Source organism: Niveispirillum sp. KHB5.9, from assembly GCF_048066115.1.
Lineage (GTDB): Bacteria > Pseudomonadota > Alphaproteobacteria > Azospirillales > Azospirillaceae > Niveispirillum.
Window position 1 is genome coordinate 113,587 of the sequence record NZ_JBLTYX010000014.1, and the last position, 54,376, is coordinate 167,962.

Genomic DNA, 54,376 nt, shown 5'->3' on the forward strand with positions numbered 1-54,376 from the left:
CGACACCGACCATCTGACGCTGGCCTGGGGCCGCGACTATGACGATGTCTGCCCCCTGCGCGGCGTCATTCTGGGCGGCGGCAGCCATGGCGTGCTGGTGGCGGTGGATGTGGAGCCGATGGATGACGGAAATGGGCTTGCCAACCCGCAGTTGCTGTAATCTCCTGTAAGGGTCCCGGTCCCGGGGAGGAGACGGTCATGAAAGCGGTGCGGTTTCCCATCCGCCTGACGGCATTGGCCCTTTCCGCCATCATCCTGGCCGCCCCGTCCGGCGCGCAGGCACCGGCCGCCGCCCTGGACATGGCCGGCAAGCTGCTGATGATCTCCAACGACGACGGCACCAGCGAGCAGCGGTTCCAGGCCGATGGTTCCTATGTCATGCGCCCCGTCGGCCGGCTGGCGGTGATGCGGCCGGGCGATGTCCGCAAGGGCAGCTGGCGCATGGTGTCCGGCCATCTGCTGTGCACGCGGCAGACCGAGCCGGCCGCGGCGGAGGAGGGGTGCCTCAACCTAGCCGGGCGACGCCTTGGCGAAAGCTGGAGCTTCCTGGCCGTGCGGGGCGGCATGACCCAGATGCTCATCCTGCCGATGGGGGAGGAGAGCAAGCCGGCGGGTGCCGGCTCCTGATGCCGGGTTCCCTCCCCGCCCCACCTGCGCTATAGAGCCGTTCCACTTCGTTCAGCAGGATCGGTTCGGGATGCAGGTCGGCATCGACATGGGTTTGACGGCGGAAGGTCGCGCCGCCACGATGGACCTGGAGGAACTGCTGGCCACCCGCCTGCTGGTGCAGGGCAATTCCGGGTCGGGCAAGTCGCACCTGCTGCGCCGCCTGCTGGAACAGTCCGCCCCCTGGGTGCAGCAATGCGTCATCGATCCGGAGGGGGATTTCGTCACCCTGGCCGACAAGTTCGGCCATGTCGTCGTCGATGCCGCCCAGCATACTGAACAGAGCCTGCAGAAAGTGGCCGCCCGCGTGCGCCAGCACCGCGTCTCCGTCGTGCTGAGCCTGGAAGGGGCGGATATCGAGGGGCAGATGCGTTTGGCCGCCGCCTTCCTGGGGGGGCTGTTCGATGCCGAGCGCGACCATTGGTATCCGATGCTGGTGGTGGTGGATGAGGCGCAGCTGTTCGCGCCAGCCGCCGCCGGTGAAGTGTCGGACGAGGCGCGCAAGGCCAGCCTGGGTGCCATGACCAACCTGATGTGCCGTGGGCGCAAGCGCGGGCTGGCCGGCATCATCGCCACCCAGCGCCTGGCCAAGCTGGCCAAGAATGTTGCCGCCGAGGCCAGCAATTTCCTGATGGGCCGCACCTTTCTCGACATCGACATGGCCCGCGCGTCCGACCTTCTGGGCATGGAGCGGCGGCAGGCGGAGATGTTCCGTGATTTGCAGCGCGGGCATTTCGTGGCCCTGGGCCCGGCCGTATCGCGCCGGCCGCTGCCCATCAAGGTGGGGGCGGTGGAGACGGTGGGACGTGGCGGCAGCCCGAAGCTGATGCCCCTGCCCGATCAGGCGCCGGTCGATGCCCGTGACTTGATCCTGACGCCATCGGCCGATGAGTTGTCCGCACCGGTGCCCCTGCGCCGTGCCCCGCCCCCGCCGCCGGCCGACATCAATGCCGCCTTGCGGCTGGCCGGGCAGCGGCAGGCGGAAATGGCGGCCACCGCCGCGCTGAACCCCGAACCGTCGCTGTTCGAGGCGGCGGAGAATGACGAGAAGCTGGACGAGGTGCTGCGTCAGGTCCTGTCCGATCCGGACGCGGCCTTCCGCACCGATGCAGTGCTGTATCAGGATTTCCTGGTCCGCTGCCGCATCCACCGGCTGCGCGGGGAAACGCTGGACATGCCGGCCTTCCGCCGCCGCCTGTCGGTGATCCGCGCCGGGGTGGATGCGGAAGGGGCCGACGATCCCGCCTGGACGGAGGCCGAAAAGGCCGCCAAGACCCTGCCGGAGGATATGCAGGGCGTGTTCCTGCTGCTGGCCCGTGCCGCCCTGTCCAAATCCCCCTGCCCGTCGGATGCCGAAGTGGCGCGGGCCTGCGGCAGCCGATCGCCCGGCCGGGCGCGCCGTCTTCTGTCCTATATGGAACAGCGGGGCGTGATCGTGCAGCGGACGCTGATCGGCGGCCTGCGGTCCATCGGCCTGCCGCATCTGGGCCAGGAAACGGCGGCGGGTGATCCCAATGCGCCCGACCCGCTGGAGAATGCCGAGGGTGACCTGCTGGCGGGGGCGGGTTAAGACCAATGCCCAATGAGTTCTACTCATTGAGCATTGGTACGGCGGCGACTGCCGCCGCGCCGCACATGCGGCGTAGCCAAGGCGCCGGATGGCGCCGCAAGCGACTCAGGCCCAGTGATCGATTTCGATCACTGGGAACAGGTGTAAGGTCCCTTGCATTCACAAACGCGAACGACCATGTTCGCGGCCAGCATCACGACCTTATGGGGGAGAAGACCCATGCCCACCGGCACCGTCAAATGGTTCAACAGCGCCAAGGGCTTTGGCTTCATCACGCCCGAGGATGGCGGTGAGGACGTGTTCGTCCATATCTCCGCGGTCCAGCATATCGGTATGGCCACCCTGAAAGAGGGGCAGTGGCTGCAATATGACGTCGAGATCAACCGCAAGACCCGCAAGCCGCAGGCCATGAACCTGCGCAATTGAGCGGTTGTGCCGGCCGATCGGGCCGGGCAAGCTGGTCTGTAGTGACAAGCAATAGGTTGCGCCGCCGCCATTCGATGGTATGAAGCGGCCAGTTGCGGGGTATTGCACCCCGAAATCCCAAGTCATTTTAAGGAACGGACCCATGTCCACACTTCACAAGCAGGCGATGGAAGCCGTCCTGAAGGCAGCCGAGATGGATATTCTCGGCACGCTGGAAGAGCAGAACATCAAGGACCGGTACAGCGAGGAAGGCGACCAGATGGCGCTGGACGTCGCCATCCTGCACGGCTACCGCGTCTTCATGCGCATCTGTGAGGCCAACGGCCTGCAGGCCGATGCCGAGCTGTTCGCGGAAATGGCCGGCGAACTGGCCGACGACATCGCCCAGGATGGCGGCGAGACGGAGTGAGGAACGGTAGACGCTTCCCCTGCATCCACCGTCATTCCCACGCAAGTGGGAATCCAGCGTCAGGCGCGGTCAGCGCCGATATGACTCATATCGCGGCAGACGCCGCTCTTGCTGGATCCCCGCTTTCGCGAAGATGACGGTTGAGCAAGTTGTTGAGATAGCTATCGTTCTCGCGCGAGAAGAGTTGGTTGGCAGCACCGGTGGGCGTCACCCCGCCCGGCGCTTGCCTTCGTTGCTGTTACTCTCCGACGCCCCGCTGCCCTGGCGCAGCGCCACGGAAAGGCTGTCCCAGGCGGCGTCCATGGCCTGCTGCGGGGTGCCGTCCTCCGCCGCCATTTCGCGGATCATCTTCACCAGATCTTCGGGCAGGCAGGCGGTTTTCACCGCGCGGCCGCCGAAATCCGCCTGACGCGGAAACACGCACAGCACGCGCACGCGGATCAGCGGGAACCGGCTGCGCACCGCACTGATCAGCGGATGGAGCTGGAGAACCGGGTTGATGAAGGTGCCGACCGTATGGTCGGACTTCACATATTTCCACTGCCCGGCATTCTGGTTGCAACGCACCTGGCCCGCCACGTCGGGCGGGGCGGAATTGATCAGCAGGATACTGGCCGGCAGGCGCATCACATGGTCGATGCGGATGGTCCCGGCCTTGCCGCCACCCATCTTGATGTCGTTCAGCATCGGGTAGGACAGCTCTTCAAGCTCGATCCGGCGTTTGAAGAGCTCGGCGTTATATTGTTTCAGGGTGGGGGCCTTCAGGCGCTTGGGCTTCACCGAAAGCGCGAAGGTGATCACCAGCGTGATCACCACAAGGGTGATCGCCGCAAAGGTGATCAGGTCGACGACCGCGACCCCCAGCCATGTGGCAAGTTCCGTCAGCATGGATGGGGAATAACCCAATATGGCCGGGATGTCACCCGTGCGCAGGCTGTGATTGCACCCGCAAGGCTGCCGCCACCCCTGCCCAAAACGCGGTTGTCCTATAACAATCCCGAACTTGGCGACAATGATCGACCGCTTTAAGGTCCCTCCCCGGTCATAATGTGTCCCATTTCGGGCCGTCCCAACCATGGGTGAATAAATGTCGTTCCTTGCCGACCGCCTGTCCCGCATCAAGCCCTCGCCCACCATCGCGGTGACGAGCAAGGCCCGCGCGCTGAAAGCCGCCGGCCGCGATGTGATCGGTCTGGGCGCTGGTGAACCCGATTTCGACACGCCGGAGAATATCCGCGCCGCCGGCATCCGCGCCATCGAAACCGGCCAGACCCGCTATACCGACGTGGACGGCACGCCCGAACTGAAGAAGGCGATCTGCGCCAAGTTCGCGCGCGAGAACGACCTGACCTATGCCCCGGACCAGGTGAGCGTGGGCGTGGGCGGCAAGCAGGTGCTGTACAATGCCCTGATGGCCACCCTGAACGCGGGTGACGAGGTGATCATCCCCGCCCCATACTGGGTGTCCTATCCCGACATGGTGCAACTGGCCGAGGGTACGCCGGTTTCCGTTCCCTGCCCGGCGGAAAACGGCTTCAAGCTGCTGCCCGCCGACCTGGAAGCCGCCATCACGCCGAAGACCAAGTGGCTGATCCTGAACAGCCCGTCCAACCCGACGGGTGCCGCCTATACGGGTGAGGAACTGCGGGCCCTGGGCGCGGTGCTGCTGCGCCATCCCCAGGTCTACATCATGACCGACGACATGTATGAACATCTCGTCTTCGATGATTTCAAGTTCACCACCATCGCCCAGGTCGTGCCGGAGCTGTATGACCGCACCCTGACGGTCAATGGCGTGTCCAAGTCCTATTCGATGACCGGCTGGCGCATCGGTTACGCGGCAGGCCCCAAGGCACTGATCAAGGCCATGGGCATCATCCAGAGCCAGTCGACCAGCAACCCGACCAGCGTCAGCCAGGCCGCCGCCGTGGAGGCGCTGAACGGTCCGCAGGGTTTCATCAAGGAACGTGCCGCCGTGTTCCAGGGTCGCCGCGACCTGGTGGTCTCCATGCTGAACCAGGCCGCCGGCCTGCATTGCCCGAACCCGGAAGGCGCCTTCTACGTTTATCCGTCCTGCGCGGGCACGATCGGCAAGACGGCACCGACCGGCAAGGTCATCGAGACGGACGAGGATTTCGCGTCGGAGCTGCTGGAAGCCGAGGGCGTAGCGGTGGTGCATGGCGCGGCCTTCGGCCTGTCACCGTTCTTCCGCATCTCCTACGCCACCAGCAATGACGTGCTGGAGGAAGCCTGCACGCGCATCCAGCGGTTCTGCGGTAGTTTGAAGTAGGAACCCTACCCCCGTCATCCCGGCGCAAGCCGGGACCCAGGGGCCACAGGTCGAACGCCTCCACCTGCCTTGCTGTAGGCAGCGGAACGGTTGGGCACTTGGCCCCTGGGTCCCGGCTTGCGCCGGGATGACGGAATGGATGGTTGGACGGTTAAGCCAGGATATCCAGCAGCCGCTGGAAATTCTGCTGGTCGGCTTTCATCACCGACGCGCTGATGGTGGCCGCCACTTCCGCCTGTTTCACGTCCAGGATCACGGCGGGGTCGGCATTGCCGCTGGCCACGACGGCGGCGGCGACCTCAAGTGCTGCCTGTGCATCCGTGAAGCCTTCAAGGCCGGCGCGGGTCAGGTCGGGCGGGGTGCTGGGGATGGCGCTGATCGACATAGACACCGCTATAGCATGGCCGGCATCGTTCCGTCAGGGATGAAACCCCTGACCCAACGATGTAGGCTTCATCCGCCTTCTTAAACGGAACCTCCGCCATGGACAGCATCGACCGCCAGAGCATCGCCGACATCATGGACGCGCTGGGCCGCCGTGCCCGCGCCGCGTCCGCGATCGTGGCGATGGCGCCAGCCGAGGCGCGCGACAAGGCGCTGCGCGTGGCGGCAGCCACATTGCGGGCGCGGATGGCCGACCTGCTGGCCGCCAATGCCGTGGACATGGATGCGGCCACGCAGAAGGGCCTGTCGCCGTCGATGCTGGACCGGCTGACGCTGAACCCGGGGCGGGTGGAGGCGATGGCCAAGGGGCTGGAGGAAATCGCGGACCGGGCCGACCCGCTGGGCGCCGTGCTGGAACGCTGGGAACGGCCCAACGGGTTGCAGTTCACCAAGGTGCGGGTGCCGCTGGGCGTCATCGCCATCATCTTCGAAAGCCGGCCCAATGTGACGGCCGATGCCGGGGGCCTGTGCCTGAAATCCGGCAATGCCGCCATCCTGCGCGGCGGGTCGGAGAGTTTCCATTCTGCCCGTTGTATCCTGGCGGCCCTGCATGAAGGGCTGGACGCGGCGGGGCTGCCGCGCGACGCCATCTTGATGCCGCCCACCACCGACCGCGCCGCCGTGGGTGAATTGCTGACCATGACGCGCTGGGTGGATGTGGTCATCCCGCGCGGCGGCAAGTCGCTGACCGGCCGGGTGGCGGCGGAGAGCCGGGTGCCGGTGATCTATCATCTGGACGGCATCTGCCATGTCTATCTGGACAAGGCGGCCGACGCCGCCAAGGGCCGCAAGGTGGTGCTGAACGCCAAGATGCGGCGCACGGGCATCTGCGGGGCGGCGGAGACGCTGCTGGTTCACAAGGATATCGTGGCCAGCCAGTTGCCGGCCATCCTGGACGATCTGATCCAGGGCGGGTGCGAGATCAGGGGTGATGCCACCGTGCAGGCACTGGATGCGCGGGTGAAGCCGGCCACCGATGAGGATTGGGATACCGAATATCTGGACGCCATCCTGTCGGTGAAGGTGGTGGGCGATGTCGATGAGGCCATCGACCATATCGGCCGCCATGGCAGCCACCATACCGACAGCATCGTCACCGAGGATGCGATTGCGGCCGAGCGGTTCCTGGCGCGGGTGGATAGCGGTATCGTCCTGCACAATGCCTCAACCCAGTTCGCCGATGGCGGGGAATTCGGATTCGGGGCGGAGATCGGGATTTCCACTGGCAAGCTGCATGCGCGCGGTCCGGTGGGGGCCGAACAGCTGACAAGCTATAAATATGTGGTGCGGGGCGATGGGCATACGCGGCCCTGACCGCCCCCCTGCCCTGCCCGCCGCGCATGACGGCCGCTGTCCCACCCCGCCGAAACCCGGGGCCGGGACCCTGTGGCGGGGCCTGCGCGTGGGCCTTCTGGGCGGGTCGTTCAACCCGGCGCATGCGGGCCACCGGCACATGTCGGAGATGGCGCTGCGGGCGTTGAACCTTGATCAGGTCTGGTGGCTGGTCAGCCCGCAGAACCCGCTCAAGCCCTTGGACGGGATGGGAAAACTGGCGGACAGGCTGGCCGGTGCCAGGGCCGTGGCCAACCATCCGCGCATCGTGGTCAGCGATATCGAAACCAGGCTGCGCACCCGCTATACGGTGGACACGCTGACCGCATTGAAGGGGCGTTTTCCGGCTACGAAATTCGTCTGGCTGATGGGGGCGGACAACCTGGTCCAGGTGCCGCGCTGGCGCGACTGGACCCGGATTTTCGACAGCGTGCCGGTTGCGATCTTCCCCAGACATCCCTATTCTACGTTTGCGCTGGGCGGCAAGGCTTCCCGGCGTTTTGCCATTGCGCGTGTAGATACGCGGCAAGCGGGCGGCTTGGCCGACCTGAAGCCGCCGGCCTGGATCTTCCTGGACGTCCCCCTGCACCCCGCTTCGGCGACGGCGATCCGGCAGGGGCTGGGTGCCACAGGTCCTTGAGGAATGAAGTCGGTGAACCAGATCGTGAGCGCAGAGCAGTCCAACCAACCGGCCCCCGGCACCGTCGCCGTGGAGGATATGCCGGAGCGCACCCTTGAACTGATCCTGTCCGTGCTGGAAGAGGATCTGGCCGAGGACACGGTCAAGATCGACCTGCGCGGCAAGACCAGCATGGCCGATTATCTGGTCATCACCACGGGCAAGTCGGCCCGCCAGGTGGGCGCCATGGCCGACCACCTGACCCGCCGCCTGCGCGATTTGGGTATCCATGCCGGCAATCCCGAAGGCTATCCGCAGTGCGATTGGGTGCTGGTGGATTCGGGCGACGTCATCGTCCACCTGTTCCGCCCGGAAGTGCGCGCGTTCTACTGCATAGAGAAGATGTGGGGCGTGGAACCGCCGGCGTCGCTGAAGTCGCTGACGGCCGATTTCGACGGCGGGCCGGCGCAGTAATGCGCATCTGGCTGGCCGCCGTCGGCAAGGCCAAGCCGGGCCCGGCCCGCGACCTGTTCGAGGAATACAGGGACCGCCTCAGCTGGCCGTTCCAGCTGCGCGAGGTGGAAACCAAGAAGCGGCTGGAAGGCGATGAGCTGAAGCGGGCGGAGGCCGAGCTGCTGCTGGCCGCCATCCCCAGCGGCGCCACCATCGTGGCGCTGGATGAGCGTGGCCGTATGATGGGGTCGGAGGAATTCGCCGCCCGCATGGGCCAGTGGCGCGACGCCGCCGTGGGCGACATCGCTTTTGTCATCGGCGGTGCCGACGGGCTGGACGCGTCGGTGCGGCAGAAGGCGGCTTTGGTGCTGGCCTTCAGCCCCATGACCTGGCCGCACATGATGGTGCGCGGCATGCTGGCCGAGCAGGTGTATCGCGCCCAGCAGATATTGGCGGGGCATCCGTATCATCGGGTTTGAGGGGGCTTGGCCCCCTCCTCATCTCACCCGAAATACCCCGTATCCACATCGGCGATCAGGCCGATCAACCCATGATCCAGCACCTGGTCGTGGAAATTCTGCAAGCTGTAGGTCGCCACATCGCCCTGGAAGTCGGTGATGGTCACCACGCGCGTATCCACGTCGATCACCACCACGCTGTCCACGGCCACGCCGTCGGCCGTCGTGCCCTCTACCGTCAGGGTCTGGGTATCGCCGTCGCGGATCAGCGAATAATCCAGGGTGCCGGTGTCGCCATCGGCCTGGATCAGGGTGAACTGACCGGTCAACCCATCCTCACCCCGCGTCTGCACGAAGGTGGAATGGTCGCCATCGGCTTCCACCTTGTCCACGGTGCGCGTACCGGTGTCGAGGTCGATAATCGTCGTCGTGGTACCCTTGGCGCTGCTCACCACGGTCTGGACGCTGGTGTCCGACAGGTGCGTCACTTCGGTGGTCACCACGGAGACCGTGCCGTCGGCGGCGGTGCGGGTGGTGGTCGTGGTCTGGCTGTCCTCCCCCCGCACCCGCTCCACCACCAGGCTGGAACCGTCATCGAAGCCGATGGTCGTGGTGCTGCCGGTATCGGTGCGTACCGTTTCGCTGTCGGTGATGGCGGGGCGGTCGGCGGGGCTGTCCCCGTCCGTCGCGTCGCCCGATGCCTGATCGGCCAGCAGATCAAGCAGGTTGAGGCGGTCGATACCCTCCGCCAGGGGCTGGTGCAGGCCGATATGGCTGAGCGCAACGGTCTGGACCGTGCCGGGGCCATGCTGCTGCTGACGGGCGGTGGTGGAAGGAGCGGTGCTGCCGACTGGGGCGGGTCGGAACGCCATGGGAACCTCCGTGGAAGAGATGGAGACGATGCCGAATGGGCCGCGTCACCCTCTTCCACGGGATGTTAAGCGACTTGCTGTCGCGTGGTTCTTAAATACCCTCACCCGCCTCCACGACGCCGGACAACCGGTCGCGGATGGCATTGGCGGTGGTCCGGGCCGAGACGTCGTCACGCAAACGCGGACGGGGTGCCTCGATACAGTCGGTGGAGCGCACGCCGGCCGGGCTGCCGGCCAGCAGGATGACGCGGTCGGCCAGATAGACGGCCTCGTCGATGTCGTGGGTGACGAACAGGATGGTCTTGCCCGTGCGCTGCCAGAGGTCCACCAACTCATCCTGCAAACCCTGGCGGGTGATGGCATCCAGGGCGCCGAACGGTTCATCCATCATCAGCAGGTCGGGATCGACGGCCAGGGCGCGGGCGATGGCCACGCGCTGACGCTGCCCGCCCGACAGCTGGTGCGGCCAGCGGTCGGCCTTGTCGGCCAGACCCACAAGGTCCAGCGCCTCCAGTGCGCGGCGGCGCTTGTCGGATTTGGACAGGCCCAGCCCCTCCAGCCCGAATTCGACATTCTTCACCACCCGGCGCCAGGGCAGCAGGCGCGCATCCTGGAACACCAGGGCATAGGGGCGGCGGCCCGGCGTTTCGGGATTGTCGCGGGTCACGGTGCCGGAGGTGGGCTTGACCAGCCCGGCGATGACGCGCAGCAGGGTGGACTTGCCCACGCCGGACGCGCCGACGACGGCCACGAATTCCCCGTCGGCGATGTCGAGATGGAAATCCTTCAGGACGATGGTGCGGCCACGGTCGCTGTCGAAGGAGAGCGTCAGGTCCTTGATCGAGATCATGCTTTCCACGCCAGCAAACGGTCACGCAGGGCCACGAAGGCCGCGTCCACCACGCCATAGAGCACGGCCATGGTGATCATGTAGACGACGACGATATCGGTGGCCAGCAGCGACGATGCCTGCATCATGCGCTGGCCCAGCCCGGCCACGCCGAACAGTTCGGCGGCCACCACCGCCATCCAGGCCTGCCCCAGGCCGGTGCGCAGGCCGGCCATGATCGGTTGCACCGAAGCCGGCAGGATCACTTTGACCAGCTTGGCAAACGGCGAGCGGTGGCCGAAGGCCTCGGCCAGTTCGATCATGTCGCGGTCCACGGCCTGCACCGCGCTCAACGCCGTGAAGTAATTGATCCAGAACACGCCGACGATGATGATGAAATTCGCCGCCGTCGGCGACACGCCGAACCAGATGATGGCGAACGGTACCCAGGCCAGCCCCGGAATGGGGCGCAGCAGGCGCACGATCCAGTTGGTCAGATCCTCCAGCGTCCGCGACATGCCCGTCGCCACGCCCAAGGCCACGCCGAGCGCAGAACCCAGCACCAGACCCGACACGTAATGCCGCAGGCTTTGCAGCACCGCCTCGCCCCAGGCGCCGGATTTCAGCTCCTGCCAGAAGCTGACGGGGATGTCGCTGGGGGCCGGCAGCAGCATGGGCTTGACGATGCCCAGACGCGGCAGCGCCTCCCAGATCGCAAAGAACAGGATGACGCCGGCCAATGACAGGGACAGGCGGAATGTACGGGAACGCGCCATGGGATTGACCGGTGATTTGCACGGATGCGCCGGACGGCGCGGAAATGGATTCCACACAAAATGCGAACGGACGGCAAGGTTGATTTCCGCAACCGTGCCGTCCGTTACGGGGACTTGAAGCCGCAGGTCAGGTCGAGGGGCGAAGCCCCGAGCCCTGACCTACTTCTTGATCTTCTGGTAGTAGGACAGGTCGAAGATCTGCTCCACCGGCACCGCTTCCTTCACCGTGCCCAGCTTCACCTGATAATCCTGGACCAGAGCGGTTTCCTTCAGGATGGTGGCCGGATCGGTGTTGAACTTCACGGCGGGGGAGGACAGGGCCTGCTCGATGATGGCGGCGGGCACCAGGCCCTTGCCGATGGCCGATTCGATGGCGGCCACAGCCACCTTCTTGTCCTTCTTCAGCACCTCGGTCGCCTTGGCGGTCAGCTCGACCAGCTTCTGGGCGATATCGGGATGCTTGGACGTGAAGTCGTCGGTGAGCGCGATGACGTTGCCCGGCTGGTTCTTCAGGATGTCCTGGCCATAGGCCAGCACCTTCACATCCTTGTTGCGGCCGGTGATGATGGTCAGGGCCGGCTCGCGAATGATGGCACCGTCGACGGCACCGGCCAGCAGAGCCTGCTGCGTGGCATCAATGCCCTGCGGCACCAGTTCCACATACTGCTTGTCCACCTTGGCCACTTCCCACAGCCAGTATTGCAGGAAGGTGTTGGGGACGGAGCCGGCCGGCTGCGTGGCCAGCTTCAGCGGGCGGCCCAGCTTCTTGGACAGGGCCTCGATGGCTTCGGCCGGCTTGCCTGGGGTCTTGGCCAGATCGGTGCCGGCGGCGACCACCAGTTCCTCAATCGCGGTGGAGGCCACGACCTTGATGCCCACACCCTTGCCGCGCGCCACCACGACGGGGGCCACGCCGGCGATATAGGCGTCGATCGTGCCGGACGCGACGGCCTGGATGGCGTTGGGGCCGCTGTCGAACTGCTTCAGCTGCAGGTCGAAGCCGTTCTGGAGGTCCCAGCCCTGATTGTCGATGACGAAGGCCTGCGCCGCACCCAGCACGGGGATATAGGCGGCACGCACCACCACCGGATCGGCGGCCTGGGCGGAACCTGCGAAGGCCAGGCCCGTTAGTACGGTCGCGGCGGCAAGGCGGGTGGCGAAACGCTTAAGCGACATGGTGGGCGGCCTCCTTCGGGGCGTTGGTTCGGCATGTCTGCCGTCGGATGCAGGGTTTTACATCCCGAGATTTTCGTCAATCGGAATTGTGGATTTCATGAAACAACACAAAACATGCGTGATATGCGGAATTGATCGGAATTCAATTCACGCAGATTGTCACTTGACAGTGGCGTCCGGATCACCAAATCTGATCACAGGCCACATGGTCCGGACTGACCCACCGCCGGGTCCGCGGGAATTTGACGAACAGCAGCTTGCGCCGCGTCATCAAACGCTAAAGCGCCACGAAGTCCCTTCGTGGTTTGGTTCAAACCATTGTGAAGGAAGGGCGAAATGGGCATCCATACCCTCTCGGCAAAACAACGGACCACTCCCCATAGCGGCTTGACGCGGCGCTGTTGACGCGGGCTTTTCCGCTTCGACCACGTTTCAGACGATCATTGTACAGCGCGGCGACGTCATTCGCCGCGACGGGAGCGATTTAACATGACCACCCAGGCATTCAGCATTGAAACCAGCCGGCATGCCGCCGGCATCGCCGTGGCCGATGGCCAGGGCTTCCGCTTCTTCTCCGCCCATCCGCTGTTCACGGCACTGGACGGACGGCATTATAACAGCGTCGCCGCCGTGGAAAAGGCCGCGCGCCGCCGCGAGAACGAAGTGCGCCATGTCGGCCGCCGCCAGGACAGCCGGGGACAGGTGTTCCGGTCCTGGGGAGTGAAGGCCGAGGCTGTAGCGTGAGGGGGTCCTTCCCCCCTCACCCTTCCTCTTTATTGCGCTGCTTCTTCCGTCCCGTCAGCGCCGCGATGACGCCATGGAAGGTGCGGACCTCCTGTTCCGTCATGCCGCAGCGCTGAAGCGTGTTGCGGACGTTGCGGATCATGGAGGGGCGCTTGTCCGGATGGGTGTAGAAGCCGGACTGTTCCAGTTCGCCTTCCAGATGATCGAACAGGTTCTGCAATTCCGACTTGGTCGCCGGCTCCGATGCGCCGGTATGCAGATAGCGGTCTTCCGCCTCCACTCCCGTCATCCACCATTCATACGCGATCAGCAGCACGGCCTGGCCCAGGTTCAGCGACGAGAAACCGGGGTTCAGCGGCACGGAGATCAGCGTGTCGGACAGGGTGATATCGTCATTGACCAAGCCCGTGCGCTCCGGCCCGAACATCAGCCCGACCTTGCGCCCGGCCGACCAATGGCCCCGCATCTCGTTCGCGGCCTCACGCGGGGTGACAACGGGCTTCACCAGATCACGCACGCGGGCGGCGGTGGAGAACACCTTGTGCAGGTCGGCGATGGCGGCTTCGGTACTGTCGAAGACGCGCACGCGGTCCAGCACCAAGGTGGCGCCTGCCGAGGCCGATACCGCCTTCTCATTGGGCCAGCCATCGCGGGGAGAAACGATGCGCAGGTCGGTCAGGCCGCAATTCAGCATGGCCCGCGCGCAGGCGCCGATATTCTCCCCCATCTGGGGTTGGATCAGGATGACGGCGGGGCCATCCCCGTCCGCCTGCATCTTGGCCAGTTCGCGCTTGTTCGTCCCGCTCGACATCGTTGCCTGAATCTTCTTGGAACCCGAAACGGCCTGGATATCAGGCCGCCCGGGTGCTGTCGATAGCGGCGCCCGACCGGTAGAGGCAATAGGTGATGCTGTCGGACAGGGCATTGAAGCTGGCATCGATGACATTGGCCGACACGCCGACGGTGGCCCAGCGGTTGCCATGGCGGTCGGCGGTTTCGATCATGACGCGGGTCACGGCCTTGGTCCCATCCTGGGCATTCAGGATGCGGACCTTGTAATCGACCAGCCGCATGCCTTCCAGCGCCGGATAGACGGGGATAAGGGCCTTGCGCAGGGCCTGGTCCAGGGCGTTGACCGGGCCGTTGCCTTCGGCCACCGTCATCACCGTTTCGGCGTTGCCGGGGCCCGGCACCTCCACCTTGGTGGTGGCCTCCGACAGGGTGACCAACTCGCCCTTGGCGTTCCAGCGGCGTTCGTCCAGGACGCGGAACGCGGCCAGACGGAAATAATCCGGCACCTCGCCCAGCGCGCGCCGCGCCAGCAGCTCGAAGCTGGCTTCCGCCCCGTCGAAGGCGAAACCTTCGAATTCCTTCTGCTTGACGATATCGACCAGCAGGCCGATGCGGTCATCCTTGGCATCCACTGTCACCCCGACCTCGCGCAGGCGGGCCAGGATGTTGGACCGGCCGGCCTGATCGGAGACCAGCACATGGCGGCGGTTGCCGACCAGCGACGGGTCGACATGCTCATAAGACGTCGGGTCCTTCTCCACGGCGGAGACATGCAGCCCGCCCTTATGGGCAAAGGCGCTTTCACCGACATAGGCCGCGTGGCGGTTGGAGGTGCGGTTCAACCGCTCATCCAGCATGCGGCTGATATGGACCAGCCGCCCCATGCCCTCCCGGCTGATGCCGACATCGAAGCCCATCTTCACCGACAGGGTCGGGATCAGCGACAGCAGGTTGGCATTGCCGCAGCGCTCCCCCAGCCCATTCAACGTGCCCTGCACCAGCCGCACGCCGGCACGCACGGCGGCAATGGAGTTGGAGACGGCGTTTTCCGTATCGTTATGGGTGTGAATGCCCAGATGGTCGCCGGGGATGCGCTTGGCCACCACACCGACAATGGCCTCGACCTCATGCGGCAGGGTGCCGCCATTGGTGTCGCACAGAACCACCCACCGGGCCCCGGCCTCATACGCCGCCTGCACGCAGGAGAGCGCGTATTCGGGATTGGCCTTGTACCCATCGAAGAAATGTTCTGCATCGAACAGCGGCTCACGCCCGCGCGCCTTGATCTCCCGGATGCTGTCGGCGATCAGCGACAGGTTTTCCTCACGCGGGATCGAAAGCGCCACATCGACATGGAAATCCCAGGTCTTGCCCACGATGCAGACGGCCTTGGCCGGGCTGTCCAGCAGGGCCGACAGGCCCGGATCGTTCGACGCGCTGCGACCCGGCCGGCGGGTCATGCCGAAGGCGGTGAAGATGGCCTTGGGCAGCTTCGGCGGATCGGCGAAAAACGCGTCGTCGGTGGGGTTGGCACCGGGCCAGCCACCCTCGACATAATCAATGCCCAGCGCGTCCAGCTCCTGCGCGATGGCGATCTTGTCGGCCACGGTGAAATCAACGCCGGAGGTCTGCGCGCCATCGCGCAGCGTGGTGTCGTAAAGATAGACGCGGTTCGTTTCGTTCATAATCCAGGGCCGGATAGCAATGTCGTTGCCGAATGTGGCGCATCGGGGCCGGCGGATCAATGGTCATGCGCGCATGGGGCAACTGCCCCTTGGTCGCATACCATTGGTCACAGGCCATTTTTACCCTAAATAGGCATGCGAGAGCCCCCTACCCCCGAAGCTTTCAGGTTTGATGATGATCGAGTGGCGGATCAGCGACCGGAATGTCGAGTACCCCGACGCGCTTGCCTTCATGGAGGCTCGCGTGGCCGACATCCGGGCCGGCACGGCACCGGAGACGGTATGGCTGCTGGAGCATCCCCCGCTCTACACGGCAGGAACCTCGGCCCGAGAGACGGACCTGCTGGTGCCGATGCGGTTCCCGGTGTTCCAGGCGGGGCGCGGCGGGCAATATACTTATCATGGGCCGGGGCAGCGCATCGGCTATACGATGCTGGACGTGCAGGCGCGCGGCGGCGATCTACATGATTTCGTCTGGCGGCTGGAGGAATGGCTGATCCGCACCCTGGCGCAGTTCGCGGTGAAGGGCGAACGCAGGTGCGGCCGCGTCGGTGTCTGGGTGGACATGTCGCCCTACGGGCAGCCGGGCGTGGAGAACAAGATCGCCGCCATCGGCGTGCGGGTGCGGCGTGGGGTGAGCTTCCATGGCGTGTCGCTGAACGTGGAACCTGATCTGACGCATTTCGGTGGTATCGTGCCCTGCGGCATCCGCGAGCATGGGGTGACGTCGCTGGCCGACCTGGGCCATATCGTCTCTATGCCGGAGGTGGACATGGCCATGCAGGCGGCGTTCGATGACGTGTTCGGCGATGACGCCGTGCCGCGCACGCCGGGCGTCTGCGCCGTGGCGGAGGGCTGAGTCATGGACAAGCGGCGCAGCATCACCGCCCTGGTGCTCTATTTCTTCGGCGGTGCCGCCATGCTCGTGTCGGCCTTCATGCTGGTGGCGCCGACACCGGAAAGCTATGGCCCGGCGCTGATCGGGCTGCTGCTGGGTGTGCTGCTGCTGGGCGTGGGCCGGGCCTGCCAGCATTTGTCGCGGATCAGGGACCTGATGGAAGGCCGGGGATAATCAGGGCACCAGAGCCTCCTCCAGCCCCAGCACCCGCATCATCCCCGCCGGCCGCACCAGCAGGTCCGCCAGGGTCACCTCGTCCAGCACCGCCAGAAAGGCCAACAGCGCCTTGCCCAGCACCTTCTGCAGGCGGCAATCGCTGGTGATGGGACAGGTATTGCCCGTCTCGAAACATTCCACCAGGGACATGTCGGCCTCCAGCTGCCGGACCAGCGCGCCCAGGTTGATCTCCGCCGGCTCCCGCCCCAGCGCCAGGCCGCCATTGCGGCCGCGCAGGGTGCGGATATGGCCTAGCCGGCCCAGCTCGTTGACGATCTTGGTCAGGTGGTTTTCCGAGATGCCGTACCGCGCCGCGATCTCCGGCACCGTGGCCAGCCCCTCGCGCTTCATGCCCAGATAGAGCAGCACGCGCAGGCCGTAGTCGGTATAGCGGGTCAACCGCATCGTCTCTTCCTTCGCAAGATCAATCCCTTCCCATGCCATCCCGGCCCCTGGCGAGCAAGCGATGCAGGGTGCGGGCAGGCATGAAGGCGCCTGAAACAAAAGATACATTCAAGATATTGCTTTTCATTCGGTTGCGCAATAAGGTGTATTTTAAATGCTTCTTTAAGTTCCCCATCCATCGAGAGAGCGAGCAAGGTCCGATGCTGTCCCCCCAAACCATCGCCACCGTGAAGGCCACCGCCCCCGTCATGCAGGAGCATGGCGAGACCATCACAAAACACATGTATGCCAAGCTGCTGCGCGACCCGGCCATCCGGTCGATCTTCGACCCGACCCACCAGCGCAACGGCACGCAGGCCAAGGCCCTGGCGGGGGCGGTTGCCGCCTATGCCGCCAATATCGACAATCTGGCGGTGCTGGGCCCGGCAGTGGAACGTATCGCCGAGCGGCACGTGTCGTTGCAGGTGCAGCCCTATCATTACGATATCGTCGGAACCAACCTGCTGGGCTCCGTCGCCGATGTACTGGGCAATGCCGCCACCCCGGCCATCATCCATGCCTGGACGGAGGCCTGGATGGAGCTGCGCGATATTTTCGTGGGCGTGGAACAGGCCAAGTACAAGGACAATCAGGGCGCGCCCGGCGGCTGGTACGGCTGGCGCCGGTTCAAGGTGGCCCGCGCCGAGAATGAGAGCAGCGTCATCCGCAGCCTGTATCTGGAGCCCGAGGATGGCGGCGCCATCCTGTCCTTCCGGGCGGGCCAGTATCTGACCCTGCGCCTGCCCGTCCCCGGCCACGGGCCGCTGCTGCGCCATTACAGCCTGTCGGGTGCGCCCAACGGCACCTCCTACCGCATCTCCGTGAAGCGGGAGGCGGCACCGCTGGCCGGTTTGCCGGACGGGCTGGGGTCCACCTTCCTGCACCGGCACCTGTCGGTGGGCGATGTGGTGGATGTCGCACCACCGGCCGGCAGTTTCACCGCACCCGACGGCAACGCCCCGCTGTTCCTGCTGGCCGGTGGTGTGGGCATCACCCCGATGATCTCCGTCGCGGAGACGGAACTGGCCGCCGGGTCCACCCGCCCGCTGCATCTGTTCCATGCCGTCCGCGACCGGTCGCACCACGCCTTTGGCCCCGCCCTGCGTACCCTGGCCGCCCGCCATGCCAACCTGTCCGTCAGCATCTTTTATGAGCAGGCGGATGCAAGCGATCAGGTGGGTGTGCACCATGACCAAGTCGGCCGCATCGATCCGGCTTCCCTGGTCACCCTGCCCCACGCTGCCGGCGCGCATTACATGGTCTGTGGTCCCACGGGCTTCATGGCCAGCATGATCAAGGGCTTGCGTACCGCCGGGGTACCCGCCGACCGGATTCGCTATGAATTCTTCGGTTCCCATGAAGAGGAACTGCTTGACTGAGGCGATTTCGTCGCAAATTCACGCGTGCTTAAATTTAGAAACCCGCAGTTTTCCTTTGCCCACGGTATCGGCAGATGCCGTGGGTCTTTTTTATTCACGCGCCTGCATTTGAGGCATATTGCCGACGTTAACGGGTTATGACAGCGTCAGGATAGGGTCAAAGCGCAACGACAAAGCTGCGCCCCGATAAGAAGAACGCGTGGGAGGAGTTACCTGATGTTCAGCAATACCAACGGGCGCAATTTGCCCGGCCGCCACCCCTTTGTCTTGTCCCTGCTGATGTGCGGGGCCGCCGCGGTGGCCCTGCCCGCCCTGGCGCAGCAGCCTGCATCCCCCGGCATGCTGGAGGAGATCATCGTCACCGCCCGCAAGCGTGACGAAACGCTGAAGGACGTCCCCTTCTCCATCAACGCCATGAGTGCCGACAGCATGCGCGCGGCCGGGGCGGAGAATATCGAGGACGTGTCGCGCAACATCGTCGGCCTGTCGATCCAGAATCTGGGTCCCGGCCAGAGCCAGGTGGCCATCCGCGGCATCTCCGCCGGCCAGATCGTCCGCGATCAGCCGGGCGTGAAGGAACAGGTCGGCGTCTATCTGGACGAGTCGGTGATCTCCCTGTCGCTGTTCACCCCCGACCTGGACCTGTACGACCTGAACCGCGTGGAAGTGCTGCGCGGGCCGCAGGGTACGCTGTACGGTTCCGGCTCGCTGTCGGGCACCATCCGCTACATCACCAACAAACCGGACCAGAATACCCAGGAGGGCACCACCGAACTGTCGATCGAGCAGATCGATGGCGGCAGCACAGGCTATAGCGCCAAGGCCATGGTCAATGTACCCCTGACCGATACGCTGGCCCTGCGCGCCGTCGGCTATGGCACCCGCTATGCCGGCTTCATCGACGCGGTGCAGCCCAATGGCAGCATCAAGAAGGACGTCAATGACGGGTTCCGCACCGGCCTGCGCCTGTCGCTGGGCTGGCAGCCGACGGAGAATGTCACCATCACCCCGCGCCTGATCTATCAGGAGATCGAGGCCGACGGCTTCAACCGCGAGGATGATTTCAACATCATCGCCAACGAGCTGGTGACCACGGGCAACCGCCTGTTCCAGTTCGACAAGCGCCAGCAATTCACCCAGCTGGAGGAGCAGTTCAAGGACAAGTTCATGCTGGCCGACCTCACGATCGAGGCCGACCTGGGCGCTGTCACTGCCACCTCCGTCACGTCGGTCACCGACCGCGACCTGCTGGTCTATCGCGACGCCACGCAGCTGACGGGCTCCATCACCGGTCAGCCGGGCGTGCTGTCGCCCACCGGCCTGTCGCGGCAGGTCTATACGCTGGACGCGCCGCTGTCGGACACCACCGCCGTGAAGGTGTTCACGCAGGAAGCCCGTCTGGCATCGAACGATGACGGGCCGTTCCAGTGGGTGGCCGGCGCCTTCTACTCGAAGATCGACCGCAAATATGCCCAGACCCTGAATGTCGACGGGTTTGAGAGCATCACCGGCATCGACAGCAACGGCCCGACCGCCCAGAATGGGTTGGATGAGCTGTACTGGTCGCGCATTCCCTATGATTTCAAGCAGGTAGCCCTGTTCGGCGAAGGTTCCTACGACCTGACCGAACAGCTGTCGGCCACGCTGGGCCTGCGCTATTTCGACTTCAAGGAAAAGCGCACGCTGAATTTCGACGGCATCTTCGCCGACCGCGCCCAGGGCGTGAAGGGCGAGACCAGCAGCAATGGCTTCTCCCCCCGCGCCATCCTGTCCTATGACGCCACGGAAGACGTGACGATCAATGCGCAGGTATCGAAGGGCTTCCGTCTGGGCGGCATCAATGATCCGTTGAACCTGCCGCTCTGCTCCGCCGCCGACCGCACCACCTTCGGCGGGCGCAACGATTTCGGCAATGAACAGGTCTGGAACTATGAGATGGGGGCGAAGATCAGCTTCGCCGATGGTCGTGGCGCCTTCAACATCGCCGGCTATTACACCGACATCTCCAACCTCCAGGTCACGCTGGATGCCGGCACCTGTTCCTCGCGCATCGTGTTCAACGCCGATGCTCGCACGCGGGGTACGGAGGCGGAGTTCAGCTATCAGCTGAGCGACGCGGTGAATCTGTCTCTGTCCGGCTCGTTCAATGACAGCGAGTTCACCGAGACCGTGACCTCGCAGGGCGCCACGGGTGGTGCCGTGGTGGTGGGCGGCATCAAGAAGGGCAATCGCCTGCCCACCGTGCCGCGCTTCCAGTTCAGCGCCCAGACCAAGTGGGAAGATGATATCAGCGCCGATCTGCGTGGCTTTGCCGTCGCCACCTATCAGTTCGTGGGATCGCGCTATACCCAGGCGGTGGACCAGGACCCGGCGTCGGTGGGCACCTTCACCCGCATCCCGATCGGGTCGCAGCCGGGGACCACGTACAGCTTCGACCCCAGGCTGCCCTCCTACAGCACCGTCAACCTGCGGGCCGGTGTGAAGAAGGACGAATGGGAGATCGCCACCTACGTCAACAACCTGTTCGACGAGAATGCCAAGCTGTCGCTGGACCGCGAACGCGGCTTCCGCGCCCGCGTGGCCTATCAGGTGGCCAAGCCCCGCACCTTCGGTGCCCAGGTCAGCACGCGGTTTTAAGGACTGAAGCCGGCTTCGTAGCTCAGATTAGGCGTAGCCGTAACCCGCGGGAACACAGGGAAACCATGGCCCGCGGATTACGCTACGCTAATCTGTGCTACACATGAAGAAAACCCCCGGCGGAAGTGATTCCGCCGGGGGTTGGTCATTGGACCCAGGTTGAACGCGGGGCACTCAGAACAGGGAGATGAAGTCAGTCAGAATGGGAGACGCACGGGTCAGTGCTGCGTTTCCCCTTCCTTCCGCCGGGCCTCGGACTTCTGCTTGTCCGTGGGGGCGGTCAGGATGCCGGGATCCTTGCGTGTCGGCGACTTCGCCGCCACACGCTGTTCGGATGCGACCGGGTCGCTGGCGGGGAAGCTGTCTTCCAGGTCCCGGTCCAGCTCATGTTCGGTCGGCTGGGGCGGACTGGCCTTGGATGCGGGTGGTTGCTTGCTCTGCTGTGGCATCGTTTCCTCCTGGTGGCCGAAGCCACCTTGCCTATCGTTTCGGATACGGGCGGAGATGAACGTCACATCCAGTAAGGCGGGACGTTGTAGTAGGTCGATACCGGCTCGCGCCACCGGCGGTCATCCGCACCCAGTTCCTGTTCGGAATATGAGGGCGCATTTTCCAGACGGGACTTGTCCAGCGGCACGACATAGCCTTCCTTGGCCGTGTCATATTTCAGCACCGACCAGGGCAGCGGGTGATAACGCTCGCCGATCCCCAGGAAGCCGCCAAAGGCCATGATGGCATAGGCGACGTTGCCGGTACGCTTGTTCAGCATCACGTCCTCGACGTGACCGATCTTCTCGCCAGCGGTGCTGTAGACATCGGTGCCGTTCACCTTGTCGGCGCTGATGCAGGTCGTGGTCTCGTTGAGGGCAACATTGCTGGTGGCCATGATGGGCTTCCTTCCTGTCGTGGAGGTTACGTGTAGATAACCCCCGGGACAGGAAACAGTTCCATCAAGGTCACAGAAAAGGCGCGGTTCAGACGTGAAAAAGCGGGGAATTTTTTGCTCCCTCAGGCGCCGGGCGCCACCATCCGGCGGCTGGGCTTACGCGGCATGTACCGCGCGGGGCGGCCGCCGCCAGAGTGTTTCCGGCTAACCGGAAACACTCTATTTACCCCTGCTGCGCCATCTGTTCGTCCCGCTGCCGCGCCTTTTCCTGGCGGGCATTGTAGATGCCGGCGCAGATGATGCCGATGGCAACGATGGTCACCACGATGGTGGCCAACGCATTGACCTTCGGGCTGAGCCCCAGGCGCACCGACGAGAACACGATCTGCGGTAGGGTGGTGGAACCGGGGCCCGACACGAAGCTGGTGATCACCAGATCATCCAGCGACAGCGTGAAGGCCAACAGCCAGCCCGACACGATGGCGGGTGCGATCAGCGGCAGGGTGATCACGAAGAACACCTTGGCCGGCCGCGCCCCCAGATCCATCGCCGCCTCCTCCAGGCTGGCATCCATGGAGACCAGCCGCGACTGCACCACCACCGTCACGAAGGACATGGTGAAGGTGATATGGGCCAGGATGATGGTCAGCATGCCGCGCCCTTCCGGCCAGCCGAACATCTGCTCCAGGCTGACGAACAGCAGCAGCAGCGACAGGCCCAGGATCACCTCCGGCATGACCAGCGGCGCCGACACCATGCCGGAGAACAGGGCGCGTCCCTTGAACGCACCGAACCGCGCCAGCATCAGCCCGGCCAGCGTGCCCAGCACCACGGCGAAGCTGGCGGAGATGAAGGCGACGCGCACCGACAGCCAGGCCGCCGACAGCAGCTGGTCATCGCGCATCAGTTCGCCATACCAGCGGAATGAGAATTCGCTCCACACCGAAACCGACCGGTTGTCGTTGAAGGACAGCACGATCAGCAGGACGATGGGGATGTAGAGGAAGAACAGGCCGGTGACGAGGCCCAGGCGCAGGAACCAGGATTTCGGCATTACGGGTGCCCCCCCTGTTTGCCCTGCACGTTCTGGAACAGCATGATCGGCACGACCAGGAACAGCAGCAGCGCCACCGCCACGGCGGATGCCAGCGGCCAGTCGCGGTTATTGAAGAATTCCGTCCACAGCGTGCGCCCGATCATCAGCGTGTCGGGGCCACCCAGCAGTTCCGGGATCACGAACTCGCCCATGGCCGGGATGAACACCAGCAAGGCGCCTGCGACCATGCCAGGGATCGACAGCGGCAGGGTGATGGCCAGGAACGCCTTCCAGGGCGGGCAACCCAGATCGGCCGCCGCTTCCAGCAACGTGTTGTCCAGCTTCTCCAGGGTCGAATAGAGCGGCAGGATCATGAAGGGCAGGTAGGAATAGGTGATGCCGATATAGGTGGCCACCGGCGTATAAAGTATCTGCAAAGGCTCATTGATGATGCCCAGCCACATCAGCACATTGTTCAGCACGCCATTGTTGGACAGGATGCCGATCCAGGCATAGACGCGGATCAGGAAGCTGGTCCAGAAGGGCAGGATGATCAGCATCAGCAGCGGTGCCCGCCACTTCGGATCGGCCTTGGCGATGGCATAGGCCACCGGATAGCCCAGCAGCAGACAGCAGATGGTGGAGATGAAGGCGATCTTCACGCTGTTCAGATAGGCGACGATGTAGAGATCGTCGGTCACCATGTAATGGAAATTATAGAAGGTGACGGTGATCTGATATTTCAGATCCTCCACATTCTCGATCAGCGCGGTGAAGGGCGGGATCGCCATCTGGCTTTCGGCCAGCGCGATCTTCAGCACGATCAGGAACGGGATCAGGAAGAACAGCAGCAGCCAGGCATAGGGCACCGCGATGACCAGCGCCCTGCCCGACAATCCGATGCGCTGCAACAGACCCAGAAAGCCCGTATGGCGCATCTCGCTATTTACCGTCTCGGCCATGGGTCAGCCCCCTTCCCGTCAGTTGGTCAGGACGCTGCCGGCGAACGGCCGCCAGGAGAGATGGACGCGGTCTTCCCAGGTGATGGGCATTTCCGTGCGCCGCGTCACCATCGGCGCCGTTACCCGCACCCGCTTGCCGGTATCCAGCAGGATTTCATAGATCGAGACATCGCCCAGATAGGCGATCTCCTTGACGATGCCCGAGGCCCGGTTGCGACCATCGCCATTGGCCGGCGCATCCTTGGAGATGCTGACCTTCTCCGGGCGCACCGCCACCCAGCATTCGGTGCCCGGCGCCAGATGGCCGGGATGGGAGACATAGAGGTCGCAATCCGCCTCGTCCGACCGGATCAGGGAATGGTCGGGCTCGCTCTCCACGATGCGGCCATGGAACATGTTGACCGACCCGATGAATTCCGCCGTCATCCGGCTGTTGGGATATTCATAGATCTCGGTCGGCGTGCCGACCTGGGCGATATAGCCGCGGTTCATGACGGCGATGCGCGACGACATGGTCATCGCCTCCTCCTGGTCATGGGTCACGACCACGAAAGTGATGCCCACCTTCTCCTGGATATTCACCAGCTCGAACTGCGTCTGTTCGCGCAGCTTCTTGTCGAGCGCGCCCAGCGGCTCATCCAACAGCAGCAGCTTGGGCTTCTTCACCAGGGCGCGGGCCAGGGCCACACGCTGGCGCTGGCCGCCCGACAACTGGTGCGGCTTGCGCTTGCCGAACTGGCCCAGTTGCACGAGGTTCAGGGCTTCGGCGACGCGCTCCTGGATCTCCGCCTTGCCCACCTTGTCCTGGTGCAGTCCGAAGGCGATATTGGCCTCCACGCTCATATGCGGAAACAGGGCGTAGGACTGGAACATCATGTTCACGGGCCGCTCATAGGGCGGGACATTGGACATGTCGACACCGTCGATGAAGATCTTGCCCTCGGTCGGCCGCTCGAACCCCGCCAGCATGCGCAGCAGCGTCGTCTTGCCCGACCCCGACCCGCCCAGCAGCGAGAAGAATTCTCCGCGATAGATGGACAGGGAAACATCGTCGACGGCGGTGAAATCACCGAATTTCTTGGTCACCTTCTCGATACGGACATAGGGCTTCTCATTCGGGTCCCGCCAAGGTTCCAGCTTGGTCTGGGTCCGCGAGGGCTGCGCATTGGCCATGTCCGTATCTGTCCCTGTCCGGTTGGCAATATCGGTAGGTGGCGTGGCGTTTCACGCACCGCACAATTCTACACGTGTCGATAGCCGGACGGATAGGGGGAGCATTGATGGGACGGACAATTTTCAGCGATGTTGGTTAAACGCTCTCCCGTTGCGGATCAGTTTGCCCCATCGAAACTATAGCCTTCATCCGCCCAGCCGGTCATGCCGCCGATCATCAGCTTCACCGGCCGGCCCAACTGGGCCAGACGCAGGGCGCCCTTGTCGGCGCCATTGCAATGCGGGCCGGCGCAATAGGTGACGAACAAAGTGTCGGCCGGATATTCCACCAGACGTTTCTCCGTCAGGTCCAGAACCGGGATGTTGATGGCGCCCGGTACATGGGCGGTGGCGAAGGCCTTGCGACCGCGCACATCCAGCAGCACGAATCCGGGCGTACCGGACGTGAAGGCGGCGAAGACGTCTGCACAGTCGGTTTCCAGCGACAGGCGCCGTTCGACATGCGCGACCATTTCAGCGGACGGGGCAGCGGCAACGCGGGTGACTTCGTTGGACATGGCATCATCTCCTGTTTGGCTGATGCCCCCAGGATGGCGACGAAGCCCCCTTCGCAAAACACAAGCCCTGCCATAAAATGTCGAAATCATGCCAAAGCGATCCTCCCTTCCCTCCACCGCCAACCGCACCGTCGCCATCCTGGCCTATGACGGGTTGTGCACCTTCGAATTCGGCATCGCGGTGGAGGTGTTCGGCCTGCCCCGGCCGGAAATGGGGCCGGACTGGTACCGGGCCAAGGTGGTGGCGGTGGAACCGGGGCCATTATCGGCCACAGGCGGCATCACGGTGGCGGCCGATGGCGACCTGTCGCTGCTGGCGGATGCCGGCACCATCATCGTGCCGGGCTGGCGCGCGGCGGGTGCGGCGGTACCCGAAGAATTGTGCCTGGCCCTGCGCACGGCACACGAACGCAGCGCGCGCCTGGTGTCGATCTGCTCCGGTGCCTTCGTGCTGGCGGCGGCGGGTCTGCTGTCGGGCCGTGATGCCACCACCCATTGGCGGTACGAAGCCATCCTGGCCGAACGCCATCCCGACATCCGCTATCGTCCCGGCCTGCTCTATGTCGACCATGGCGACGTGTTGACCTCCGCCGGGTCTGCCGCCGGCCTGGACCTGTGCCTGCATATCGTGCGCAAGGATTTCGGGGCCGCCATCGCCAACCAAGTGGCGCAAAGGCTGGTCCTGTCATCCCATCGCGACGGGGCACAGAAACAGGTACTGGAACGGCCCGTACCCACGGAGCATGAGGGGCGGCGCCTGTCGCCCCTGCTGGACCGGCTGCGCCAGGAACTGGATCGCGAACATGCGCTGCGTGACCTGGCCGACAGTGTGGGCATGAGCCTGCGCACCTTCATCCGCCGGTTCCAGGAACTGACCGGCCTGTCGCCCGGCGAATGGCTGCTGCGGGAGCGCGTGGCGCGGGCGGAACAGTTGCTGGCGGAGACCGGCGCCAGCGTGGAGGATGTGGCGACATCCTGCGGTTTTCCCACGGCGGCGGCCTTACGCTACCATTTCCGCAACAGGGTCGGGATGGCGCCCAACCGTTATCGGCAAAGTCGCAGCGCGTAAAGAAAAGGCCGGGAACGTGGGGTTCCCGGCCTTCAGCACTGGCTAGGTAATCAGAAGCCGATCAACGGCCCGTCTTGATCTTGGTCCAGCTGCGGGTGCGCTCGCGCTCCGCCTTCTGGCTGATTTGCTTGACGGTGAACATCTTGGCCATCGTCTCCTTGGTCGGGAAGATGGCCGGATTCTTGGCGATTTCCTGATCCATCAGCGGCCAGGAGGCGGGAACGGCGTTGGCATAGGCGACGAAATCGCTGATGCCGGCCATCACCTTGGGCTCCAGCAGATAGTTGATGAAGGCGCTGGCGGTGGCGACGTTAGCACCGGCCGGGATGGTGGCCATGTCGAACCAGACCTGCGCCCCTTCCTTGGGGATGGAATAGGCGATGGAATACTTGGCCTTGGCCTCTTCCGCGCGGGCGGCGGCCTGGAACACGTCGCCCGAATATCCCACGGCGACGCAGGCGTCACCCGTGGCCAGCGGGTCGATCACCGACGGCACGAAGGTCTTGATGTGCGGGCGGATGGCCAGCATCGCGGCTTCGGCCTTCTTGGTGTCATCCGGGCTTTCGGAATTGGGGTCCAGGCCCTGCGACTTGAACACCGACGGCAGGATGTCGGTCTGGCTGTCCAGGAAGACGATGCCGCAGGCGGCCAGCTTCTTGGCGTTCTCCGGGTTGAAGACCAGTTCCCAGCTGTCGGTGGGGGCGTTGGGGAGGATGGCCTTCACCTTCTCGACATTATAGCCGATGCCGATCGTGCCCCACTGGTAGATGACGCCATATTCGTTGCCGGGATCGGTCGATTCGACCAGCTTGGTCAGCGACGGGTCCAGGTTCTTCAGGTTGGGGATCTTGGACTTGTCCAGCTTCTGGATGGCCTTGGCCTGGATCAGCTTGCGCATCGTCGGCTCGGCCGAGGGCACGGCCACGTCATAGCCGGAATTGCCCACCAGCAGCTTCGATTCCAGGGTTTCCAGATCGGTGAAGACGTCATACTGCGTCTTGATGCCGGTGGCCTTGGTGAAGTCGTCCAGCGTGGTCTCGCCGATATAGTCGGCCCAGTTATAGACGTTGACCTTCTTTTCCTGGGCCATGGCCGTATGGCCAAGGGCGATGGCGGCGACCATGCCGACGGCGCCGATCACGTGCTTCATCTTCATCAAGGACCCCCAATCAGATCGGACGCCCGTTCCCACGGGATCGCCCCTGGATGATGGATGCCGCTGCCCGCGCGCACCCTGGACGGCAGGCATTCCACATAGGCGCCCGGCCCTTGTCAATGACGATGGATTTGCGTTGCGGCATAAGGGGATGCGGCATCCCATCCCATATGGCATAAGCATGCCTTTCCCACCCGAACGATGCCACCGGAGTACAGGTTTTGCGCAACGCACAAGAGCCCGCTTTCGGCACGCATGCGCCGGGTACCCTGCCCCGCCTGCTGACCGATCTGTGCCAGGGGCTGCCGGTCACGCCGGTGGGGCGGCGGCTGGCGCTGTGGTTGCGCAAGGTGGCGATGGTCATCCAGGGACCGGTGTTCGACGTGGCCGTGCGCGGCATCCATCTGCGTCTCCATCCCGGCGACAATGTCGGCGAACGCAAGTTCCTGTTCATGCCGCAATTCTTCGATCCCGAAGAGATGGGCCTGCTGGCCGAACGGCTGCCGCGCGACGGCACCTTCGTCGATATCGGCGCCAATGTCGGGCTCTACACCCTGAACGCCGCCCGCCTGATGGGGCCGGGCGGGCGCATCCTGGCGGTGGAACCAGGGCCGGAGGCGGCACGGCGCCTGCGCTTCAACCTGGCACTCAACCGCACGGACGCCGCCATCACCCACGCCGATTGCGCCATCGGGGCCGAGGAAGGGGTGATGGGGCTGTATCTCGATGCCAGCAACCTGGGCGGCTCCTCCCTGGTGCGCGACCATGGCGGCACCAGCACGCCGGTACGCGTCCGTCCGCTGATCGACGTGCTGGAAGAGGCGGGGATCACCCGCATCGATGTGCTGAAGATCGATATCGAGGGGGCGGAGGACAAGGCCCTGCTGCCCTTCTTCGACCAAGCACCCGAGAGCCTGTGGCCGCGGGTGATCATCATCGAACGGTCGGAGCAGAGCTGGGCTGGCGATCTGCTGGGCCGGTTCCGCGAGGCTGGATACAAAGCGTTCGGGAACAGCAGGATGAACTGGCTGTTCGAACGGTGAAAACGGCCCCGGCGGCGGGAAGCGCCGCCGGGGCCGCCGAGATCACCAGGTCACCTTGACCTTGGCATAGTAGAAGCCCCCGTTGAAACCGAACGGCGAGAAGTTGGAATACTGGGCAAAGCCGTTCGGGTTGGCGCCCGGAATGACCAGGTCGGTGTAATTGTCGAACAGGTTGTTCACCCCGGCGGAGATCGACAGGTTCTCCGTCAGGTCGTACCCGACATCGATATCGGCCACCCATTCAGCCCCGAAGGTCTGATCCAGCGCGGCACTGGCATTGCGCGAGGTGAACTTGCCATAACGCGTGCCACGGACGGTCAGGTTGAAGTCCTCGTACTGCCAGCTGGCGGACAGGTTGACCTTGTTCTCCGGCTGGGCTTCCTCGAACCGCCCTTCCTCCACGCGGGAGAAGCGGGTCAGCTGCAGGCCGACCGTGCTGAGCGTGGACGGATTGGGCTTCACGTTCAACGTCTTGGTATCGTTGAAATTGATGCCGGCGGTCAGGTTCAGGGTGCCGGCCGTATCCAGATCGGCGCGGTAGGTACCGACGATATCGACGCCGCGCGTGCGGGTATCGATGGCGTTGGTGAAGAAGCGCCCGCCGGTGACGCCGGCAAAGCCGCGCGCCGTCAGGAAATTCTGCACCGCCGTGCCCGTCAGGTTCTCCGACAGGACGATACGGTCATCGATGCGGATCTGATAGGCATCGACCGTCAGGCTGGCGCCCTCAAAGGGCGTCGAGGTGAAGCCCAGGCTGTAATTGATCGACTTTTCCGGCTTCAGGTCTTCGGCACCCAACGCCTGGGCGGCGGGGTCGTTGACGCGGAAGGTGCGGATTTCGAACGGTACGCCACCGATGAAGTTGGTGGCGGTGGAGGAGAAATAGCTCTGCTGCAGCGACGGCGCGCGGAAGCCGTTGGAGACCGCACCGCGCAGGCCGAACGCATCGGTCACATCATACTTGAAGGCGAACTTGCCTGATCCGGTCCAGCCGAAATCGGAATAATGTTCGACGCGGCCGGCGACACTGACCAGCAGCGCGTCGGACAGCTTGGTTTCCAGGTCGAGATAGGCGGCATAGCTGTGGCGATCAACATCGACCTCGTCGCTGGGACGGAAACCGGGGAAGCCTTGGGCACCCGGCGCCGGCTGGCTGCCGACGGCGCTGGTCGAGCCGCCATCCAGCACCTTGACGCCGCCATCCTTCCAGCTGTCCTCGTCGCCGGCCCCCAGCTCATAGCCTTCGGTACGGTATTCCAGGCCGGCGGAGACGCTGACGCTGGACGGTAGGCCGAGTTCCACATCGCGCGAGGCGTCGGCATTGATCACGCCCTGGGTATAGAGCAGATCGCCGGCATAGAAGCTGCGGCGGCTGTTGGCGCCATAGGTGGCGTTCAGGGTGTTTTCCACGCTAAAGGGGAAGTCGTTGCGGCCATAGGTGCCGGAAATGTCATACCGCGTCTCCCCCGCATCGCCCTTCACGCCGACCGCCACCGACATGTCGTCAATGTCGGACGTGATGAACGGCAGGAAACCATCGGGATAGATGGAGCGGACATTATTGGGATCGCGCGGCCGGCGCCAGGTAGCGCCCGCCTTGCCCTCGCGCTTGTTGTAATTGCCGAAGGAGTAGAGCTCGGCCCCACCCAGCGGCAGGCCCAGATTATAGACGACATTATAGTCGGTGACGTCGCTGTCGCCGTACCAGAAATTGTCGGTGCGGTTGATCGTCGCCTCACGCGGGTCGGCGGCACCACCGGCAAGGTTGTTATATTGCTGGCGGATATCGGCGGCCTGACGGTTGGTGTGGGCGCGGTCACGATATTCGGCCGTCAGGTTCAGATAGCCGCCATTGCCGATGGTCACCCCGGCATTGGAGGCAAAGTGATAGACGTCGCCATCGCCTTCATAGGTCTGGCCATAGGAACCGAAGGCCGACCCACCGGAATTATTATCCTTCAGGATGATGTTGATCACGCCCGCGATGGCATCGGAACCATACTGTGCCGCGGCCCCATCGCGCAGCACCTCGACCCGGCGGATGGCCGAGGCAGGAATGGAATTCAGGTCGGCGCCCGTGGAACCGCGCCCCACGGAACCGTTCAGGTTCAGCAGCGCCGTGTTATGACGCCGCTTGCCATTGATCAGCACCAGCGTGTGGTCGGGCGACAGGCCGCGCAGGGTGGCCGGGCGGATATGGTCGGTACCGTCGGTGATGGTCGGCTGCGGGAAGTTGAAGGAGGGCACAAGGGCGTTCAGGACCTTGTTGACCTCACCCAGGCCCGACCGCTCCAACTCACCGGCCGAAATTACGTCCACCGGCACCGGCGATTCCGCCAGGGTCCGGTCGGCGCGGCGCGTGCCGGTAACAACGATTTCCTCGACGTCGGCGGTCTGCGCCTGCGCCCCACCGGTCAACACCAGGAAACCGGTCAGTGCCGTACCAACCTTAAGCCACTGCTTACCCATGTACTTCCCTCCGACTTCACTCGGTCATCGTTCCGCCCCGGAACGATCAAGCCGTCCGGGAACGATATCCCATCCGGGGGGCTTGGGAAGGCAAGGTCGCTAAATTATAGTTAAAATTGCAGTTGTGTGACGGAATAGGCGCAGGGGCCATCCGATGCAAGCGGACGCGCCCTTCGTGTCACCCCCGCGCCCGCATCAGCCGCGCCTTGTCGCGCTGCCAGTCGCGTTCCTTCTCCGTATCGCGCTTGTCGCCCTTGTTCTTGCCCTTGGCGATGCCGACCTCGACCTTGGCCATGCCGCGATCGTTGAAATAGACCGACATGGGCACCAGGGTCATGCCCTGGCGCGCGATGGCATTCAGCATCTTCACCAGTTCGCGCTTGCGGACCAGCAATTTGCGCGGGCGCTTGGGATCGTGCTGCAGCCAGGCGCCGGCCTGGCCATATTCGGGAATATAGGAATTGATCAGGAACAGTTCCCCGCCGACCTCGCCGGCATAGCTTTCCAGGATGGAGGCCTTGCCGCCGCGCAGCGACTTTACCTCCGTGCCGGTCAGCATGATGCCGGCCTCCACCGTGTCCTCGATGAAGTAATCGAAGCGGGCCCGGCGGTTCTGTGCCGCAAATTTGCGCTCGGGCGCGTTGTTAGCCATCGCTCAGGCAATCCGATCCAGAAATGAAAAACGTCCCCCCTGTTATGGGGGGACGTTTCGCAGACTTCAATGAAGTCATAGCAGACGCCCTCAAGCGCCGGGCGGGCGCATCCGCGCCCTTGGCTTACGCGCCCATGGGGGCGCGGGCGCTCAACGCGCCAGCCAAAGAGTAACGAGACAAGCTCGTCACCCCTTGGCGTCAGCCGATCAAGCCGGCCTTGCGCATCGCGTCCTCGACGATGGCGCGGCCTTCGGCGCTGCAGGGCACCAGCGGCAGGCGCACCTCAGGGCTGGACTTGCCCAGCAGGCTGGCGGCGTATTTCACCGGCGCCGGGCTGGTCTCCACGAACATCGCGTGATGCAGCGGCATCAGGATGTCGCGGATGCGGGCCATCTCCACCAGATCGCCGGCGGCCCAGGCATTCTGCATCCGGGCGCACAAAGCCGGGGCCACATTGGCCGTGACGGAGATGCAACCCACCCCGCCCTGGGCCAGGAATGCCGTGGCGGTGGCATCCTCACCGGAAAGCTGGCAGAAGTCGGGACCGATCTCCACGCGGGTGCGCAGGGGGCGGACCAGATCGGCCGTGGCGTCCTTCACGCCGACGATGTTGGGCAGCTTGGCCAGACGGGCCATTGTTGCGACAGACATGTCAATGACGCTGCGGCCGGGGATGTTGTAGATGATGATGGGTAGATCGACGGCGTCATGGATGGCCTTGTAATGCTGATAAAGACCTTCCTGCGACGGCTTGTTGTAATAAGGTGTCACCACAAGCGCAGCGTCGGCGCCGATCTGCTTGGCGTGACGGGTCAGCTGGATGGCCTCTTCCGTCGAGTTGGAACCGGTGCCGGCGATCACGGGAACGCGGCCCTTCGCCACCTCAACAGCCTGGGAGATGACCAGACGATGCTCCTCATGGCTCAGCGTCGGCGATTCGCCGGTCGTACCGACGGGAACCACGCCGTGCGTCCCCTGTTTGATCTGCCAGTCCACGAAGTCCTGGAACGCGACCTCATCCACCTTCCCGTCACGGAACGGCGTGATCAGTGCGACGATGGAACCCTTGAACATGGCAAGTTACTCCGGTCAGAACGAATGAAGGCGCGAACCTTAAACAGCCCCATGATCCGAAACAAGGCGGCAGGCCGTGCCCTGGCGGCGATGCTGGTCTGCCTGGGAATGGGGCTCGGCCTGCCCGGACTGGCACGGGCCGCCGGGGGTGCCGCAGGCACCAGTGACATCGCCACCTACAAACAGGCGCTGCGCGCCGCCGACCAGGGCAAGATGGAGGAGGCCCAGCGCCTGGTCCGCCGCGCCCCGGACGAACTGGCCTCGCAGCTGCTGCTGTGGGTGCAGTTGACCCAGACGGGTGCGGATGCCAGCTGGGAGGCCATTTCCGGCTTCATGAAGCGCCATCCCGACTGGCCCAACCAGACAGCACTGCGCCGCAATGCCGAGGCGAAGATGCCGTCGGACATGCCATACGCACAGGTGCGGGAATGGTTCGAGAAGAACCCGCCGCTGACGCTGGTGGGCCTGGGCCGGTACACAGATGCGCTGATGGAAACGGGTTCCTCGGACAAGGCCATCACCCTGATCCGCGACCGCTATATCAATGGCGGCTTCGGGGTGCAGGAGGAGCGGGATTTTCGCCAGCGCTATGTCGGGCTGCTGCGTCCCGCCGACCATGCCGCCCGCCTGGACCAGTTGCTGTGGGCGGAGAGGGTGGACGAGGCGCGCCGCGTGATGCCACTGGTCGATACCGGCCGCCAGGCCGTGGCCGAGGCGCGCATCGCGCTGGCGGCCCAGTCGCCCGGCGTGGACGGCGCGCTCCGCCGCGTGCCGGCCGACCTGCAGAACGATCCCGGCCTGCTGTACGACCGCACGCGCTGGCGCCGCCGCAAGGACATGGATGCGGGCGCCATGGAGGCATTCGCCACCAAGCCGGCCCAGGAGGAGGCGCATGGCGCCGACTGGTGGGTGGAACGCCATATCCTGGCCCGCCGGCTGATGGAAAAGGAACAATATGCCCGCGCCTATGCGCTGGTGTCGGACCATGGCGCCAAGGATGGCCTGGCCTTCGCCCAGGCGGAATTCCTGGCCGGCTGGCTGGCGCTGCGCAAGCTGAACAAGCCGGATGAGGCGCTGAAGCATTTCGAGACGCTGTTCCGCGGCACCACCTCTCCCGTCAGCCGGTCGCGCGGTGCCTATTGGGCCGGCCGCGCCCTGGACGCGATGGGTGACAAGGAACGGGCCGCTACATGGTTCGACACGGCCACCACCTATGGCGGTACCTTCTATGGCCTGCTGGCCGCCGACCATCTGGGCCGCCCGCCCGGCAGCGCCATGCCGGTGGAACCCGAACCGACCGAGGAACAGCAAAAGACATTCAAGAAGCGCGAGATGGTGCGGGCCGTCCAGCTGCTGGCCCGGATCGAGGGGGCCGACGGCGACCGCACCACCCTGTTCCTGCGTAAACTGGCCACCGATGCCAAGACAGGCGAGGAATACCAGTTGGTGGGTGAACTGGCCCTGTCGCTGAAGCGCAAGGACTTGGCCGTCACCACCTCGCGCGCCGCCTGGCAGGATGGATTCGTGCTGCGTCAGGCGGGCTTCCCGCTGCTGGACATGAAGGCCCCCGGCCGGCCGGAAGCCGCCCTGATCCATGGCATCATTCGCCAGGAAAGCAATTTCGTCGCCGATGCCGTCAGTTCCGCCGGAGCCCGCGGCCTGATGCAGGTGATGCCGACCACCGCCGCCGGCGTGAACAAGGTACCGGCAAAGCCCGCCGCCAAACCCGCCGCGACATCCAAGAACAAGAAGCAGGACACCAAGCAGAAGAAGCCTCCGGCCAAGCAGCCGGCCAAGTCAAATACCAATGCCACGGCCAACCGTCTGACCACCGATCCCCGTTATAATGTGGAAACGGGGTCGACATATCTGGCCGACCTGGTGGACCGGTTCGGCGGGTCCTATGTACTGGCCATCGCATCCTACAATGCCGGGCCGGGCCGCGTGGCGGGCTGGGTGCGCGACTATGGCGACCCCAGGGGCAATGGAGTTGACATCATCGACTGGATCGAGACCATGCCGATCTATGAAACCCGCAACTATGTCCAGCGTGTGCTGGAGAATGTCCATCTCTACCGCGCCCGCCTGGGCCAGCCGTCGCTGCGGATGACGCTTGATCTGGGCCGCGGCGCCGCCACCAACGGCTGATTACGAAGGAGCTACCTCCTATTTCCGCGCGCAAAATGGGCGTTCTCGGGCGATTATGGTCACAACATTGCCACTACTCCCCGCCCGGAGCGCCCCTGAATGTCGGCCCAACCCATCGCACAGCATATCCGCGAGGCCGCGATCGTCCATGCCCGCCTGCTCGACCGGCTGATCGCCGAAACAGAGGTCGAAATCGAGAGTGCCAAGGACCCGTTCGTGCAGGAGAGCCTGCGCGAGTGGTTGGGCGTTCTTCGCGCGGAAAGACAGGTTTATGGCCTGGCCGCGACCCTGCTTGTGACAAAAATTGAAAATGCCGCTTGACGTGATGATAGGATTCCGGAATTTCATCGTGAAAATTCGGAACGGAAACCGGGTCATGGTCGTCTGAGGGGTATAGTGTCGGCCCCCGAATCCGTGGTTTGTCGACAAGACCAACGGATGTGGTAGTATAATTGTCATGCAATACCCGCATGGGCAGAAGCACCCACGATCAGAAAGATCGAATTTTACCTTATTGCGGCGGATAGTTGCTGACTTGGCAGTCGAAAACAACCGAAGGAGGCTGCACCAGCAGAATTGACCGTTCTTTCTCGATTTCTTGGTGTGGAGCCTTCACCGCGATGGGTAATCCGGCCCAAAGAGATACAAGTTATGGACAGTTGGGTCGGAATAGCAGATATTACCATACCATAGCATGACGGAACGTTGAGCTGCATACTTGTCAGTATCGGCTCTATGGTTAATATGCCGGCGAAAGCCTGAGTGCTATCCTGACGCAACGCTGCGCCGGGATCATGAGAACAGCGGCATTCCCGGACCACGGAACATTGTGTAGTGGCCGGCGTTGCCATAGGAACGCGGAATAGGGGGCAATAGAGTTCGATGCCGAGACGGAGCAAAAATGCAGCTGTCGCTGCCCTTGAGACCGTAATTGAAAACCACGTGGCTGGCCGTATCAGACTTCGTCGTGGCCTTCTGGGCATGAGCCAGTCAGATTTGGCCAAGGCGCTGGGAATTACTTTCCAGCAGGTTCAGAAGTACGAGCGCGGATCCAATCGCGTTTCTGTCGGAAAACTCTATCGCCTCGCAGATATTCTGGATGTTCCGCTGACATTCTTCTTCGATGGCTTGGATGTGCCGGACATGCGCCGTCCGCCGGAAAGCTTCGCCGCCACGGCCGAAGGTTCCTCCCCCATCCTGTCCCGTCGTGAACTGGACCTGCTGCGGGCCTGGAAGTCCGCACCGGATGAGATCGCGGATGCCGTCGGCTCGCTGCTGCGCGCCATTTCCCCCAATGCCGGCTATGACGAGGAGGCCGCCGCCGCTGCGGCTGCCAACCGCCAGTACAGCACGCCCGTCGCCGGTACCGAGCCTGCCGAAGTGATCGAGGCACCGCGCCGTCGCGGTCCCGTCCCGGGCAGCAAGCGCCAGCCCAAGGCAGCCACCCCTGCCGCAGCCGCGGCAGGCGGTCGCCGCCGCCGCGGCGCCGTCTGGGATCCGGCCGATATCCGCGATTACACCGGCGAACCTGAGAGCGAATAATTTCGCATTCAGTCAAAGGCCCCGGCAAAGGCCCCGGCGACGATGTTCGCCGGGGCCCTTTTGTTTGAACTCACTGCCGGAAGCTGAGCCAGACATTGAAGCCGTCATGATGGGCGTCGAAGGCCAACGACTGCCCGCGCTTCACCTCAAGCGGATGATCAGGCAGATAGAAGCCCGGCTGCCAGCCGCTGGCCGGGCTGTCGATGAAGGGGCTGTTCTCGAACATCACGCCCCCGCCGAAATCCAGCCAGACCCATTGCGCCAGGGCGACGCAGCGGCCGTCGGCACTGGCCGGCAGGGAGAAACGCACATGCTCGCTGTCCGCAATCGCCCCTCCGGTGAAATCGAAGCTGAACGGATCGACCGACGCCGACAAGGCATGGGGCTGTACCAGCCGCGCGTCATAGCGCACGGAACGCGGATAGAGCTTGTTGAAGGCCGACAGGTCGAAGCCATTGGTCGGGCCGGTGAACAGGTGCTTCTCAAGCAACTCCCCGGCCGCCAGGGCACAGCGCACGCCGCCGCGCGCCGGCAGGATGCGGGCATCGGGCGTCAGCAGGCGGGTGCGCGCATCGGCCACGGCCGGGATGATACGCTCGGACAGGAAGTCGCTGGCCACGATCTCCGACAGCAGCACATCGGCCCGGCGCGGCAGCACGCCGCCCACCTCCAGTGCCGTGGACAGGGTATTGACCACGGTGATGCGGTCTGACAGGCCGTTGGCCGCGATGACCTTGCGCGCCGTCTCCGCGATCCAGGGCACGGCTTCGCATGTCACCACCTGCGCCCCGGCCTTCGCCGCCATCATGGCCAGCAATCCGGAACCCGTGCCAATCTCCAGAACAAGATCCCCCGGCTTCACTTGCGTCCGGATGGCCGCCGCATAGGCATCATTGCGGGGCGCGTCATTGACCATGGGCACGTGCCACAGCGGCAGCATGTTCGTGCGCAGCTTGGACTGGAGCAGCTGCGCCTCCACGAATTCGGGCTGCAGGGCCAGGGCGGCGTCCACCTGCGCCAGGGCGGCTTCCAGTTTCTCCTGGTCGCGATAGGCGGCGGCGAGGTTGAAGCGGCCCACGGGGTCCTGTGGCTCCACCGCCACCGATTTCTCGAAGGCGGCCACCGCCTCCTCCTTGCGGTCCAGCTTCTGCAGGCAGAGGCCGATATTGAAATTCAGGCCGCGGAAGCCGGGATCGGCCTTGCCCGCGCGCTCGAACGCGGCCAGCGCCTGTTCCCACTTCTCCTGCGCTTTCAGCACCACACCCAGGTTCCAGCTGACAGGTGCCGTGCCGGGCCGTGCCTTGTCAACCTTGCGGTAGAGCGTCTCCGCCTCGGCCCAACGGCCCTCGTTCTGGTGGGTGACGGCCTGGGCGAAGGTGCGGTTGAGGTCCATGGCGGCTGCTTTTGGATCAAGGGGATATGGGACATTGTGAACCGGCGGGGCGGGTGCGATCAACAGGTTCGGTGCTGGCGTTGCGCGGGCATCGCGCTATGCTGCCCGCCTGTCATCGTCCCCGGAGCACCCGCCCCATGTCCCTGTCCGACAACCACCCGGCCGTGAAGCGTCGGCGCAGCCAGCTGCTGAACCACCTGCTGGCATTCTTCATTTTCGCCGTGGTCATCGTGCCGGTGAATTTCATCACCACGCCGGACAATGTCTGGTTCTTCTATCCGCTTGTTGCCTGGATGGCTCCGCTGGCCCTGCACACGGCCTATGCCATGGGCATGCTCGACCGGCGGCCATAGGATTTCGAAAGGTTCTCATTGGAAACAACCCCAACGGAGCGCCGGGAAACCCCATCCCTTTGATAAGGGATGGGGTTTCCGATTCGCCCCTGAACGACCGTTCGTTTCCCCAAGTGTTCACAGCCCCCGCGCCATGGCGCGCCAGGCGATGTCGCGGCGGCAGAAGCCTTCCTTCCAGTCGATGCGGTCCACCGCCTCGTACGCCTGGGCACGGGCATCGGCCACGCGGGGTGCGATGGCGGTGACGCCCAGGACGCGGCCGCCATTGGCCAGGATGGCACCGTCCGCCCCCTCTCTGGTGCCGGCATGGAAGATCTCCACCCCGTCCACCTGGGCCGCCTGCTCCAGATTGTCGATGCGCGTGCCCTTCACATAGTCGCCGGGATAGCCTTCGGCGGCCATGACGACGCAGAGTGCCGCCTCGTCATGCCATTGCGGCACCTGGCCGCTGACATCGCCCTTGGCCGCGGACAGCAGCAGCGGCACCAGATCGGATTTCAGCCGGCGCATCAGCACCTGGCATTCCGGGTCACCAAAGCGGACATTATATTCCAGCAGCTTGGGCACGGGCTGCCCGTCGGGACCGTCCACCACCATGATGCCGGCGAACAGTACGCCGATGAAGGGCTTGCCCTCCGCCGCCATGCCGCGCACGGTGGGCCCGATCATCTCTTCCATGATCCTGGCTTCCATGGCCGGGGTCAGGACGGGTGCCGGGCTGTAGGTGCCCATGCCGCCGGTATTGGGGCCCTGGTCGCCATCATAGGCGCGCTTATGATCCTGGGCACCGGCCAGGGCCACGGCGTTGGTGCCGTCGCAGATGGCGAAGAAGCTGGCCTCCTCCCCATCCAGGAATTCCTCGATCACCAGTTCGGCCCCGGCATCGCCGAACCTGCGACCGACCATGGCTTCCTCGATGGCGGCATAGGCTTCATCCACGCTCTGGCAGATGGTCACGCCCTTGCCGGCGGCCAGCCCATCGGTTTTCACCACGATGGGCGCGCCCTGGCGGGCCACGAAGGTCTTGGCGGCATCGATATCGGTGAATCGACCATAGGCCGCGGTGGGCACGCCGAAGCGGGCCACCGCATCCTTCATGAAGCCCTTGGACCCTTCCAGGGCAGCGGCTTCCTGCGATGGGCCGAAGGTCGGGATGCCGATAGCGCGCAATGCATCGGCCAAGCCCAGCACCAGCGGTTCCTCCGGCCCGACAACCGCGAAATCGATGCCCTTGTCACGGGCGAACGCGGTGATGCCGGCCACGTCATTACCGGACAGCGGCACGATCTCGGCCACGTCCTTGATACCGGCATTGCCGGGCACGCAATAGAGCTTGCTGCACAGGGGCGAGCGCTTGATGGCCCAGCACAGCGCATGTTCGCGACCGCCGGAACCCACGACCAGAATCTTCATGGCACCCTTCCCCTGCTGCTGCCGTTCGGCGGCGGGTTCTTAGCATGGGCGGGGCGGCGGGTCACCCGGCGGTGCGGGATGGCGCCAATGCGCTGTTCAGCCCCGTGCGGCCGCCAGCCATGCGGCGAACCGATCGGCCAGCGCGTCGGCATCGTGGGTCATCGTCGCCTCACCCACCACCATCTCGGTGAAGCAATGGTCACGCACCGGTAGCGGCACCACCCGGCCGAAACACCATACCCCCTCCTCCCGTGCCATGCGCTCCAGCACGAAGGCCAGCGCCGGCGCGGCAACGGGCCAGACCAGCCGGAAGGAATTGCACATCACCCGATCAGCGGCATACGGCCCGTTGCGGTGGCTAAGCGCCTCCGCCAGGAGCACGGCGCGGGCATGATAGTCCCCCATGCGCGGGAGGAAATGGCGCAAGCCATAGAGACCACCCAGCACGAACGGAAAGGCCGTATAGAGGTTGCCGCCCATGCGCGACCGCCAGGGTTTCAGCGCCTTCAGAAACGCCGGATCACCCGCGATCAACGCCCCGCCGGGTGCTCCCAACCCCTTGTAGAGGCTGACATAGACACTGTCGGCCAGGGCGGATATCTCCGCCAGCGACCGTCCATAGAATGGCTGGGTCTCCCACAGCCGGGCGCCATCCAGGTGGAAGGCGATACCCTGTTCCCGGCACCAGGTGGAGATCGCCACCAGTTCTTCCCAGGAAGGTGCGCGGAACCCGGCATTGCGCAGCGGCAGTTCCAGAACCACGGCCGCCAAAGGTTCCTGCACCGCCTTCAGATCGTCAAGCGTGAAGGGTGCATCATCCAGCCCGATACGGACCAACCTGATATCGCTGAGCCGTTCCACGGCGTCGGATTCGTCAATGGCGATATGGCTTTTCGGATGCACGGCCACCAGCCGCCGGCCCGTACGTTCCCGATGCGCGAACAAAACCGCCTGCTGCCCCACCACCGCCTTGTGGAAGAACGAAGCCGATGGCTTGCCCAACAGACCCGCCACCTGTTCCTGCAAGGCGTCGATGGTTGGGCCAGCATTGTACTCGTCGCCCGGCAGATCGATTTCCGGCATCGACAGCAGCCGGATCATCCAGTCGCGTGGGCTGATCGGACCATGCCCGTGCAGGAAGGTGCGGCACAGGGCGCGCAGCGCACGGTCGAGGATGATGGTCTTCATGCTCGGAACCTCAATGCACCGAACCCGCCGGCTTGTCGCCTTTGCCCGACACGCCGGCCTCCGCGAAGGTGGCCATGTTCAGGTGGCAGGCCAGGGCCGATTTCAGCACCGGGATGGTCAGGGCCGCCCCTGACCCTTCGCCCAGGCGCATGTCGAATTCAAACAGCGGGCGCTTGTTGATAGCGGCCAGCAGGCGGGCATGGCCAGGCTCGGCACTGCGATGGGCGACGATGCAATGGTCCAGCGCCTTGGGATCGGCCTTGTACAGCACGGCGGCGGCGGCGGTGCAGGCGAAACCGTCCAGCACCACGGGCACCCGCGCCAGACGGCAGGCGATGATCGCCCCCATGATGGCCGCCAGTTCCTGCCCGCCCAGGCAGCGCAGCGCCTCGAACGGATCGGTCAGCGCGAACGGGTTGGCGGCAAGGCCTGCCTCCACCACCGCGATCTTGCGCTTGATGCCCTCGGCATCCACGCCCGTGCCGGGACCGACCCAATCCGATGCCGGGCCACCGAACAGGGCGGCACAGAGGGCGGCGGCCGACGTGGTGTTGCCGATGCCCATTTCGCCCAGGCACAGCAGGTGCAGGCCCGGCTCCACCGCCATCATGCCATAGGCGGCGGCGCGCGCGCAGACCTCCTCGCTCATCGCCGCTCCTTGGGTGAAGTCGGCGGTAGGATGGTCCAGGTCCATTTCATGCACGCGCAGATCGGCGTCATGCAGTTCGGCCAGCTGGTTGATGGCGGCCTGGCCATTGATGAAGGCCTGCACCATCTGCCCCGTCACGCTGGGCGGATATGCGGACACGCCGCGCCCGGCGATGCCATGGGCGCCGGCGAACAGGACGATGCGCGGATGGGTCAGTTCCGGCGGGGCCTTGCCCTGCCAGGTGGCCAGCCATTGCACCAGTTCCTCCAGCCGGCCCAGGGCGCCGGAGGGCTTCAGCAGGGTCTGTTCACGCTGCAAGGCCGCCGTCGCCGCCTCCAGGTCCGGGCCCGGCAGATCGGGCAGCACACGGCGGATTTCCTCCAGCGAGGGCAGGCCCTCTTCATCATGGTGATGATGGGGATGGTCGTGATGGCCGGACATGGGGATTTTCCTGAAGCAGCGGGAATATGGTTAGCGTCTGGCCCCCTGTGACAGGGCCGGAACGGCGCTGGCGGCAGAGGCCACACTGGCCTATACCGATGTCATGAGCGATGCAACAAAGCAGCACAGGCCCCATCCGCTCGCGGAATTCATGGCGGCCACCATCTTCCTGACCCGCCTGCCCCTGCGTTGGAAGGGGGAATGGCCGGCCGACCTGGATCGCCGCGCCCTGCCCTGGTTCCCCATCGTCGGTTGCCTGATCGGGGTGGCGGGCGGCGCGCTCTATTGGGCGCTGACCTATGCGGGTCTGGCACCGCTGCTGGCCGGCGTGGTGACGGTGGCAGCCCTGACCTGGCTGACCGGTGCGCTGCATGAGGATGGGCTGGCCGATGTCGCCGACGGGTTCGGCGGCGGGCGTGACAAGGATGCCAAGCTTGCCATCATGAAGGACAGCCGCGTCGGCACCTATGGGTCGATGGCGCTGATCCTGGTGGTGCTGGCGCGCGTCGGCGTGCTGGCCACGCTGGCCGATCCGCGCATCGTGGCCCTGGCTCTGATCGGTGCCCACGCCTTTTCGCGCGGGATGCTGCCGCTGGTGAAGCTGGCCCTGCCCGATGCCCGGCTGAAGGGTGTGTCGGCGGACCAGGGGCGGCCGGACAGTGCCCGTGCCCTGGTAGCCCTGCTGATCGGCTTCACCCTGGCCGCAACGACACTGAACAAGCTGCATCTGGATGGCGGCACGGTCAGCCTGGCCGTCATGGCCGTGTCGGCCGCCGCCGTCTGGGCGGTGGCACAGCTCGCCAAACGACAGATCGGCGGGGTTACGGGCGACGTGCTGGGCGCCGGGCAGCAGATGGGGGAGATCGGCTTCCTCCTGGCCCTGGCAGCAGTCGTTCCGGCTTCGACATGAATAGTGGTGCGGCTGTCACACGCTGGTGGTGGGTACGGCATGCGCCGCTGATCCAGCCCGCAGGCACCATCACCGGGCGGCTGGATACGGATGTCGATCTTTGCGATACTGGAATGATATATGGGGCCCGCAAGCGGCTGCCCCTGGATGCCATCTGGCTGACCACATCCCTGTCGCGTACGGGCCGGTCGGCGGCGGCACTGGCACCCGACCAGCCAACCATCTGCGTGCCCGATCTGACCGAACAGGATTTCGGCCAGTGGCAGGGGCGGACCCATGGCGAGATCTGGGACAGTGAGCGGGAAGTGGCCGAGCGCTTCTGGCGGGACCCGGCCAGCAACATTCCGCCGGGCGGAGAAAGCTTTGCCGCTCTCTGTGATCGGATACACGCGGCCATCCATCGCGAGACGGATGCGCATGCGGGGCGCGACATCGTAATGATCGGCCATGCCGGTCCCATCCGCGCCGCACTGGCTTTGGCGCTGGGTTTGGCCCCGGCGGGGGTACTGTCCGTGGCCGTCGATCACTGGCACCTGTTCCGGCTGGATCATCTGCGTCTTGATGATGGTTCGGGGCAGTGGCGCCTTATGGGCGCCAATATTCCGCCCTGTTAGGGCCGCTTGCGTTGGCTAGGCAATGCGGGCATTGAGAATAATGTTCGCCAAATAAGGGAGCAAAGAGATGAAGCGGTTCGTGATGGCACTGTTCGGCCTGACCCTGGCGGTGTCCGCCCTGGTGCGTCCGGCCCAGGCCCTGACGGAACCCGAACTGATGGTGGAACGGGCACGGGTCACGGCGCTGACCCTGCTGACCGATCCGCAATACAAGGATCTCAAGACCCTGGTCGGCCGTGCGCGCGCCGTGCTGATCCTGCCCAACGTCATCCAGGCCGGCTTCTTCGTGGGCGGCGGCGGCGGCACCGGCGTCATGGTGGCCCGCGGCGATGACGGCGCCTGGAGCGGCCCCGCCTTCTATACCCTGGCCGAGGCCAGCTTCGGCCTGCAGTTCGGCGGCCAGGCGTCGGAGATGATGATGGTGATCATGACCCAGAAGGGCCTGGACGCCGTCATCGATCGCAAGGTGAAGCTGGGTGCCGACGCCAATGTCGCGCTGGGCGAGTTGGGCACCGGCGTCGGCGCCTCCTACGGCGTCGGCCTGTCGGCGGATATCTATGTCTATGCCAAGACCAGCGGCCTGTTCGGTGGCATGGCCGTGGAAGGTTCGGTCATCGCGCCGCGCAGCGAGTTCAACGACAAGTTCTACGGCCAGAAGACCCAGCCGCGCGCCATCCTGGTCGACCGGCATTTCTACCGGCCCGAAGCACAGTCGCTGGCCGGCGCGCTGAACACGCCTTAATACAGGCGCCGGGGGTCGCCTCCGGCGGCTTGGCTTACCTGCACACAAGTGCGCGGGCGCTCAACGCGCCAACTGGGTTGATCTAAGCGACCGCCGCCCGGACCGGTGCTGCGTTGGCGGCTACCATCTGCTCCACATCCTGCCGACGCAGCAGCGGGTAACGGGTGCGGATCAGGCGGGTCAGTTCGGCCATGTCCCAATCGCCCAGCGCCTGCGGATCGAAATGCAGGGTCAGGTACTCGTCCGCCGGCAGGGCCCCTTCCAGGGCCAGGAAGCGGATGCGGCGCACCTGTTCGGCGGCCGGCGTGCCATCCTCCATCCCCAACAGGGGCAGGCAGCGCCGTTCCAGTTCCAGCAGCGTCTCCCGCCGCCGGTCGGTCTGCCATTGCCGCAGCAGGGACAGGATGCCGGCCAGGGGGGCCGTATCCATCAGGCCCGCGCATTGCCGGACCAGCATGTCCAGCGTGTTGGCGGCCCGGATCAAACCATCATCCAGATCGAAGATCACCGGCGTGTGCCGGCGCATGTCCAGTTCCTGGCTTACCAGGGGCAACACCGCCGAACGATCCGGCATGGTGAACCAGACCTGCTCCAGCCAGGCCAGCGTCCGCTCCAGCCTTGTATCGCCACGCGGGGCGCGGATCACCTGGCCGATCAGCACCTGATCATCCAGCAACTCGTCCGCCGCCGGCACCTCGGCCGGCAGGAAGCCCGCCAGAACCGGGTCGAGGTCATGGGTCAGGTTGACGGCCAGCAGCAGGGTGGCATGGCCGACGAAGGCGGCGGCGAGCTGCGCACCCGTCAGGATATTGGTCATTATGGGGTTCCCAAACCGCCCGACCTTCACAAATTTTTCACATCATGATCCCGTACGGTTGTCCTTGCAATGGATCATACGCGGTGCCGCCCCCTCGCCCCGGTAACCAAATGGGGTTATATGGTGTGGTGTGGCGCCGGGGCATCGGGGATGGGCATGCTGATCGAGATCTATTCCGACCTGATCTGTCCCTGGTGCTTCCTGGGCAAGGTCCGACTGGACCGGGCGCTGGCCGAACGGCCGGGCGTGCGGGTCGATATCCGCTGGATGCCGTTCCAGCTGAACCCCGACCTACCGGCCGAGGGCATGGATCGCGACTTGTATTTCACCGCCAAGTTCGGCGGGCCGGAACGGGTGCGGCAGATGAATGCCGTGGTGGAACAGGCGGCATCGCGCGAGGGGCTGTTCCTGCGCCTGGACCTGATCCGCCGCATCCCCAGCACGCTACAGGCACACCGGCTGGTCCGTTTCGCCGAACGCTGGGGCAAGGCCACCGACATGGCCATGGCCCTGTTCCGGGCCTATTTCCAACAGGGCCGCGATATCGGCGACATCCCCATCCTGGCCCGGATCGCCGCCGAACAGGGGCTGGACCCGGCCGCGGTGCTGGACCATCTGGAGGGCCAGGCCGACATGGCGGCCGTACGCGGCAGCGACGCCCAGGCCCGCCAGCTGGGAGTGCAGGCCGTGCCCTGCTACATCTTCGACCGGCGCTATGCCCTGGCCGGGGCGCAGGAACATACGGCTTTCCTGCCGATGCTGGATCTGGCACGCGATGAACTGGTGGGGTGAGGGTTTTCCAACCTTGCCTGCCGACGATCGCAATATCTGCAGGCCAAAACACACCCGACAATGTCTGTCCGCACCGTAGCCATGCGTGAAAAGCCTCTTGGACAGAACGATGAATTGACCGAAATCAACGCGGTGTTCACGGTTTGCCGTCATGGTTCGGGTCAGTCGCCCGTCGGCAATGTCGGGGGACGGCGCGACAAGCCGTCGCGCAGGCTTTTGCCCGCTCATCCCATGGTATAATAAACAGGGGGTGGACAAACGGCATAGCCGGCGTGACACTCCTCAAAGTGGCGTATACGGGACAACGGCCCATGGATTACGAGAGCTTTTTCAAGAGCCAGATCGACGGTCTGAAGCGCGAAGGGCGTTATCGCATTTTCGCCGATCTTGAACGCCGCGTCGGGGAGTTCCCCACCGCCACCTTCCACGGTGAGGATGGGCCGCCCAAGGATGTCACCGTCTGGTGCTCCAACGATTATCTGGGCATGGGCCAGCATCCCGTCGTCATCGGCTCCATGGTCGACAGCCTGCACAAGTGCGGTGCCGGCGCCGGGGGTACGCGCAACATCTCCGGCACCAATCACTATCATGTGATGCTGGAGCGTGAGCTGGCCGACCTGCACGGCAAGGAAGAGGCGCTGCTGTTCACCTCGGGCTATATCAGCAACGAGGCGACGCTTTCCACCCTGCCCCGCATCCTGCCGAACTGCGTCGTCTTCTCCGACGCGCTGAATCATAATTCGATGATCGAGGGCATCCGCCACTCGGGTGCTGAAAAGCACATCTTCCGCCACAACGACGTGGCGCATCTGGATGCGCTGCTGTCGCGCTATCCGAAGAACCAGCCCAAACTGGTGGCGTTCGAAAGCGTTTATTCCATGGATGGCGACATCGCCCCCATCGCGGATATCTGCGACGTGGCGGAAAAGCATGGCGCCATGACCTATCTGGACGAAGTCCATGCCGTTGGCATGTATGGCGTTCGTGGCGCCGGCGTGGCCGAGCGCGAGGGCGTGATGGACCGGCTGACGGTCATCGAAGGCACGCTGGGCAAGGCGTTCGGCGTGATGGGCGGGTACATCACCGGCTCCGCCGCCCTGGTCGATTGCGTGCGCAGCTTCGCACCGTCCTTCATCTTCACCACCTCGCTGGCCCCGGTGCTGGCCGCCGGTGCGCTGGCCTCGGTGATGTTCCTGAAGGAGCATAACGAGATCCGCATCCGTCATCAGGAGCGCGCCGCCACCCTGAAGCGTCGTCTGGCCCAGGCGGGATTGCCGGTCATGCCGTCGGTCAGCCATATCGTGCCGCTGCTGGTGGGTGACGCGCATCTGTGCAAGCAGGCCAGCGACGACCTTCTGCGCTATCACGACATCTATGTGCAGCCGATCAATTATCCCACCGTTCCGCGTGGGACGGAGCGGCTGCGCCTGACCCCCACCCCCTTCCATGATGACCGCAAGATGGACCATCTGGTCGATGCCCTGCTGTCGGTGTGGAAGAACCTGGAACTGAAGCGCGCCGCCTGATTACAGGTCGCCTTTGAACCTCTACGAGGGCCCGGAGGCAGCCGCTTCCGGGCCCTCGGCTTTTCAGCATGGCGGCTGTAACCCAAGGGTTACCCCTGTAGGCTTGATGCCGGCCCCACCGCCGGGGTACAGGGATATGTGCTACCGATGGGAGAGATAAAAATGGCCGAAGTCGATATGGACGAACTGCTTGAACAGCTGAAGTCCGAGTTCGGCGATTATATCAGCGACCGGCTGTCCTCCATCTATGGCACGCTGGACCAGATGAAGGCCGGTACCGTCAAGGGTGGCGACGCGCTGCGCGAACTGCGCCGGGAAATCCATTCGCTGAAGGGTGCCGGGTCCACCTTCGGCTATCCCATCGTGTCCCTGATCGCGCAGCGTCTGGAGACCTATTGCTCCGACCTGAAGGACCTGGATGACAAGCAGGTCGCCGATGTCCAGATTTTCGCCGACCGCATCGCCGAGATGGCGGAACTGGCCGAACAGCCCGACATCGCCGCCACCAACCAGATCATCCGCCGCCTGCCCACGCGCTTTGAATTCGACATCACCGATGTCGAGGTGCGCGATGTGGAAATCATGCTGGTGACGCCGAACAAGCTGGTGGCCCGCAAGGCGGCGGCGGAGCTGGCGGCCTGCGGCTTCCGCGTCAACATCGTCCCCGACCCGATCGAGGCCATTTCCATCGCCGTGCGCATGCCGCCGGACATGGTGATCGCATCGGCCGTCATGGACGGTCTGGGCGGCATCGACCTGATCCGCGGTCTGCGCGCCATGTCGGTGACCAGCCACGTTCCCGCCGCCCTGATGACCAGCATGGGAGCCGACCAGTTGAAGGGCGTTCCGGCCGATGCCGGGGTCATCCGGCTGGGCGCGACATTCGGCGATGACATTGCAGCGGCCATCACCCGTTTCAATCTGGGATGAAGACCCCCATATCCCGCGTTTGCTATGATGGGGCATCGCGCCGCAGGTGCCCTATCACGATCCGGTAACCCGGATGGCGTATAGGGTACCGACGGAATGCGGTTCCGTCGGGATTGAAGGTTGATCTTGGACACGCAATTACCGCCTGATGCCGATGGGCTGTCGCCAGAGGCCAGCACCGCCAGGAACGAAGGAGCCGGAAGGACGGCGCCCAAGCGGACCACCGACGTGCTGTTCGACACGATCGCGAAGGTGGAGGGCGAACGGATCAGCATCGGCCAGTTGATCGACGGGCTGGGCGAGCGGGCCTATGGCATCCTGTTCATGCTGCTGGCCCTACCCACCATCATCCCCGCCCCGCCCGGCATGTCGGCGGTGACGGGCACGCCCATGCTGTTCTTCGCATTGCAGATGGTGATCGGCCATCCGCATCCCTGGCTGCCCGCTTTCCTGCGCCGGCGTAGCGTGGCACGGGCCGACCTGCTGGCCGTCCTGAACAAGTGTGCCCCCTGGCTGCGCAAGGTGGAACGGATCACCCGGCCGCGCCTCACCTATATGGTCGAAGGCTGGATGGAACGGTTCGCGGGGCTGGTCGTGCTGTTCCTGGCCGGCGTCCTGATCCTGCCGATCTTCATGGGCAACATGTTTCCCTCCATCGCCGTGGCGCTGATCGCGCTGGCGGTGATGGAGCGCGACGGCGTCGCGGTCATCGCTGGTTACATCGCCGCCGTGGCCAGCACCATCGTGGCCTTCGGCTTCATCGTCGTCACCTTCAAGGTGATGATCTATGCCGTGCATGAATTCCTGGGGCTTTGATCGCGTAGGTCAGGTCGAGCCGAAGGCGAGCCGTGACAGCGTTGCTTTCAATCCGTTTCTATCAGGGCTCGCCTTCGGCTCGGCCTGACCTACGGCGCAATGGCCGCAGGCAGCGTTGTTGCGGGACGGGGTAAGGCGGGCGTAGCATCCGGCCAGCTTTCGTCATCCAGCAGGGCTGTTCCATGCCGACCTCCACCCAGAGCTTTCCCCGCACCCGCCCGCGTCGCAACCGCGTGGATGGCTGGACCCGCCGGCTGATGGCGGAGAACCGGTTGTCGGTGGACGACCTGATCTGGCCGGTCTTCGCCGTGGATGGCGAGAACCAGCGCCAACCCATCGCCAGCATGCCGGGCGTGGAACGTCTGTCGCTGGATCTGCTGGTACCGGCCGTGGCCCAGGCCCGCGATCTGGGCATCCCCTGCGTCGCCCTGTTTCCCGTCCTGCCGCTGGACAGGAAGGACCCGGAGGGGCGCGAGGCCGGCAATCCGGACAATCTGATGTGCCGGGCCATCCGTGCCATCAAGCGCGAGGTGCCGGATATCGGCATCCTGGGCGATGTGGCGCTGGACCCCTATACCAGCCATGGCCATGACGGCATCGTGAAGGACGGATATGTCCTGAACGAAGAGACGGTGGAGGCGCTGGTGCGCCAGGCCCTGGTCCAGGCCGAGGCCGGCTGCGATATCGTCGCCCCGTCGGATATGATGGATGGCCGCATCGGCGCCATCCGCGACGCGCTGGAGGGCGGCGGGCACAGCCTGACCTGCATCTGCGCCTATGCTGCCAAATACGCATCCGCCTTTTACGGTCCGTTCCGCGAGGCGGTGCAGACCGGCGGCCTGCTGAAGGGGGACAAGAAGACCTACCAGATGGATGCCGCCAACAGCGACGAGGCCCTGCGCGAGGTGGCGCTGGACATCGCCGAGGGCGCGGACATGGTGATGGTGAAGCCGGGCATGCCCTATCTGGACATCATCCGCCGCGTGAAGGACGAATTCCGCGTCCCCACCTTCGCCTATCATGTCAGCGGCGAATACGCGATGCTGCGCGCCGCCAGCGCCAATGGCTGGCTGAATTACGACGCCGCGTTGCTGGAAACCCTGCTGGGCTTCAAACGGGCAGGCACCGACGCCGTGCTGACCTATGGCGCGGTCGATGCGGCGAAGCTGCTGCGCGAGCGTAGTTAACTCGGTGGGCGCCAGGGCGGCACCTCGGCCGCTTCCTCCTGGTCCAGGCGGCCGGCGCAGGTGATCTTGGGCGGGCCGTTGCCGAAAGCATCGGCTTCGGGCACACGCAGGGTCACCTCCAGCAGCACCATGTTGGTCAGCATCTCCGCGAACGGTTCCGGGCGGTTGCCGCCGGGGCCGCGCGTGTCGGAGCCGAAGACGCGCTGCAGGTACCAGCCCGCACCCGACATGCCGGCGGGAGCGCCTGCCAGCAGGTGATCGCGGAGCAAGGTGTAGAGGTCCCGGCAGCGGGCCAGGCTGCGTTCGCGTGCATTCATGGGCAGGGATAGATAGGCCAGGACCCGCCGGTCGAAGGGGCGGTAGAGCGTGCCCACCTTCACCGCCCCGTCGCGCCCATCCTTCAGGCCCAGGGCGGTGGCCGCCTGCCGTACCTCCCGGTCCAGGCGCAGCATGCCCCAATCCAGCAGGGTGACGGGCGTGTTGGACAGCCATCCGGTTAAAGCGGGATCGACGGGTTTGTCCTGGGCATGGACTGGAAGGGCCAGGGAAAGGCATGTCAGCAACAGCAGAACCCGCATCAAACCCTCCGCCCGATCAAGGGGACAGGGTAGCCGCGTCACATGACAATCCTGTTACAGGCGGGACAGGAACAGGTCGAGGCAGCGGTCGGACCAGATGCCATCCGCCCCGTGGAACCCGACATGCCCGCCGCAGCGGCTGATGGCCGGGTGCAGCCGGGGGTTGGCGGACCAGGGGAAGTCGCGATAGGCGGCGGGCGGTATCCAGGGATCGTCCAGGGCATGGACCACCAGGGTGGGCACCTGGATGCGCAGTAGGAAGGCGAGGGCCGAATTGACCCGGTAATATTCCGGCGCGTCGGCCCAGCCGTTCCAGGGGGCCACCACCTTGTCGTCGAAATCCCACAGGTCGATCGCCGACAGGGCCGCATCGGCCCAGCGGTCGCCGACCAGGGCGCGGTTGGCCTGCATGTCGGCCTTCATCTGGCCCAGCAGGCGGTTATGGTAGAGCCGGTTGGGACGCGCGCCGAACAGGCGGCTGCTGGCCGCCAGATCGATGGGGGCGGAGATGGCGGCACCCGCCAGCACGGGCACGGGGAAATCCCCCTCGCCCAGGAATTTCAGCGTGCAATTGCCGCCCAACGACCAGCCGACAAGGATGACGCCGTTGGCAGTGAGGTCAGGAGACAGCCCGGCCAGCACCGCCCGCACATCGCCGGTGCGCCCGGCATGGTAGCGGCGGGAGCAGAGTGACGCCGATGACCCCGCCCCGCGCAAGTTCAGGCGCAGGACGGGATGGCCCCGGCCCAGCAGCAGGCGCGTGGTGGCGCGGACATAGAAACTGTCCTCGCTACCCGTCAAACCATGCAGCAATACAGCCAGAGGTTTTTCGGACTCCGGCGCATCACCGGGAAAGTTGAGACGACCCAGCAACACGTCACCGCTGCCATCCGGCATGGCAAAGCGCATCTCCCGCCCCGGTGGCAGCGAATGGGCGGGCTTGGCCACCGTGTTGCGCACGGTCTGCAGATGCCGCCCCCACCAGGGAAAGCGCGGACGGAAGGGCGGGAAAGCTCCCTGTTCAGCCATTATCGGTCAGGAAGCCGCGCACGGCGGCGATCTGGTCCGCGGCCATCAGGGCGGGGGCATGGCCGGCATCGGGCACCAGATACAGGCTGGCGCGCGGCCCTTCCCGCGTCATCCGTTCCGCCGTTTCGGCCAGCAGCAGATCTGACCGGGCACCACGTACCACCAGCACGGGCTGCCGGATCATCGACCAGAGCGGCCAGAGATCCAGGTCGGTGATGGCGCTGGTGCGGAAGATGCGGGAAATACCGGGATCGAACGCCAGACGATAGGAACCATCGGGCTGCGCATCGCTGCTGGCCTCTGCCATCCGCCGCCATTGCGGGTCGGTCAGGGCGCCAAACCCCTCATACCGCTTGCGCAGATAGGTTTCCACCGCCGGCACATCGGCGAAGACCGGGTCCAGGCCGACATAATCGCCGATCCGTTCCAGCGCGCGCTGCGGGATGAAGGGGCCGACATCATTGATGACCAGCCGGCGGATGGGGCTGTTTGGCTGGGCCGCCAGCATCATGCCGATCAGCCCGCCCATGGAGGTACCGACCCAATCCACCTGTTCCACATCCAGCCGGGCCAGCAGTACCGCCATATCGGCCAGATATTGCGCATAGCTGTAATTGTCGGGATTGGCCAGCCGGCCCGACCGGCCCCGCCCCACCACATCGGGGCAGATGATGCGCGCATTCAGGCTGTCGGCCAGATCGGCAGCCAGCACGTCGAAATCCCGGCCATTGCGCGTCAGCCCATGCACGCAGACGATGGCGCGCGGACCCGTCCCCCATTCGCGATAGGCGATGCGATGGAACCCGGTCGCCGACAGGCCCTGGCAGGATTTATCGACAAAGCTGGACATGGGACAGGACACTCCGGCGGGAAACGGTATTGCAAATTACTGAAACATGAATCATGTTTCAACATCGTTCATGATGCCAGCGCGGCGTATGTGCCCCGGTAATAGAGCAGCGGTGCCCCCGGCCGGTTGGCGAAACCCAGCACGCGGCCGACCAGGATCGTATGATCCCCACCCTCATGCACGGCGTGGCGTGCGCAATCCAGCACAGCCAGGGCACCCTGGATCAGCGGTGCGCCCCCCTGCCCCCGCACGGCCGGCACCCCATCCCACCGCACGGCCTGCGGCGCCCGGGCGAAGGTGGAAGAGAGCGGACGCTGGTCATCGGCCAGGATGGACAGCGCAAAACCCGGCGCGTCCAGGAAGGCCGACAGGCTTTCCGACCGGTTATCCAGGCAGAACAAAACCAGCGGCGGGTCCAGTGAGACGGAGGTGAAGGAATTCACCGTCAGGCCCACGGGCTGCCCATCCGGCCCGGTGGCGGACGCGATGCAGACCCCGGTGGCGAAGCATCCCAGTGTGTCACGGAAGGCGCGCTGGTCGAAACTCATGCCGTGCAGGCTCCCCATCCTCTGTGCTTCTACGGGTTAACCCGGCTTGGGGTTGGTGTGCAAGCCGCAAGCCCCGTGACCGGCGCGCCGCCGCTTGCTACACTGCCCACCGATCATCATCGCAGTGGAACGGATAGTGGCCGGCGTCGAAGAAAAAGCCCCCATCATCATCAAGAAGATCAACAAGGGCGGCGAAGGGCACCATGGCGGCGCCTGGAAGGTGGCCTATGCCGACTTCGTGACCGCGATGATGGCCTTCTTCCTGCTGCTGTGGCTGCTGAACGTGACCACAGCCGAACAGAAGATGGGCATCGCCGATTATTTCAGCCCGGCCAGCGCATCGAAACAGACCAGCGGCTCCGGCGGCGTCCTGGGTGGCCAGACCATCCGGGTGGATGGCGCCATGGTCAATGCCAGCAGCCCGCCCGGCGTCACCGTCCCCACCCCAACCATGCCCGCCGCCGCCAATTCGCAGGAACAGACGGACGACAGCCAGGACAGTTCCGCCGGCAGCCCCACGCAGAAGGAAACGACCGGCAAGGGTGCGGGGGAGAAGGAAGGCGGCTGGACCCGCGGCGACGTGGTGAATGGTCTGGCCGTGCTGGAACGCGCCGGCGAGAAGGAAGCCGCCGACAAGAACAAGGACGGCCAGGTGGACGAGCAGGAGTTGAAGGAAGCGCTGGCCAAGCACGAGGATGCGCAGTTCGCGCAGGCCGA

At 64.8% G+C, this 54,376-nt stretch carries 58 protein-coding genes (2 of these 58 running past the window's edge); 30 read left to right on the top strand and 28 right to left on the bottom strand.

The window, feature by feature from the left end; genetic code table 11:
* From ACM9HJ_RS21015 to ACM9HJ_RS21035, 5 genes are all read left to right on the top strand, one after another.
* On the top strand, positions 1 to 160 hold the final stretch of the coding sequence (locus tag ACM9HJ_RS21015) for a transglutaminase family protein (RefSeq protein WP_416573715.1). Its footprint begins 806 nt before the window's first position; only the last 160 of its 966 coding nucleotides appear in the window; the start codon falls outside the window, past its left edge; its stop codon occupies positions 158 to 160.
* Positions 161 to 198: 38 nt separating this feature from the next.
* Positions 199 to 627, top strand: coding sequence for a hypothetical protein (locus ACM9HJ_RS21020; RefSeq protein ID WP_416573716.1), 429 nt, complete (start codon positions 199 to 201; stop codon positions 625 to 627).
* A gap of 70 nt (positions 628 to 697) precedes the next feature.
* Positions 698 to 2,236 (top strand): helicase HerA domain-containing protein, encoded by a 1,539-nt coding sequence (locus ACM9HJ_RS21025; protein ID WP_416573717.1) that lies wholly within the window; start codon positions 698 to 700, stop codon positions 2,234 to 2,236.
* 219 nt (positions 2,237 to 2,455) lie between these two features.
* Entirely contained in the window at positions 2,456 to 2,662 is a 207-nt protein-coding gene (locus ACM9HJ_RS21030; protein ID WP_416573718.1) for a cold-shock protein, read from the top strand.
* Between the two features lie 142 nt (positions 2,663 to 2,804).
* Positions 2,805 to 3,071 (top strand): hypothetical protein, encoded by a 267-nt coding sequence (locus ACM9HJ_RS21035; protein WP_416573719.1) that lies wholly within the window; start codon positions 2,805 to 2,807, stop codon positions 3,069 to 3,071.
* A gap of 207 nt (positions 3,072 to 3,278) precedes the next feature.
* On the opposite strand, the gene ACM9HJ_RS21040 is transcribed toward ACM9HJ_RS21035, so the two are convergent.
* Positions 3,279 to 3,959: a nuclease-related domain-containing protein gene (locus tag ACM9HJ_RS21040; protein ID WP_416573720.1), complete on the bottom strand. Its 681-nt coding sequence runs from the start codon at positions 3,957 to 3,959 to the stop codon at positions 3,279 to 3,281.
* Between the two features lie 199 nt (positions 3,960 to 4,158).
* Between ACM9HJ_RS21040 and ACM9HJ_RS21045 the strand changes: the two genes are divergently transcribed.
* Positions 4,159 to 5,361, top strand: a complete 1,203-nt coding sequence (locus ACM9HJ_RS21045) for a pyridoxal phosphate-dependent aminotransferase (protein WP_416573721.1) — start codon at positions 4,159 to 4,161, stop codon at positions 5,359 to 5,361.
* A gap of 151 nt (positions 5,362 to 5,512) precedes the next feature.
* Here ACM9HJ_RS21045 and ACM9HJ_RS21050 read toward each other — a convergent pair whose 3' ends face one another.
* Entirely contained in the window at positions 5,513 to 5,746 is a 234-nt protein-coding gene (locus tag ACM9HJ_RS21050; protein WP_416573722.1) for a hypothetical protein, read from the bottom strand.
* A 98-nt stretch (positions 5,747 to 5,844) separates the two neighbouring features.
* Here ACM9HJ_RS21050 and ACM9HJ_RS21055 point away from each other — a divergent pair, with 98 nt between their 5' ends.
* From ACM9HJ_RS21055 to rlmH, 4 genes are read left to right on the top strand one after another with little or no spacing between them, the layout of a single operon-like run.
* Positions 5,845 to 7,119, top strand: a complete 1,275-nt coding sequence (locus tag ACM9HJ_RS21055) for a glutamate-5-semialdehyde dehydrogenase (protein ID WP_416573723.1) — start codon at positions 5,845 to 5,847, stop codon at positions 7,117 to 7,119.
* Entirely contained in the window at positions 7,100 to 7,777 is a 678-nt protein-coding gene (locus ACM9HJ_RS21060; protein WP_416573724.1) for a nicotinate-nucleotide adenylyltransferase, read from the top strand. Before ACM9HJ_RS21055 ends, ACM9HJ_RS21060 begins: the two co-directional genes overlap by 20 nt.
* Before the next feature lie 12 nt (positions 7,778 to 7,789).
* The gene (gene rsfS / locus ACM9HJ_RS21065; protein ID WP_416573725.1) at positions 7,790 to 8,230 is read left to right on the top strand and encodes a ribosome silencing factor; all 441 of its coding nucleotides are present in this window, start codon (positions 7,790 to 7,792) and stop codon (positions 8,228 to 8,230) included.
* Positions 8,230 to 8,688: a 23S rRNA (pseudouridine(1915)-N(3))-methyltransferase RlmH gene (gene rlmH / locus ACM9HJ_RS21070; RefSeq protein ID WP_416573726.1), complete on the top strand. Its 459-nt coding sequence runs from the start codon at positions 8,230 to 8,232 to the stop codon at positions 8,686 to 8,688. Before rsfS ends, rlmH begins: the two co-directional genes overlap by 1 nt.
* A 23-nt stretch (positions 8,689 to 8,711) precedes the next feature.
* Here the strand turns inward: rlmH and ACM9HJ_RS21075 are convergent, their stop codons facing one another.
* The 4 genes from ACM9HJ_RS21075 to ACM9HJ_RS21090 all read right to left on the bottom strand — a co-directional run bounded on the left by ACM9HJ_RS21075 (position 8,712) and on the right by ACM9HJ_RS21090 (position 12,320).
* Positions 8,712 to 9,539: a hypothetical protein gene (locus ACM9HJ_RS21075; RefSeq protein WP_416573727.1), complete on the bottom strand. Its 828-nt coding sequence runs from the start codon at positions 9,537 to 9,539 to the stop codon at positions 8,712 to 8,714.
* Positions 9,540 to 9,630: 91 nt separating this feature from the next.
* Entirely contained in the window at positions 9,631 to 10,389 is a 759-nt protein-coding gene (locus ACM9HJ_RS21080; protein ID WP_416573728.1) for an ABC transporter ATP-binding protein, read from the bottom strand.
* Positions 10,386 to 11,144, bottom strand: a complete 759-nt coding sequence (locus tag ACM9HJ_RS21085) for an ABC transporter permease (RefSeq protein WP_416573729.1) — start codon at positions 11,142 to 11,144, stop codon at positions 10,386 to 10,388. Before ACM9HJ_RS21085 ends, ACM9HJ_RS21080 begins: the two co-directional genes overlap by 4 nt.
* A gap of 159 nt (positions 11,145 to 11,303) precedes the next feature.
* Entirely contained in the window at positions 11,304 to 12,320 is a 1,017-nt protein-coding gene (locus ACM9HJ_RS21090; protein ID WP_416573730.1) for an ABC transporter substrate-binding protein, read from the bottom strand.
* Between the two features lie 489 nt (positions 12,321 to 12,809).
* On the opposite strand from ACM9HJ_RS21090, the gene ACM9HJ_RS21095 reads away from it, so the two are divergent.
* A complete protein-coding gene (locus ACM9HJ_RS21095; RefSeq protein WP_416573731.1) occupies positions 12,810 to 13,064 on the top strand; it encodes a hypothetical protein in 255 nt (84 codons plus the stop codon).
* A gap of 16 nt (positions 13,065 to 13,080) precedes the next feature.
* Here ACM9HJ_RS21095 and ACM9HJ_RS21100 read toward each other — a convergent pair whose 3' ends face one another.
* Both ACM9HJ_RS21100 and cimA read right to left on the bottom strand, forming a co-directional pair.
* Complete coding sequence (locus ACM9HJ_RS21100) at positions 13,081 to 13,875, bottom strand: RNA methyltransferase (protein WP_416573732.1); 795 nt, start codon at positions 13,873 to 13,875, stop codon at positions 13,081 to 13,083.
* A gap of 40 nt (positions 13,876 to 13,915) precedes the next feature.
* On the bottom strand, positions 13,916 to 15,541 hold the full coding sequence (gene cimA, locus ACM9HJ_RS21105; protein ID WP_416573733.1) for a citramalate synthase: 1,626 nt from the start codon (positions 15,539 to 15,541) through the stop codon (positions 13,916 to 13,918).
* A gap of 172 nt (positions 15,542 to 15,713) precedes the next feature.
* Here cimA and lipB point away from each other — a divergent pair, with 172 nt between their 5' ends.
* Complete coding sequence (lipB, locus tag ACM9HJ_RS21110; protein ID WP_416573734.1) at positions 15,714 to 16,400, top strand: lipoyl(octanoyl) transferase LipB; 687 nt, start codon at positions 15,714 to 15,716, stop codon at positions 16,398 to 16,400.
* 3 nt (positions 16,401 to 16,403) lie between these two features.
* Entirely contained in the window at positions 16,404 to 16,613 is a 210-nt protein-coding gene (locus ACM9HJ_RS21115; RefSeq protein ID WP_416573735.1) for a hypothetical protein, read from the top strand.
* Here the strand turns inward: ACM9HJ_RS21115 and ACM9HJ_RS21120 are convergent, their stop codons facing one another.
* A complete protein-coding gene (locus ACM9HJ_RS21120) occupies positions 16,614 to 17,060 on the bottom strand; it encodes an RrF2 family transcriptional regulator (protein ID WP_416573736.1) in 447 nt (148 codons plus the stop codon).
* A 200-nt stretch (positions 17,061 to 17,260) separates the two neighbouring features.
* On the opposite strand from ACM9HJ_RS21120, the gene hmpA reads away from it, so the two are divergent.
* Complete coding sequence (gene hmpA, locus ACM9HJ_RS21125; RefSeq protein WP_416573737.1) at positions 17,261 to 18,478, top strand: NO-inducible flavohemoprotein; 1,218 nt, start codon at positions 17,261 to 17,263, stop codon at positions 18,476 to 18,478.
* 216 nt (positions 18,479 to 18,694) lie between these two features.
* A complete protein-coding gene (locus tag ACM9HJ_RS21130; protein ID WP_416573738.1) occupies positions 18,695 to 21,115 on the top strand; it encodes a TonB-dependent receptor in 2,421 nt (806 codons plus the stop codon).
* A 218-nt stretch (positions 21,116 to 21,333) separates the two neighbouring features.
* Here the strand turns inward: ACM9HJ_RS21130 and ACM9HJ_RS21135 are convergent, their stop codons facing one another.
* From ACM9HJ_RS21135 to ACM9HJ_RS21160, 6 genes are all read right to left on the bottom strand, one after another.
* Positions 21,334 to 21,564 (bottom strand): hypothetical protein, encoded by a 231-nt coding sequence (locus ACM9HJ_RS21135; RefSeq protein ID WP_416573739.1) that lies wholly within the window; start codon positions 21,562 to 21,564, stop codon positions 21,334 to 21,336.
* Between the two features lie 62 nt (positions 21,565 to 21,626).
* Complete coding sequence (locus ACM9HJ_RS21140) at positions 21,627 to 22,001, bottom strand: PRC-barrel domain-containing protein (RefSeq protein WP_416573740.1); 375 nt, start codon at positions 21,999 to 22,001, stop codon at positions 21,627 to 21,629.
* A 223-nt stretch (positions 22,002 to 22,224) separates the two neighbouring features.
* On the bottom strand, positions 22,225 to 23,055 hold the full coding sequence (locus tag ACM9HJ_RS21145; protein ID WP_416573741.1) for an ABC transporter permease subunit: 831 nt from the start codon (positions 23,053 to 23,055) through the stop codon (positions 22,225 to 22,227).
* Positions 23,055 to 23,999: an ABC transporter permease subunit gene (locus tag ACM9HJ_RS21150; protein ID WP_416573742.1), complete on the bottom strand. Its 945-nt coding sequence runs from the start codon at positions 23,997 to 23,999 to the stop codon at positions 23,055 to 23,057. Before ACM9HJ_RS21150 ends, ACM9HJ_RS21145 begins: the two co-directional genes overlap by 1 nt.
* An 18-nt stretch (positions 24,000 to 24,017) precedes the next feature.
* The gene (locus tag ACM9HJ_RS21155; protein WP_416573743.1) at positions 24,018 to 25,172 is read right to left on the bottom strand and encodes an ABC transporter ATP-binding protein; all 1,155 of its coding nucleotides are present in this window, start codon (positions 25,170 to 25,172) and stop codon (positions 24,018 to 24,020) included.
* A 158-nt stretch (positions 25,173 to 25,330) separates the two neighbouring features.
* Complete coding sequence (locus tag ACM9HJ_RS21160) at positions 25,331 to 25,729, bottom strand: rhodanese-like domain-containing protein (RefSeq protein WP_416573744.1); 399 nt, start codon at positions 25,727 to 25,729, stop codon at positions 25,331 to 25,333.
* 88 nt (positions 25,730 to 25,817) lie between these two features.
* Between ACM9HJ_RS21160 and ftrA the strand changes: the two genes are divergently transcribed.
* Positions 25,818 to 26,798, top strand: a complete 981-nt coding sequence (ftrA, locus tag ACM9HJ_RS21165) for a transcriptional regulator FtrA (protein ID WP_416573745.1) — start codon at positions 25,818 to 25,820, stop codon at positions 26,796 to 26,798.
* 61 nt (positions 26,799 to 26,859) lie between these two features.
* On the opposite strand, the gene ACM9HJ_RS21170 is transcribed toward ftrA, so the two are convergent.
* On the bottom strand, positions 26,860 to 27,954 hold the full coding sequence (locus ACM9HJ_RS21170) for a polyamine ABC transporter substrate-binding protein (protein ID WP_416573746.1): 1,095 nt from the start codon (positions 27,952 to 27,954) through the stop codon (positions 26,860 to 26,862).
* Positions 27,955 to 28,175: 221 nt separating this feature from the next.
* On the opposite strand from ACM9HJ_RS21170, the gene ACM9HJ_RS21175 reads away from it, so the two are divergent.
* The gene (locus tag ACM9HJ_RS21175; RefSeq protein ID WP_416573747.1) at positions 28,176 to 28,997 is read left to right on the top strand and encodes an FkbM family methyltransferase; all 822 of its coding nucleotides are present in this window, start codon (positions 28,176 to 28,178) and stop codon (positions 28,995 to 28,997) included.
* Between the two features lie 42 nt (positions 28,998 to 29,039).
* Here the strand turns inward: ACM9HJ_RS21175 and ACM9HJ_RS21180 are convergent, their stop codons facing one another.
* From ACM9HJ_RS21180 to dapA, 3 genes are all read right to left on the bottom strand, one after another.
* Positions 29,040 to 31,466, bottom strand: coding sequence for a TonB-dependent receptor plug domain-containing protein (locus ACM9HJ_RS21180; RefSeq protein ID WP_416573748.1), 2,427 nt, complete (start codon positions 31,464 to 31,466; stop codon positions 29,040 to 29,042).
* Positions 31,467 to 31,644: 178 nt separating this feature from the next.
* Positions 31,645 to 32,118 (bottom strand): SsrA-binding protein SmpB, encoded by a 474-nt coding sequence (smpB, locus tag ACM9HJ_RS21185; RefSeq protein WP_416573749.1) that lies wholly within the window; start codon positions 32,116 to 32,118, stop codon positions 31,645 to 31,647.
* 199 nt (positions 32,119 to 32,317) lie between these two features.
* Positions 32,318 to 33,193, bottom strand: coding sequence for a 4-hydroxy-tetrahydrodipicolinate synthase (gene dapA / locus ACM9HJ_RS21190; RefSeq protein WP_416573750.1), 876 nt, complete (start codon positions 33,191 to 33,193; stop codon positions 32,318 to 32,320).
* 51 nt (positions 33,194 to 33,244) lie between these two features.
* On the opposite strand from dapA, the gene ACM9HJ_RS21195 reads away from it, so the two are divergent.
* The 3 genes from ACM9HJ_RS21195 (at position 33,245) to ACM9HJ_RS21205 (ending at position 36,883) form a co-directional block, all read left to right on the top strand.
* On the top strand, positions 33,245 to 35,341 hold the full coding sequence (locus tag ACM9HJ_RS21195; protein WP_416573751.1) for a transglycosylase SLT domain-containing protein: 2,097 nt from the start codon (positions 33,245 to 33,247) through the stop codon (positions 35,339 to 35,341).
* A gap of 99 nt (positions 35,342 to 35,440) precedes the next feature.
* On the top strand, positions 35,441 to 35,662 hold the full coding sequence (locus ACM9HJ_RS21200; RefSeq protein WP_416573752.1) for a hypothetical protein: 222 nt from the start codon (positions 35,441 to 35,443) through the stop codon (positions 35,660 to 35,662).
* Positions 35,663 to 36,223: 561 nt separating this feature from the next.
* Entirely contained in the window at positions 36,224 to 36,883 is a 660-nt protein-coding gene (locus tag ACM9HJ_RS21205) for a helix-turn-helix domain-containing protein (protein WP_416573753.1), read from the top strand.
* 70 nt (positions 36,884 to 36,953) lie between these two features.
* On the opposite strand, the gene ACM9HJ_RS21210 is transcribed toward ACM9HJ_RS21205, so the two are convergent.
* A complete protein-coding gene (locus tag ACM9HJ_RS21210) occupies positions 36,954 to 38,276 on the bottom strand; it encodes a tetratricopeptide repeat protein (RefSeq protein WP_416573754.1) in 1,323 nt (440 codons plus the stop codon).
* A 137-nt stretch (positions 38,277 to 38,413) separates the two neighbouring features.
* Between ACM9HJ_RS21210 and ACM9HJ_RS21215 the strand changes: the two genes are divergently transcribed.
* On the top strand, positions 38,414 to 38,629 hold the full coding sequence (locus tag ACM9HJ_RS21215; protein WP_416573755.1) for a 2TM domain-containing protein: 216 nt from the start codon (positions 38,414 to 38,416) through the stop codon (positions 38,627 to 38,629).
* A gap of 117 nt (positions 38,630 to 38,746) precedes the next feature.
* Here the strand turns inward: ACM9HJ_RS21215 and purD are convergent, their stop codons facing one another.
* The 3 genes from purD to cobT form a co-directional block, all read right to left on the bottom strand.
* Positions 38,747 to 40,042: a phosphoribosylamine--glycine ligase gene (purD, locus tag ACM9HJ_RS21220; protein WP_416573756.1), complete on the bottom strand. Its 1,296-nt coding sequence runs from the start codon at positions 40,040 to 40,042 to the stop codon at positions 38,747 to 38,749.
* A gap of 96 nt (positions 40,043 to 40,138) precedes the next feature.
* Positions 40,139 to 41,230 carry a threonine aldolase family protein gene (locus tag ACM9HJ_RS21225; RefSeq protein WP_416573757.1) on the bottom strand — a complete coding sequence of 364 codons (1,092 nt, stop codon included), beginning with the start codon at positions 41,228 to 41,230 and terminating at the stop codon, positions 40,139 to 40,141.
* Positions 41,231 to 41,240: 10 nt separating this feature from the next.
* Complete coding sequence (gene cobT, locus ACM9HJ_RS21230) at positions 41,241 to 42,320, bottom strand: nicotinate-nucleotide--dimethylbenzimidazole phosphoribosyltransferase (protein WP_416573758.1); 1,080 nt, start codon at positions 42,318 to 42,320, stop codon at positions 41,241 to 41,243.
* Between the two features lie 151 nt (positions 42,321 to 42,471).
* Between cobT and cobS the strand changes: the two genes are divergently transcribed.
* The 3 genes from cobS to ACM9HJ_RS21245 all read left to right on the top strand — a co-directional run bounded on the left by cobS (position 42,472) and on the right by ACM9HJ_RS21245 (position 44,586).
* Positions 42,472 to 43,230, top strand: a complete 759-nt coding sequence (gene cobS / locus ACM9HJ_RS21235; protein WP_416573759.1) for an adenosylcobinamide-GDP ribazoletransferase — start codon at positions 42,472 to 42,474, stop codon at positions 43,228 to 43,230.
* Positions 43,227 to 43,844 (top strand): histidine phosphatase family protein, encoded by a 618-nt coding sequence (locus ACM9HJ_RS21240; protein ID WP_416573760.1) that lies wholly within the window; start codon positions 43,227 to 43,229, stop codon positions 43,842 to 43,844. The genes cobS and ACM9HJ_RS21240 overlap by 4 nt, the downstream gene beginning before the upstream one ends.
* Before the next feature lie 67 nt (positions 43,845 to 43,911).
* Entirely contained in the window at positions 43,912 to 44,586 is a 675-nt protein-coding gene (locus tag ACM9HJ_RS21245; RefSeq protein ID WP_416573761.1) for a lipid-binding SYLF domain-containing protein, read from the top strand.
* Between the two features lie 82 nt (positions 44,587 to 44,668).
* On the opposite strand, the gene ACM9HJ_RS21250 is transcribed toward ACM9HJ_RS21245, so the two are convergent.
* Complete coding sequence (locus ACM9HJ_RS21250; RefSeq protein ID WP_416573762.1) at positions 44,669 to 45,403, bottom strand: hypothetical protein; 735 nt, start codon at positions 45,401 to 45,403, stop codon at positions 44,669 to 44,671.
* Positions 45,404 to 45,559: 156 nt separating this feature from the next.
* Here ACM9HJ_RS21250 and ACM9HJ_RS21255 point away from each other — a divergent pair, with 156 nt between their 5' ends.
* The 5 genes from ACM9HJ_RS21255 (at position 45,560) to hemB (ending at position 50,654) form a co-directional block, all read left to right on the top strand.
* Positions 45,560 to 46,195: a DsbA family oxidoreductase gene (locus ACM9HJ_RS21255; protein ID WP_416573763.1), complete on the top strand. Its 636-nt coding sequence runs from the start codon at positions 45,560 to 45,562 to the stop codon at positions 46,193 to 46,195.
* 311 nt (positions 46,196 to 46,506) lie between these two features.
* Positions 46,507 to 47,721: a 5-aminolevulinate synthase gene (gene hemA / locus ACM9HJ_RS21260; protein ID WP_416573764.1), complete on the top strand. Its 1,215-nt coding sequence runs from the start codon at positions 46,507 to 46,509 to the stop codon at positions 47,719 to 47,721.
* Between the two features lie 162 nt (positions 47,722 to 47,883).
* Positions 47,884 to 48,651, top strand: coding sequence for an Hpt domain-containing protein (locus tag ACM9HJ_RS21265; protein WP_416573765.1), 768 nt, complete (start codon positions 47,884 to 47,886; stop codon positions 48,649 to 48,651).
* A gap of 126 nt (positions 48,652 to 48,777) precedes the next feature.
* On the top strand, positions 48,778 to 49,467 hold the full coding sequence (locus tag ACM9HJ_RS21270) for an exopolysaccharide biosynthesis protein (RefSeq protein WP_416573766.1): 690 nt from the start codon (positions 48,778 to 48,780) through the stop codon (positions 49,465 to 49,467).
* 182 nt (positions 49,468 to 49,649) lie between these two features.
* Positions 49,650 to 50,654, top strand: coding sequence for a porphobilinogen synthase (hemB, locus tag ACM9HJ_RS21275; RefSeq protein ID WP_416573767.1), 1,005 nt, complete (start codon positions 49,650 to 49,652; stop codon positions 50,652 to 50,654).
* Here the strand turns inward: hemB and ACM9HJ_RS21280 are convergent.
* The 4 genes from ACM9HJ_RS21280 to ACM9HJ_RS21295 form a co-directional block, all read right to left on the bottom strand.
* Positions 50,651 to 51,232, bottom strand: coding sequence for a hypothetical protein (locus tag ACM9HJ_RS21280; RefSeq protein ID WP_416573768.1), 582 nt, complete (start codon positions 51,230 to 51,232; stop codon positions 50,651 to 50,653). The genes hemB and ACM9HJ_RS21280 overlap by 4 nt on opposite strands.
* Before the next feature lie 54 nt (positions 51,233 to 51,286).
* Positions 51,287 to 52,261 (bottom strand): YheT family hydrolase, encoded by a 975-nt coding sequence (locus ACM9HJ_RS21285; protein ID WP_416573769.1) that lies wholly within the window; start codon positions 52,259 to 52,261, stop codon positions 51,287 to 51,289.
* The gene (locus ACM9HJ_RS21290) at positions 52,254 to 53,111 is read right to left on the bottom strand and encodes an alpha/beta fold hydrolase (protein WP_416573770.1); all 858 of its coding nucleotides are present in this window, start codon (positions 53,109 to 53,111) and stop codon (positions 52,254 to 52,256) included. The genes ACM9HJ_RS21285 and ACM9HJ_RS21290 overlap by 8 nt, the downstream gene beginning before the upstream one ends.
* Before the next feature lie 68 nt (positions 53,112 to 53,179).
* The gene (locus ACM9HJ_RS21295) at positions 53,180 to 53,659 is read right to left on the bottom strand and encodes a flavin reductase family protein (protein WP_416573771.1); all 480 of its coding nucleotides are present in this window, start codon (positions 53,657 to 53,659) and stop codon (positions 53,180 to 53,182) included.
* A 136-nt stretch (positions 53,660 to 53,795) separates the two neighbouring features.
* On the opposite strand from ACM9HJ_RS21295, the gene ACM9HJ_RS21300 reads away from it, so the two are divergent.
* A protein-coding gene (locus ACM9HJ_RS21300; protein WP_416573772.1) for a flagellar motor protein MotB crosses the window boundary here: on the top strand, positions 53,796 to 54,376 show its 5' end (the start). 607 nt of this gene lie beyond the right edge of the window; the window shows 581 of its 1,188 coding nt (coding positions 1-581); its start codon is at positions 53,796 to 53,798; the stop codon falls past the right edge of the window.

Excerpts from the sequence above, each read along its gene's own strand:
- ACM9HJ_RS21020 (WP_416573716.1), top strand. The coding sequence starts at position 199 with ATGAAAGCGGTGCGGTTTCCCATCCGCCTGACGGCATTGGCCCTTTCC.
- ACM9HJ_RS21025 (WP_416573717.1), top strand. The coding sequence starts at position 698 with ATGCAGGTCGGCATCGACATGGGTTTGACGGCGGAAGGTCGCGCCGCC.
- ACM9HJ_RS21030 (WP_416573718.1), top strand. The coding sequence starts at position 2,456 with ATGCCCACCGGCACCGTCAAATGGTTCAACAGCGCCAAGGGCTTTGGC.
- ACM9HJ_RS21035 (WP_416573719.1), top strand. The coding sequence starts at position 2,805 with ATGTCCACACTTCACAAGCAGGCGATGGAAGCCGTCCTGAAGGCAGCC.
- ACM9HJ_RS21040 (WP_416573720.1), bottom strand. The coding sequence starts at position 3,959 with ATGCTGACGGAACTTGCCACATGGCTGGGGGTCGCGGTCGTCGACCTG.
- ACM9HJ_RS21045 (WP_416573721.1), top strand. The coding sequence starts at position 4,159 with ATGTCGTTCCTTGCCGACCGCCTGTCCCGCATCAAGCCCTCGCCCACC.
- ACM9HJ_RS21050 (WP_416573722.1), bottom strand. The coding sequence starts at position 5,746 with ATGTCGATCAGCGCCATCCCCAGCACCCCGCCCGACCTGACCCGCGCC.
- ACM9HJ_RS21055 (WP_416573723.1), top strand. The coding sequence starts at position 5,845 with ATGGACAGCATCGACCGCCAGAGCATCGCCGACATCATGGACGCGCTG.
- ACM9HJ_RS21060 (WP_416573724.1), top strand. The coding sequence starts at position 7,100 with ATGGGCATACGCGGCCCTGACCGCCCCCCTGCCCTGCCCGCCGCGCAT.
- rlmH (WP_416573726.1), top strand. The coding sequence starts at position 8,230 with ATGCGCATCTGGCTGGCCGCCGTCGGCAAGGCCAAGCCGGGCCCGGCC.
- ACM9HJ_RS21075 (WP_416573727.1), bottom strand. The coding sequence starts at position 9,539 with ATGGCGTTCCGACCCGCCCCAGTCGGCAGCACCGCTCCTTCCACCACC.
- ACM9HJ_RS21080 (WP_416573728.1), bottom strand. The coding sequence starts at position 10,389 with ATGATCTCGATCAAGGACCTGACGCTCTCCTTCGACAGCGACCGTGGC.
- ACM9HJ_RS21085 (WP_416573729.1), bottom strand. The coding sequence starts at position 11,144 with ATGGCGCGTTCCCGTACATTCCGCCTGTCCCTGTCATTGGCCGGCGTC.
- ACM9HJ_RS21090 (WP_416573730.1), bottom strand. The coding sequence starts at position 12,320 with ATGTCGCTTAAGCGTTTCGCCACCCGCCTTGCCGCCGCGACCGTACTA.
- ACM9HJ_RS21095 (WP_416573731.1), top strand. The coding sequence starts at position 12,810 with ATGACCACCCAGGCATTCAGCATTGAAACCAGCCGGCATGCCGCCGGC.
- ACM9HJ_RS21100 (WP_416573732.1), bottom strand. The coding sequence starts at position 13,875 with ATGTCGAGCGGGACGAACAAGCGCGAACTGGCCAAGATGCAGGCGGAC.
- cimA (WP_416573733.1), bottom strand. The coding sequence starts at position 15,541 with ATGAACGAAACGAACCGCGTCTATCTTTACGACACCACGCTGCGCGAT.
- lipB (WP_416573734.1), top strand. The coding sequence starts at position 15,714 with ATGATGATCGAGTGGCGGATCAGCGACCGGAATGTCGAGTACCCCGAC.
- ACM9HJ_RS21115 (WP_416573735.1), top strand. The coding sequence starts at position 16,404 with ATGGACAAGCGGCGCAGCATCACCGCCCTGGTGCTCTATTTCTTCGGC.
- ACM9HJ_RS21120 (WP_416573736.1), bottom strand. The coding sequence starts at position 17,060 with ATGCGGTTGACCCGCTATACCGACTACGGCCTGCGCGTGCTGCTCTAT.
- hmpA (WP_416573737.1), top strand. The coding sequence starts at position 17,261 with ATGCTGTCCCCCCAAACCATCGCCACCGTGAAGGCCACCGCCCCCGTC.
- ACM9HJ_RS21130 (WP_416573738.1), top strand. The coding sequence starts at position 18,695 with ATGTTCAGCAATACCAACGGGCGCAATTTGCCCGGCCGCCACCCCTTT.
- ACM9HJ_RS21135 (WP_416573739.1), bottom strand. The coding sequence starts at position 21,564 with ATGCCACAGCAGAGCAAGCAACCACCCGCATCCAAGGCCAGTCCGCCC.
- ACM9HJ_RS21140 (WP_416573740.1), bottom strand. The coding sequence starts at position 22,001 with ATGGCCACCAGCAATGTTGCCCTCAACGAGACCACGACCTGCATCAGC.
- ACM9HJ_RS21145 (WP_416573741.1), bottom strand. The coding sequence starts at position 23,055 with ATGCCGAAATCCTGGTTCCTGCGCCTGGGCCTCGTCACCGGCCTGTTC.
- ACM9HJ_RS21150 (WP_416573742.1), bottom strand. The coding sequence starts at position 23,999 with ATGGCCGAGACGGTAAATAGCGAGATGCGCCATACGGGCTTTCTGGGT.
- ACM9HJ_RS21155 (WP_416573743.1), bottom strand. The coding sequence starts at position 25,172 with ATGGCCAATGCGCAGCCCTCGCGGACCCAGACCAAGCTGGAACCTTGG.
- ACM9HJ_RS21160 (WP_416573744.1), bottom strand. The coding sequence starts at position 25,729 with ATGTCCAACGAAGTCACCCGCGTTGCCGCTGCCCCGTCCGCTGAAATG.
- ftrA (WP_416573745.1), top strand. The coding sequence starts at position 25,818 with ATGCCAAAGCGATCCTCCCTTCCCTCCACCGCCAACCGCACCGTCGCC.
- ACM9HJ_RS21170 (WP_416573746.1), bottom strand. The coding sequence starts at position 27,954 with ATGAAGATGAAGCACGTGATCGGCGCCGTCGGCATGGTCGCCGCCATC.
- ACM9HJ_RS21180 (WP_416573748.1), bottom strand. The coding sequence starts at position 31,466 with ATGGGTAAGCAGTGGCTTAAGGTTGGTACGGCACTGACCGGTTTCCTG.
- smpB (WP_416573749.1), bottom strand. The coding sequence starts at position 32,118 with ATGGCTAACAACGCGCCCGAGCGCAAATTTGCGGCACAGAACCGCCGG.
- dapA (WP_416573750.1), bottom strand. The coding sequence starts at position 33,193 with ATGTTCAAGGGTTCCATCGTCGCACTGATCACGCCGTTCCGTGACGGG.
- ACM9HJ_RS21195 (WP_416573751.1), top strand. The coding sequence starts at position 33,245 with ATGATCCGAAACAAGGCGGCAGGCCGTGCCCTGGCGGCGATGCTGGTC.
- ACM9HJ_RS21200 (WP_416573752.1), top strand. The coding sequence starts at position 35,441 with ATGTCGGCCCAACCCATCGCACAGCATATCCGCGAGGCCGCGATCGTC.
- ACM9HJ_RS21205 (WP_416573753.1), top strand. The coding sequence starts at position 36,224 with ATGCCGAGACGGAGCAAAAATGCAGCTGTCGCTGCCCTTGAGACCGTA.
- ACM9HJ_RS21210 (WP_416573754.1), bottom strand. The coding sequence starts at position 38,276 with ATGGACCTCAACCGCACCTTCGCCCAGGCCGTCACCCACCAGAACGAG.
- ACM9HJ_RS21215 (WP_416573755.1), top strand. The coding sequence starts at position 38,414 with ATGTCCCTGTCCGACAACCACCCGGCCGTGAAGCGTCGGCGCAGCCAG.
- purD (WP_416573756.1), bottom strand. The coding sequence starts at position 40,042 with ATGAAGATTCTGGTCGTGGGTTCCGGCGGTCGCGAACATGCGCTGTGC.
- ACM9HJ_RS21225 (WP_416573757.1), bottom strand. The coding sequence starts at position 41,230 with ATGAAGACCATCATCCTCGACCGTGCGCTGCGCGCCCTGTGCCGCACC.
- cobT (WP_416573758.1), bottom strand. The coding sequence starts at position 42,320 with ATGTCCGGCCATCACGACCATCCCCATCATCACCATGATGAAGAGGGC.
- cobS (WP_416573759.1), top strand. The coding sequence starts at position 42,472 with ATGGCGGCCACCATCTTCCTGACCCGCCTGCCCCTGCGTTGGAAGGGG.
- ACM9HJ_RS21240 (WP_416573760.1), top strand. The coding sequence starts at position 43,227 with ATGAATAGTGGTGCGGCTGTCACACGCTGGTGGTGGGTACGGCATGCG.
- ACM9HJ_RS21245 (WP_416573761.1), top strand. The coding sequence starts at position 43,912 with ATGAAGCGGTTCGTGATGGCACTGTTCGGCCTGACCCTGGCGGTGTCC.
- ACM9HJ_RS21250 (WP_416573762.1), bottom strand. The coding sequence starts at position 45,403 with ATGACCAATATCCTGACGGGTGCGCAGCTCGCCGCCGCCTTCGTCGGC.
- ACM9HJ_RS21255 (WP_416573763.1), top strand. The coding sequence starts at position 45,560 with ATGCTGATCGAGATCTATTCCGACCTGATCTGTCCCTGGTGCTTCCTG.
- hemA (WP_416573764.1), top strand. The coding sequence starts at position 46,507 with ATGGATTACGAGAGCTTTTTCAAGAGCCAGATCGACGGTCTGAAGCGC.
- ACM9HJ_RS21265 (WP_416573765.1), top strand. The coding sequence starts at position 47,884 with ATGGCCGAAGTCGATATGGACGAACTGCTTGAACAGCTGAAGTCCGAG.
- hemB (WP_416573767.1), top strand. The coding sequence starts at position 49,650 with ATGCCGACCTCCACCCAGAGCTTTCCCCGCACCCGCCCGCGTCGCAAC.
- ACM9HJ_RS21280 (WP_416573768.1), bottom strand. The coding sequence starts at position 51,232 with ATGCGGGTTCTGCTGTTGCTGACATGCCTTTCCCTGGCCCTTCCAGTC.
- ACM9HJ_RS21285 (WP_416573769.1), bottom strand. The coding sequence starts at position 52,261 with ATGGCTGAACAGGGAGCTTTCCCGCCCTTCCGTCCGCGCTTTCCCTGG.
- ACM9HJ_RS21290 (WP_416573770.1), bottom strand. The coding sequence starts at position 53,111 with ATGTCCAGCTTTGTCGATAAATCCTGCCAGGGCCTGTCGGCGACCGGG.
- ACM9HJ_RS21295 (WP_416573771.1), bottom strand. The coding sequence starts at position 53,659 with ATGAGTTTCGACCAGCGCGCCTTCCGTGACACACTGGGATGCTTCGCC.